The organism is Bradyrhizobium sp. Kon56 (assembly GCF_055807635.1).
In genome coordinates, this window is sequence record NZ_JBVVOU010000020.1 from 56,562 (window position 1) to 111,613 (window position 55,052).

General features: G+C 64.1%; 56 protein-coding genes and 1 tRNA gene (2 of these 57 cut by a window edge). 18 read left to right on the plus strand and 39 right to left on the minus strand.

Features of this window, described 5'->3' with window-relative positions; translation table 11 throughout:
- Nucleotides 1-1,850 carry the 5' portion of a GumC family protein gene (locus tag AC0L3B_RS26890; RefSeq protein WP_247336899.1) on the minus strand. The gene continues 427 nt to the left of window position 1, outside the view, so 1,850 of the gene's 2,277 nt are visible here — the first part of the coding sequence; the start codon lies at nt 1,848-1,850; the stop codon falls past the left edge of the window.
- A gap of 203 nt (nt 1,851-2,053) precedes the next feature.
- Between AC0L3B_RS26890 and AC0L3B_RS26895 the strand changes: the two genes are divergently transcribed.
- The 3 genes from AC0L3B_RS26895 (at nt 2,054) to AC0L3B_RS26905 (ending at nt 6,295) form a co-directional block, all read left to right on the plus strand.
- Nucleotides 2,054-3,187 (plus strand): glycosyltransferase family 4 protein, encoded by a 1,134-nt coding sequence (locus AC0L3B_RS26895; protein WP_026232882.1) that lies wholly within the window; start codon nt 2,054-2,056, stop codon nt 3,185-3,187.
- A 120-nt stretch (nt 3,188-3,307) separates the two neighbouring features.
- Nucleotides 3,308-4,858 carry an undecaprenyl-phosphate glucose phosphotransferase gene (locus tag AC0L3B_RS26900; protein ID WP_377830185.1) on the plus strand — a complete coding sequence of 517 codons (1,551 nt, stop codon included), beginning with the start codon at nt 3,308-3,310 and terminating at the stop codon, nt 4,856-4,858.
- Between the two features lie 180 nt (nt 4,859-5,038).
- Nucleotides 5,039-6,295 (plus strand): O-antigen ligase family protein, encoded by a 1,257-nt coding sequence (locus AC0L3B_RS26905; protein ID WP_456654105.1) that lies wholly within the window; start codon nt 5,039-5,041, stop codon nt 6,293-6,295.
- On the opposite strand, the gene AC0L3B_RS26910 is transcribed toward AC0L3B_RS26905, so the two are convergent.
- Nucleotides 6,264-6,740 (minus strand): MarR family winged helix-turn-helix transcriptional regulator, encoded by a 477-nt coding sequence (locus AC0L3B_RS26910; protein WP_456654307.1) that lies wholly within the window; start codon nt 6,738-6,740, stop codon nt 6,264-6,266. The genes AC0L3B_RS26905 and AC0L3B_RS26910 overlap by 32 nt on opposite strands.
- 146 nt (nt 6,741-6,886) lie before the next feature.
- On the opposite strand from AC0L3B_RS26910, the gene AC0L3B_RS26915 reads away from it, so the two are divergent.
- On the plus strand, nt 6,887-8,083 hold the full coding sequence (locus AC0L3B_RS26915) for an FAD-dependent monooxygenase (protein WP_473381388.1): 1,197 nt from the start codon (nt 6,887-6,889) through the stop codon (nt 8,081-8,083).
- A 158-nt stretch (nt 8,084-8,241) separates the two neighbouring features.
- On the opposite strand, the gene AC0L3B_RS26920 is transcribed toward AC0L3B_RS26915, so the two are convergent.
- Genes AC0L3B_RS26920 through AC0L3B_RS26930 form a run of 3 tightly spaced genes read right to left on the minus strand, consistent with a single transcriptional unit; the run spans nt 8,242 to nt 11,021 of the window.
- Nucleotides 8,242-9,420, minus strand: coding sequence for a saccharopine dehydrogenase family protein (locus tag AC0L3B_RS26920; protein ID WP_377830183.1), 1,179 nt, complete (start codon nt 9,418-9,420; stop codon nt 8,242-8,244).
- Nucleotides 9,421-9,434: 14 nt separating this feature from the next.
- A complete protein-coding gene (locus AC0L3B_RS26925; RefSeq protein ID WP_018455136.1) occupies nt 9,435-10,217 on the minus strand; it encodes a DUF169 domain-containing protein in 783 nt (260 codons plus the stop codon).
- Between the two features lie 54 nt (nt 10,218-10,271).
- Complete coding sequence (locus AC0L3B_RS26930; RefSeq protein WP_473381389.1) at nt 10,272-11,021, minus strand: YdcF family protein; 750 nt, start codon at nt 11,019-11,021, stop codon at nt 10,272-10,274.
- A 182-nt stretch (nt 11,022-11,203) separates the two neighbouring features.
- Here AC0L3B_RS26930 and AC0L3B_RS26935 point away from each other — a divergent pair, with 182 nt between their 5' ends.
- The 3 genes from AC0L3B_RS26935 to AC0L3B_RS26945 all read left to right on the plus strand — a co-directional run bounded on the left by AC0L3B_RS26935 (nt 11,204) and on the right by AC0L3B_RS26945 (nt 13,096).
- Nucleotides 11,204-12,145 (plus strand): acetamidase/formamidase family protein, encoded by a 942-nt coding sequence (locus tag AC0L3B_RS26935; protein ID WP_473381390.1) that lies wholly within the window; start codon nt 11,204-11,206, stop codon nt 12,143-12,145.
- A 200-nt stretch (nt 12,146-12,345) separates the two neighbouring features.
- The gene (locus tag AC0L3B_RS26940; protein WP_007603456.1) at nt 12,346-12,543 is read left to right on the plus strand and encodes a hypothetical protein; all 198 of its coding nucleotides are present in this window, start codon (nt 12,346-12,348) and stop codon (nt 12,541-12,543) included.
- A 73-nt stretch (nt 12,544-12,616) separates the two neighbouring features.
- Nucleotides 12,617-13,096 (plus strand): GcrA family cell cycle regulator, encoded by a 480-nt coding sequence (locus AC0L3B_RS26945; RefSeq protein ID WP_018455139.1) that lies wholly within the window; start codon nt 12,617-12,619, stop codon nt 13,094-13,096.
- Nucleotides 13,097-13,427: 331 nt separating this feature from the next.
- Here AC0L3B_RS26945 and AC0L3B_RS26950 read toward each other — a convergent pair whose 3' ends face one another.
- Entirely contained in the window at nt 13,428-14,984 is a 1,557-nt protein-coding gene (locus AC0L3B_RS26950) for a porin (protein WP_204511371.1), read from the minus strand.
- 406 nt (nt 14,985-15,390) lie between these two features.
- Between AC0L3B_RS26950 and AC0L3B_RS26955 the strand changes: the two genes are divergently transcribed.
- Complete coding sequence (locus AC0L3B_RS26955; RefSeq protein ID WP_007611061.1) at nt 15,391-15,897, plus strand: MarR family winged helix-turn-helix transcriptional regulator; 507 nt, start codon at nt 15,391-15,393, stop codon at nt 15,895-15,897.
- A gap of 10 nt (nt 15,898-15,907) precedes the next feature.
- Here AC0L3B_RS26955 and AC0L3B_RS26960 read toward each other — a convergent pair whose 3' ends face one another.
- The 3 genes from AC0L3B_RS26960 to AC0L3B_RS26970 all read right to left on the minus strand — a co-directional run bounded on the left by AC0L3B_RS26960 (nt 15,908) and on the right by AC0L3B_RS26970 (nt 19,326).
- Entirely contained in the window at nt 15,908-17,026 is a 1,119-nt protein-coding gene (locus AC0L3B_RS26960) for an alpha/beta hydrolase family protein (protein ID WP_473381391.1), read from the minus strand.
- Nucleotides 17,027-17,301: 275 nt separating this feature from the next.
- Nucleotides 17,302-18,273 carry an SDR family NAD(P)-dependent oxidoreductase gene (locus AC0L3B_RS26965; protein ID WP_247384814.1) on the minus strand — a complete coding sequence of 324 codons (972 nt, stop codon included), beginning with the start codon at nt 18,271-18,273 and terminating at the stop codon, nt 17,302-17,304.
- Between the two features lie 144 nt (nt 18,274-18,417).
- Complete coding sequence (locus AC0L3B_RS26970; RefSeq protein WP_085384798.1) at nt 18,418-19,326, minus strand: dihydrodipicolinate synthase family protein; 909 nt, start codon at nt 19,324-19,326, stop codon at nt 18,418-18,420.
- Nucleotides 19,327-19,656: 330 nt separating this feature from the next.
- Here AC0L3B_RS26970 and AC0L3B_RS26975 point away from each other — a divergent pair, with 330 nt between their 5' ends.
- On the plus strand, nt 19,657-19,896 hold the full coding sequence (locus AC0L3B_RS26975) for a hypothetical protein (RefSeq protein ID WP_162496319.1): 240 nt from the start codon (nt 19,657-19,659) through the stop codon (nt 19,894-19,896).
- Between the two features lie 284 nt (nt 19,897-20,180).
- Here the strand turns inward: AC0L3B_RS26975 and AC0L3B_RS26980 are convergent, their stop codons facing one another.
- From AC0L3B_RS26980 to AC0L3B_RS26990, 3 genes are all read right to left on the minus strand, one after another.
- The gene (locus AC0L3B_RS26980) at nt 20,181-20,666 is read right to left on the minus strand and encodes a hypothetical protein (protein WP_473381392.1); all 486 of its coding nucleotides are present in this window, start codon (nt 20,664-20,666) and stop codon (nt 20,181-20,183) included.
- Nucleotides 20,667-20,863: 197 nt separating this feature from the next.
- On the minus strand, nt 20,864-21,208 hold the full coding sequence (locus AC0L3B_RS26985; RefSeq protein ID WP_473381393.1) for a hypothetical protein: 345 nt from the start codon (nt 21,206-21,208) through the stop codon (nt 20,864-20,866).
- Nucleotides 21,209-21,874: 666 nt separating this feature from the next.
- Nucleotides 21,875-22,348, minus strand: a complete 474-nt coding sequence (locus AC0L3B_RS26990; RefSeq protein WP_473381394.1) for a hypothetical protein — start codon at nt 22,346-22,348, stop codon at nt 21,875-21,877.
- Between the two features lie 36 nt (nt 22,349-22,384).
- Between AC0L3B_RS26990 and AC0L3B_RS26995 the strand changes: the two genes are divergently transcribed.
- Nucleotides 22,385-22,813, plus strand: a complete 429-nt coding sequence (locus AC0L3B_RS26995; protein ID WP_018456779.1) for a hypothetical protein — start codon at nt 22,385-22,387, stop codon at nt 22,811-22,813.
- Nucleotides 22,814-22,874: 61 nt separating this feature from the next.
- On the opposite strand, the gene AC0L3B_RS27000 is transcribed toward AC0L3B_RS26995, so the two are convergent.
- From AC0L3B_RS27000 to AC0L3B_RS27030, 7 genes are all read right to left on the minus strand, one after another.
- A tRNA-Pro gene (locus AC0L3B_RS27000) sits at nt 22,875-22,952 on the minus strand.
- 110 nt (nt 22,953-23,062) lie between these two features.
- On the minus strand, nt 23,063-23,641 hold the full coding sequence (locus AC0L3B_RS27005; RefSeq protein WP_007611070.1) for a MerR family transcriptional regulator: 579 nt from the start codon (nt 23,639-23,641) through the stop codon (nt 23,063-23,065).
- 27 nt (nt 23,642-23,668) lie between these two features.
- Nucleotides 23,669-24,010, minus strand: a complete 342-nt coding sequence (locus AC0L3B_RS27010; RefSeq protein ID WP_018456841.1) for an integration host factor subunit alpha — start codon at nt 24,008-24,010, stop codon at nt 23,669-23,671.
- Between the two features lie 133 nt (nt 24,011-24,143).
- The gene (locus AC0L3B_RS27015; RefSeq protein ID WP_026233249.1) at nt 24,144-25,124 is read right to left on the minus strand and encodes a beta-ketoacyl-ACP synthase III; all 981 of its coding nucleotides are present in this window, start codon (nt 25,122-25,124) and stop codon (nt 24,144-24,146) included.
- Entirely contained in the window at nt 25,121-26,182 is a 1,062-nt protein-coding gene (gene plsX / locus AC0L3B_RS27020; protein ID WP_247338762.1) for a phosphate acyltransferase PlsX, read from the minus strand. Before plsX ends, AC0L3B_RS27015 begins: the two co-directional genes overlap by 4 nt.
- Before the next feature lie 297 nt (nt 26,183-26,479).
- Nucleotides 26,480-27,043, minus strand: a complete 564-nt coding sequence (locus AC0L3B_RS27025) for a YceD family protein (RefSeq protein WP_473381395.1) — start codon at nt 27,041-27,043, stop codon at nt 26,480-26,482.
- The gene (locus tag AC0L3B_RS27030) at nt 27,040-27,591 is read right to left on the minus strand and encodes a ubiquinol-cytochrome C chaperone family protein (RefSeq protein WP_026233251.1); all 552 of its coding nucleotides are present in this window, start codon (nt 27,589-27,591) and stop codon (nt 27,040-27,042) included. The genes AC0L3B_RS27025 and AC0L3B_RS27030 overlap by 4 nt, the downstream gene beginning before the upstream one ends.
- Nucleotides 27,592-27,689: 98 nt before the next feature.
- Here AC0L3B_RS27030 and AC0L3B_RS27035 point away from each other — a divergent pair, with 98 nt between their 5' ends.
- Nucleotides 27,690-28,175 (plus strand): outer membrane protein assembly factor BamE, encoded by a 486-nt coding sequence (locus tag AC0L3B_RS27035; RefSeq protein WP_018456846.1) that lies wholly within the window; start codon nt 27,690-27,692, stop codon nt 28,173-28,175.
- A gap of 85 nt (nt 28,176-28,260) precedes the next feature.
- Complete coding sequence (locus AC0L3B_RS27040; protein WP_026233252.1) at nt 28,261-29,262, plus strand: Bug family tripartite tricarboxylate transporter substrate binding protein; 1,002 nt, start codon at nt 28,261-28,263, stop codon at nt 29,260-29,262.
- Between the two features lie 72 nt (nt 29,263-29,334).
- On the opposite strand, the gene AC0L3B_RS27045 is transcribed toward AC0L3B_RS27040, so the two are convergent.
- The 16 genes from AC0L3B_RS27045 to AC0L3B_RS27120 all read right to left on the minus strand — a co-directional run bounded on the left by AC0L3B_RS27045 (nt 29,335) and on the right by AC0L3B_RS27120 (nt 44,770).
- Nucleotides 29,335-29,607: an acyl carrier protein gene (locus AC0L3B_RS27045; RefSeq protein WP_007603436.1), complete on the minus strand. Its 273-nt coding sequence runs from the start codon at nt 29,605-29,607 to the stop codon at nt 29,335-29,337.
- A complete protein-coding gene (locus AC0L3B_RS27050) occupies nt 29,604-31,082 on the minus strand; it encodes a hypothetical protein (protein WP_026233253.1) in 1,479 nt (492 codons plus the stop codon). Before AC0L3B_RS27050 ends, AC0L3B_RS27045 begins: the two co-directional genes overlap by 4 nt.
- Nucleotides 31,079-32,668, minus strand: a complete 1,590-nt coding sequence (locus AC0L3B_RS27055; protein WP_473381396.1) for an amino acid adenylation domain-containing protein — start codon at nt 32,666-32,668, stop codon at nt 31,079-31,081. Before AC0L3B_RS27055 ends, AC0L3B_RS27050 begins: the two co-directional genes overlap by 4 nt.
- Nucleotides 32,665-33,873 carry a class I SAM-dependent methyltransferase gene (locus AC0L3B_RS27060; protein ID WP_231190846.1) on the minus strand — a complete coding sequence of 403 codons (1,209 nt, stop codon included), beginning with the start codon at nt 33,871-33,873 and terminating at the stop codon, nt 32,665-32,667. The genes AC0L3B_RS27055 and AC0L3B_RS27060 overlap by 4 nt, the downstream gene beginning before the upstream one ends.
- Before the next feature lie 354 nt (nt 33,874-34,227).
- On the minus strand, nt 34,228-36,348 hold the full coding sequence (locus AC0L3B_RS27065) for a sodium-translocating pyrophosphatase (RefSeq protein WP_026233254.1): 2,121 nt from the start codon (nt 36,346-36,348) through the stop codon (nt 34,228-34,230).
- 235 nt (nt 36,349-36,583) lie between these two features.
- Nucleotides 36,584-37,582, minus strand: a complete 999-nt coding sequence (thiL, locus tag AC0L3B_RS27070; RefSeq protein ID WP_473381397.1) for a thiamine-phosphate kinase — start codon at nt 37,580-37,582, stop codon at nt 36,584-36,586.
- Between the two features lie 176 nt (nt 37,583-37,758).
- Complete coding sequence (nusB, locus tag AC0L3B_RS27075) at nt 37,759-38,256, minus strand: transcription antitermination factor NusB (RefSeq protein WP_007611091.1); 498 nt, start codon at nt 38,254-38,256, stop codon at nt 37,759-37,761.
- Between the two features lie 2 nt (nt 38,257-38,258).
- Nucleotides 38,259-38,750, minus strand: coding sequence for a 6,7-dimethyl-8-ribityllumazine synthase (gene ribH / locus AC0L3B_RS27080; RefSeq protein WP_018456854.1), 492 nt, complete (start codon nt 38,748-38,750; stop codon nt 38,259-38,261).
- Nucleotides 38,751-38,822: 72 nt separating this feature from the next.
- Nucleotides 38,823-39,446, minus strand: coding sequence for a riboflavin synthase (locus tag AC0L3B_RS27085; protein ID WP_018456855.1), 624 nt, complete (start codon nt 39,444-39,446; stop codon nt 38,823-38,825).
- A complete protein-coding gene (gene ribD, locus AC0L3B_RS27090; RefSeq protein WP_473381398.1) occupies nt 39,446-40,594 on the minus strand; it encodes a bifunctional diaminohydroxyphosphoribosylaminopyrimidine deaminase/5-amino-6-(5-phosphoribosylamino)uracil reductase RibD in 1,149 nt (382 codons plus the stop codon). Before ribD ends, AC0L3B_RS27085 begins: the two co-directional genes overlap by 1 nt.
- Nucleotides 40,591-41,073, minus strand: a complete 483-nt coding sequence (gene nrdR, locus AC0L3B_RS27095; RefSeq protein ID WP_007603426.1) for a transcriptional regulator NrdR — start codon at nt 41,071-41,073, stop codon at nt 40,591-40,593. The genes ribD and nrdR overlap by 4 nt, the downstream gene beginning before the upstream one ends.
- Nucleotides 41,074-41,103: 30 nt before the next feature.
- Complete coding sequence (gene glyA, locus AC0L3B_RS27100) at nt 41,104-42,402, minus strand: serine hydroxymethyltransferase (RefSeq protein WP_368507961.1); 1,299 nt, start codon at nt 42,400-42,402, stop codon at nt 41,104-41,106.
- Nucleotides 42,403-42,649: 247 nt separating this feature from the next.
- Nucleotides 42,650-42,871, minus strand: a complete 222-nt coding sequence (locus AC0L3B_RS27105) for a hypothetical protein (protein WP_018456859.1) — start codon at nt 42,869-42,871, stop codon at nt 42,650-42,652.
- 37 nt (nt 42,872-42,908) lie between these two features.
- Nucleotides 42,909-43,145 (minus strand): hypothetical protein, encoded by a 237-nt coding sequence (locus tag AC0L3B_RS27110; protein ID WP_026233256.1) that lies wholly within the window; start codon nt 43,143-43,145, stop codon nt 42,909-42,911.
- Between the two features lie 202 nt (nt 43,146-43,347).
- Nucleotides 43,348-43,866 carry a transcriptional regulator LdtR gene (gene ldtR, locus AC0L3B_RS27115; protein WP_018456861.1) on the minus strand — a complete coding sequence of 173 codons (519 nt, stop codon included), beginning with the start codon at nt 43,864-43,866 and terminating at the stop codon, nt 43,348-43,350.
- A gap of 406 nt (nt 43,867-44,272) precedes the next feature.
- Nucleotides 44,273-44,770: a DUF6163 family protein gene (locus AC0L3B_RS27120; protein ID WP_007611119.1), complete on the minus strand. Its 498-nt coding sequence runs from the start codon at nt 44,768-44,770 to the stop codon at nt 44,273-44,275.
- 122 nt (nt 44,771-44,892) lie between these two features.
- Here AC0L3B_RS27120 and hemB point away from each other — a divergent pair, with 122 nt between their 5' ends.
- The 3 genes from hemB (at nt 44,893) to AC0L3B_RS27135 (ending at nt 47,779) form a co-directional block, all read left to right on the plus strand.
- Nucleotides 44,893-45,954 (plus strand): porphobilinogen synthase, encoded by a 1,062-nt coding sequence (hemB, locus tag AC0L3B_RS27125; RefSeq protein WP_018456862.1) that lies wholly within the window; start codon nt 44,893-44,895, stop codon nt 45,952-45,954.
- 345 nt (nt 45,955-46,299) lie between these two features.
- Nucleotides 46,300-46,839, plus strand: a complete 540-nt coding sequence (locus AC0L3B_RS27130) for an RDD family protein (protein ID WP_007611123.1) — start codon at nt 46,300-46,302, stop codon at nt 46,837-46,839.
- A gap of 163 nt (nt 46,840-47,002) precedes the next feature.
- On the plus strand, nt 47,003-47,779 hold the full coding sequence (locus AC0L3B_RS27135; protein WP_018458387.1) for an arginyltransferase: 777 nt from the start codon (nt 47,003-47,005) through the stop codon (nt 47,777-47,779).
- A gap of 121 nt (nt 47,780-47,900) precedes the next feature.
- On the opposite strand, the gene AC0L3B_RS27140 is transcribed toward AC0L3B_RS27135, so the two are convergent.
- The gene (locus AC0L3B_RS27140) at nt 47,901-49,253 is read right to left on the minus strand and encodes an Nramp family divalent metal transporter (RefSeq protein WP_473381399.1); all 1,353 of its coding nucleotides are present in this window, start codon (nt 49,251-49,253) and stop codon (nt 47,901-47,903) included.
- A 167-nt stretch (nt 49,254-49,420) separates the two neighbouring features.
- On the opposite strand from AC0L3B_RS27140, the gene AC0L3B_RS27145 reads away from it, so the two are divergent.
- Nucleotides 49,421-50,665, plus strand: a complete 1,245-nt coding sequence (locus AC0L3B_RS27145; RefSeq protein ID WP_018458389.1) for an MFS transporter — start codon at nt 49,421-49,423, stop codon at nt 50,663-50,665.
- Nucleotides 50,666-50,779: 114 nt separating this feature from the next.
- On the opposite strand, the gene AC0L3B_RS27150 is transcribed toward AC0L3B_RS27145, so the two are convergent.
- On the minus strand, nt 50,780-52,039 hold the full coding sequence (locus AC0L3B_RS27150) for an adenylate/guanylate cyclase domain-containing protein (protein WP_026233569.1): 1,260 nt from the start codon (nt 52,037-52,039) through the stop codon (nt 50,780-50,782).
- Nucleotides 52,040-52,223: 184 nt separating this feature from the next.
- On the opposite strand from AC0L3B_RS27150, the gene AC0L3B_RS27155 reads away from it, so the two are divergent.
- Nucleotides 52,224-53,381 (plus strand): MFS transporter, encoded by a 1,158-nt coding sequence (locus AC0L3B_RS27155; RefSeq protein WP_473381400.1) that lies wholly within the window; start codon nt 52,224-52,226, stop codon nt 53,379-53,381.
- A gap of 31 nt (nt 53,382-53,412) precedes the next feature.
- Nucleotides 53,413-53,604 carry a hypothetical protein gene (locus tag AC0L3B_RS27160; protein WP_085353412.1) on the plus strand — a complete coding sequence of 64 codons (192 nt, stop codon included), beginning with the start codon at nt 53,413-53,415 and terminating at the stop codon, nt 53,602-53,604.
- On the opposite strand, the gene AC0L3B_RS27165 is transcribed toward AC0L3B_RS27160, so the two are convergent.
- Together AC0L3B_RS27165 and AC0L3B_RS27170 are read right to left on the minus strand one after the other, a co-directional pair.
- Complete coding sequence (locus tag AC0L3B_RS27165; protein WP_085353414.1) at nt 53,601-54,479, minus strand: DMT family transporter; 879 nt, start codon at nt 54,477-54,479, stop codon at nt 53,601-53,603. The two genes, AC0L3B_RS27160 and AC0L3B_RS27165, sit on opposite strands and share 4 nt — an antisense overlap.
- A gap of 83 nt (nt 54,480-54,562) precedes the next feature.
- A protein-coding gene (locus AC0L3B_RS27170; protein ID WP_085353415.1) for an N-acyl homoserine lactonase family protein crosses the window boundary here: on the minus strand, nt 54,563-55,052 show its 3' portion. 350 nt of this gene lie beyond the right edge of the window; only the last 490 of its 840 coding nucleotides appear in the window; the start codon falls outside the window, past its right edge — the gene reads right to left on this strand; it ends in the stop codon at nt 54,563-54,565.

The following is a 55,052-nucleotide window of genomic DNA, read 5'->3' on the forward strand; positions in this document are numbered from 1 at the left end:
GAGGACGCGGCGAGATCGACCACGACGACCCGCGCATCGCGCGCCAGGTGCCGGGCCAATGTCAGCGTCGACAGCGTGATGGCTTCGCCGCTCGCAGTGCCGAGCACCGTGACCTTCTTCGCCATGGCTCCGGCGGCGCGCAGGCTGTCGGCCAGATGCTCGATCTCCGCGAATTCGGCGACATCGGCATCGGCCGTCATCTCCGGCTGCAGCGGCGCGGGTTCTGCCATGACCGGATCGACGACCGGATCGGCGAAGGGCTCGACGACCACCGGTTGGACGATTTGTTCCTGGCGAGCCGACGCCCGCATGAGCGTTGGCGTGAACACCGCCACCGCACGGGGCGCGGTCTGGCGCAACAACTCTCCGGTGACGACGACGCCGGACGAGAGCAGCAGTGTCGCGATCGTCGCGATCAGCACGATCGGCAGCTTCTTCGGATAGGCCGGCGTGTTCGAGACGACGGCGCGCGAGATGATGCGGCCATCCGTCGGCGCGGTGTCGATGGTCTCGCGGGTGTTGGCCTCACGGTACTTCGCGAGATAGGTTTCGAGCAGGTCGCGCTGCGCCTTGGCCTCACGCTCGAGGGCGCGGAGCTGCACGTCCTGGCCGTTGGTGGCCGTCGCCTGCTTCTTGAGCTGCTCGAGGCTCGCCGACAATTCCTGAACGCGCCCGCTGGCGGCGCGCGCATCGTTTTCGAGCGTGCGGGCGAGCTTGGCGGCCTCGTCGCGGATCTGGGTGTCGAGGTCGGCGAGTTGCGCCTTCAACTCCTTGATGCGCGGATGGTTGCCGAGCAACGTCGACGATTGCTCGGCCAGTTGCGCCCGCAACGCCACGCGCTGCTGGGAGGGCGTGCGCATCGATTCCGAGTTCAAGATTTCCGACGATTCGATTGGCTTGCCGCTCTGGATCATCTCGCGGATCAGGCGCGCCTTGGACTCGGCATCGGCCTTGAGCGCGCGCGCGTTGTTGAGCTGGGTGTTGACCTCGCCCATCTGCTGGTTCGACAGCGTCGTGTTGTTGGTGCCAACGAACAGGCTCGACTTGGAGCGGAAATCCTCGGCCTTCGCTTCGGCCTCGGAGACATTCCGTCGCAGTTCGTCGATCCTGCCGGCATACCACTGGCTGGCGTTTCGGGCCTGGTCCTGGCGCGCATCCTGCTGGAGCACGAGATAGCCGTCGGCGATCGAATTGGCGACGCGGACGGCGAGATCGGGATCGGCAGACTGGAATTCGATCACGATCACGCGTGACTTGTCGACGGCGTAGGCCTGGAGGCGCTCGTAATAGGCGTCCAGCACCCGCTCTTCCGGCGTCATCGAGAACGGATCGCGGCCCATGCCGACCAGCGCCGCAAGAGACTTCAGCGGCGAAACGCCTTGCAGCACCGGATCGAACTCGGGCCGCTCCGCAAGCTTGTTCTTCTTGATGATCTCGCGCGCGAGATCGCGCGACAGCACGAGCTGCACCTGGCTGGTGACGGCTTCGGCGTCGAGCGCCTGCCGTTCCTCGGCGCGATCGCTATTGGGCCGCAGAAACACGTTCTCACGGCCGTCGATCAGGATACGGGATTCAGACTTGTAGCGCGGCGTGATGAGATTGACGATTGCGATGGATGCGACGAGCGCCAGCACCGTCGGAACGATGATCCAGCCGCGCTTGCGCGCCAATGCCGCGCCGAGCGCGTGCAGGTCGATGTCGCCGGATTCGACTGGCGCCGACCGCGGAGCAACGGGCGCAGGCTTTGCTTCAATGCTGGGCTCGAGTTCAGCCCGCTTGGCTGCTGCCTTCGAGACAGCCCGCTTGACCACCGCCTTGTCCTTGCCGGCACGCCAGAACGCTAAACGCATCGAACACTCCCGCAGGCGCAACGCCACGAACCTACCTCAACCAGGGCGATTACACTCCATTAAGGTTGCCGCTGGGTTAATCGCAGCGTCGGGCGGCTCGCGCAGGTGCGTCCGTCACCGTTTGTTAACCACGAGGCCTCTTAATCCGTCTCGATATTTCGTCAGATTGTTCGAGCATTCGCCGTCGAGCGCTGGTTTTGATCATGCCCCCCTCTCCCGACCAGCCGCTTCGCATCCTGCACGCCGTGCGCGCTCCGGTCGGCGGCATCTTCCGCCACATCCTCGACGTCGCCAACGGCCAGGTCGATCGTGGCCATCACGTCGGAATTCTCGCCGACAGTCTCACCGGCGGTGAGCGCGCCGACAAGGCCCTTGCCGAGCTCGCACCGCGGCTGAAGCTCGGCGTGCACCGGATGGCGATCCGCCGCGAACCGTCGCCTGACGATGTCCTGGTCTGGTTTCGCTTGCGGCGCCTGATTGCCACGCTCAAGCCCGACGTCATGCATGGCCACGGCGCCAAGGCCGGCGCTTTCATCCGGATGCGGCGGCGATCCGACGACACCATCCGCATCTACACCCCGCATGGCGGCTCGTTGCATTATCCCCTCAACACCCTCAAGGGCGAGTTTTACGCGCGGCTCGAGCGTGCGCTGATGGATGCGACCGACCTGTTCCTGTTCGAAAGCGCGTTTGCCCGCGACACCTATCAGCGCATCGTCGGCAAGCCGAAGGGCGTGGTGCATTGCGTCTTCAACGGCGTGACGCCGGAGGAATTCGAACCTGTCGTCATGGCCGACGACGCCACCGACCTCGCTTATGTCGGTGAGTTCAGGCACATCAAGGGGGCCGATCTGCTGGTCGACGCGGTGGCGCGCCTGCACGAGGGCGGCAAGAAGGTCACACTGACTCTTGGTGGCGACGGCGAGGAGACCGCGGCGCTGAAAGCGCAGGTCGAGAGGCTCGGCCTCTCCAGCGCCATCCGCTTCATCGGTCACGTCAAGGCACGCTACGGCTTCTCCAAGGGGCGGCTGTTGGTCGTTCCGTCGCGTGGCGATTCCATGCCCTATGTCGTGATCGAGGCCGGTGCCGCCGGCATTCCGATGATTGCGTCCAAGATCGGCGGCATTCCCGAGATTTTCGGCGCGGAGAACCCGGCGCTGTTTGCGCCGAGCAACGCGGAAGCCATGGCGGAGGCGATCGCGGCCGCGCTCGACAATCCGCTGGGAACAGCGCAGCGCGCCTTGTCGCTTCGCGAGCGCATCTCCGCGCATTTCTCGCAGCAGGCGATGGTCGAGGGCGTGCTCGCGGGCTATCGCGACGCATTTACCAATCACTAACCATCCTTAAGGCCCGCTTTAGAGAATCTTCCGATTTGTTCGATAATCGATGTGCCAGGGGATGCTCGCCCGGGGCGCAAGGACGCGTCCCGCGGGTTTTTGGAATGGACGTGGACGCCCGTGGAACCGCTCAACGCACGCTCGATGCTCGATGCCGCGACCAGCGCCGCGGCGAAGCCGGCTGACCGGCCCTTTGTGGAGCGCCGCCAGCGGCTCTCGCCCGCCGCGCTCGACGTCGTCAACCAGAAGGTCGCCCGCGCCTATTCGCCGATCGTGATCACCGGCTTCGTGCGCCTCGCCGATTTCGCGCTGCTGAGCCTCGTCGGCATCGTACTCTATCTCGGCTATGTCATGCCGCACGCCGGCTCCTTCAGCTGGATCTATCCCGCGCAGATCATCGCCGTCGCGGTTTCCGCCGTGGTCTGCTTCCAAGCCGCCGACATCTATCAAGTGCAGCTGTTCCGCGGTCAGCTCCGGCAGATGACGCGGATGATCTCGTCCTGGTCGTTCGTCTTCCTGTTGTTCATCGGCATCTCCTTCTTCGCCAAGTTCGGCAGCGAAATATCGCGGCTCTGGCTTGCCGCCTTCTACGTCCTCGGGCTCGCCGCGCTCCTCTGCGAACGTCTGGTGCTGCGCTCGCTGGTGCGCGCCTGGGGGCGCGAGGGCCGGCTCGACCGCCGCACCATCATCGTCGGCTCCGACGGCAACGGCGAACAATTGGTCGAGGCGCTGAAGCAGCAGGAGGATTCCGACATCCATGTGCTCGGCGTATTCGACGACCGCAACGACAGCCGCGCGCTCGACACCTGTGCCGGCGCGCGCAAGCTCGGCAAGGTCGACGACATCGTCGAATTCGCCCGCCGCACCCGCGTCGATCTCGTGCTGTTCGCGCTACCGATCTCCGCCGAGACGCGCATCTTGGAGATGCTGAAGAAGCTCTGGGTGCTGCCGGTGGACATCCGCCTCTCCGCACACACCAACAAGCTACGCTTCCGCCCTCGCTCCTATTCCTATATCGGCGAGGTACCGACGCTGGACGTGTTCGAGGCGCCGATCACCGACTGGGACCTGGTGATGAAATGGCTGTTCGACCGCGTGGTCGGCACCCTCGCGCTGCTTGTGGCCTTGCCGGTGATGGGATTGGTGGCGCTGGCCGTGAAGCTCGACAGCCCCGGACCCGTGCTATTCCGCCAAAAGCGCTTCGGCTTCAACAACGAGCGCATCCACGTCTACAAGTTCCGCTCAATGTACCATCATCAGGCTGATCCGACGGCCTCGAAGGTCGTGACCAAGAACGACTCGCGCGTAACCCGCGTCGGCCGCTTCATCCGCAAGACCAGCCTCGACGAGCTGCCGCAGCTCTTCAACGTGGTCTTCTCCGGCGATCTCTCTTTGGTCGGCCCACGTCCGCATGCGGTACAGGGCAAGCTGCAGAGCCGCCTGTTCGACGAAGCCGTCGACGGCTATTTCGCCCGCCACCGGGTCAAGCCCGGCATCACCGGCTGGGCCCAGATCAACGGCTGGCGCGGTGAGATCGACAACGAAGAGAAGATCCAGAAGCGCGTCGAGTTCGACCTCTATTACATCGAGAACTGGTCGGTGCTGTTCGATCTCGTCATTCTGCTGAAGACGCCGATCTCGCTGCTGACCAAGAACGAGAACGCGTATTGAGTTGAATTTTTCCGTCATGCCCCTCCTTGTGCGCTGTTGCGCATTGGGGCGGGGCATCCGGTACTCCGCGGCGCCGGCCGTTTCCGCAATAGAAGCCGCGGAGTACTGGATCGCCCGGTCAAGCCGGGCGATGACAGCGGTATTTGTGGCGTACCAGTTGCGTAAACGTGTGAGCGTGTGATGGCGTATGCGGCAACAGCCGGGGAGATGAATGCAGCGGTTCGGGCCGCGCCCGGCGTGTTGGCGCTCCAGCGCGCGCTGGTATGGCTGGTCGGCGCCTCCGGCGCGATCGTGTTCATCGAGCCGAGCCCCTACGAGATCGTGACGCTGCTGGCCACGGTGACCTTCTTCGCCACCGGACTGCGTCTGCGGCTCGCTTTGATGCCGCTGGTGCTGATGCTGGTCCTGCTCAATATCGGCTATACGATCAGCGCGATCCCGCTGTTCGAGCAGTCCGAGGTGGTGAGCTGGATTGCGACCTCCTGGTACATGGCGGTGACGGTCGTGTTCTTCGCCATGGTCACGTCGGAGGACACCGCTGCCCGGCTCGACATGCTCCGCCGCGGGCTCGTGATCGGCGCGATGGTCGCCTCGCTGTCGGCGGTCGCCGGCTACTTCCACCTGGTTCCCGGCGGCGACGACCTCCTCACACTGTACGGACGCGCGCGCGGCACCTTCAAGGATCCGAACGTGCTCGGCGCCTTCCTGATCCTGCCCGCGCTGTTCTCGCTGCAGAGCGTCGTCTCCGACAAGTTCGGCAAGGCCCTCCGCAACGTCATCGCCTTCGGCATCATGTCGCTCGCGATCCTGCTCGCGTTCTCCCGGGCCGCCTGGGGCGGGCTGGTGCTGACATCCGCCTTCATGCTGGCGCTGATGGTGCTGACCAGCCGCACCAACGCGCAGCGCTCGCGCATCATCGTCATGGCGATTTTGGCCGCGGTGCTGGGCCTCGCGTTGATCGCGGTGTTGATGTCGTTCGATTCCACCGCCGAAATGTTCAAGCAGCGCGCGAGCTTCGACCAGAGCTACGACGAAGGCAGGTTCGGCCGGTTCGGCCGGCACATCCTGGGAGCGGAGATGGCGCTCGACCTGCCGTTCGGCATCGGCCCGCTGCAATTCCACCGCTTCTTCCCCGAGGACACCCACAACTCTTATCTCAACGCCTTCATGTCGGGCGGCTGGCTGTCCGGCATCTGCTACCCCGCGCTGGTCTTCACGACCGTCATCATGGGCGTCAGGCACATCTTCGTGCCGGTGCCCTGGCAGCGCGCTTATCTGGCGGTGTTCTCCGCCTTCGTCGGCACCGTCGGCGAAAGCTTCGTGATCGACACCGACCACTGGCGGCATTTCTGGATGATGCTGGGCGCGATGTGGGGCATGATCGCGGCTGCGCAGATCTACAAGATCAAGGCTGGCGACGAAGCTTCTTCAGCTTGAGATCGGGGCGTTTCTCGGGCGGCGTGTCGAGCAGGCCCTTCAGCGCCGCGGTCGCCGCCAGCACGCCCTTGTAGCCCTCATTGGCGAAGCGCAGCAGCAGGCGCAATTCCTGGTCGGAATAGCCGCCAAAAACCTTCTCCATCGCCTGCTGCATCGGCACGTAGAACTGGCCGAGCCTTTCGATCGCCTCCGGCACGACGGCAATGAAGACCTTGCGACGATCGGCATCGTCGCGCTCACGACGGACCAGGCCCGCCTTCTCGAGCCGGTCGACCACGCCGGTGATGGCGCCGGTCGTGAGCCCCGTGACTTCGGCGAGCCGGCCGGCGGTGACGCGGCCTTCGAGGTACAGGATGTCCATGCATTCGAGGTCGGAATTGGCGATTCCGGCAACGTTCGCAACGGTCTGGCCATAAAGCACACCCTGCGCGGACGTCCTGCGCATCGCCTCCTCGAGTTCCTGCAGCAGCGCAGCGCGCGCCTTCGTCCTTGACAAGGCAGACCTCATATCTTAGTCGATATATATCTTAGTCACTAAGAGATTTAGCGGTTGGAATTCTCCTAGCACCACGGAAACGTCGGGAGCAAGCCATGTCCTATCGTCCTCGCAAGGCCCTGATCATCGGCGCCGGCATCGCCGGCCCCGTCGCGGCGGTCCTGCTGCGCCGCGCCGGCATCGAGTCCGCGATCTACGAGGCCTGGCCCTATTCGAAGGGCATCGTCGGCGGCCTTCAGATCGCGCCGAACGGCATGCAAGTCATGGACGAGATTGGCCTTTCGAATGAGCTGATCAGCCGCGGCTCGATCGCGGAATCGTTCGACTTCTATTCGCAAGGCGGAGAGAGGCTCGGCTCGATCAACCGCGACATGGCGCGACGTTTCGGCCAGCCCGCGGTCAATGTCTGCCGCGCCACGCTGAACGAGATGCTGATCGACAAGGCCTGGTGCGCATGCGTTTCGCTCTATTTCGAGAAGCGCCTGATCAAGATCGAGGATCGCGCCGACCAGCCGATCATCGCCTACTTCGCCGACGGTACCACGGCCGAAGGCGACTTCGTGATCGGCGCCGACGGCGTGCACTCGGTGACGCGGCGCCAAGTCGTCCCGGACGGGCCGCAGCCGTTCGATACCGGACTGATCGGCTTCGGCGGCTTCGTACCGCACGCCGTCCTCGATGGCCGGCCGATCGGCCGGCACGTCGAAACCACGTTCGGACAGAGCGGCTTCTTCGGCTACGGCTATTGCAGCCCCGATCCGAACGACGGCGTGATGTGGTGGAGCACGCAACCCGCGCACGGCATGGACGCGGCGATGTTTCGCGCGCTCGACCATGCAACGCTGAAGCAGCACCTGCGCGGCTTCCACCGCGGCTGGCACGATCCGATCCCTGGCATCATCGAGGCAGCCGAGAACATCGTGGTCACCGACACGCTCGACGTCGCCACCCTGCCGACCTGGTCGCGCAAGCGCTCGCTGCTGATCGGCGATGCCGCCCATGCGACCAGCCCCCATGCCGGCCAGGGCGCCTCGCTCGCGCTGGAGGATGCGATGCGCCTCGCCCGGTTGATGCAGCAAGGCCGGGAGCTCGGCGCCACCTTCCAGGCCTTCGAGGCCGAACGGCGCCCGCGCACGGAAAAGATCGTCGCCATGGCCCGCCGCAACGGCAACAACAAGCGCGAGTTCAGCGCCACCGGCGCGTGGATTCGCAATCAGATGATGAAATGGCTGCTGCCGCTGGGCGCGAAAAGCATGGAGTTCATGTACGCCTACGACGCGCGGGCGGTGTAGTGGCACGAACGCTGTCATCCCCGCCTTGTGCGCACTTGCGCACTGCGGCGGGCATCCAGTACGCCGCGGCCTCTCGATTCAATCGGTGCCGTCTCTGGAATACTGGATCGTCCGGTCGAGCCGGACGATGACACCGTGATTGCGGCAAGTGACCGCCTCTACTTCTCCACCGCGAACGTCAGCCCGGCATTCTCGACCAGCCGCTTGATCAGCTTGTGCTGCATCGCCGCGCCCGGGGTCCAGAAGCCGGCTGCGACGTCAGTCGTGTCCCGCAGCATGCAGATGGCGCATTCGGAGATCATCTTCGAGGTCGAGCCGTAGCCGGGATCGCGGTCGCCGGTGACGCCGGCGCGAACCATGCGGCCATCGGGTGCGATCGCGACATAGAGCAGATCGAACAGACCGTTTTCACGCTCTTCCTTCGACGGCCCCTCGCCCGGCTTCGGTGCGTCGGGGCCGGTCTTGCCTGCATTGGCAGCCATTACGAGCTTGGCGTTGGCCTCCCCCTTCTCGCCGGGACCGGTCAGGACCATCTCATCGTAGACGAAGTCCTGGCCGTAGGGGAATCCCATCAGCATGTTGGAGCGGTGAACGTTGCGCGTGTTGATCAGCGCCATCGTGAACGGCGCGGCCCAGGATTGCAGATCCTCCTCGAAGGCGGCCCTGTTGCCTTTCGGCTGCTTCGGGCCGGTGAAGCCGGGCGTCAGCGCAAAATGATCGTTGAGAATCGCGACAAGGCTGAGATCCTTGGCCACCGCATCGAAGGTCGCCTTAGCGCTGGCGGCGGTGCCGCCCGAGAGCGTGCCCCGCATGTCGCGCACACGCCCTTTCACCCGCGGGGCCGGCGCGCCGAAGACACGTTTGGCCTCTTCCTGGACGAAGAACGTACCGAGCTCGAACGGCACGGAATCGTAGCCGCACGACAACACGATCCGCGCGCCGCTCTCTTTTGCAGCCGCCTCGTACTTGTCGATCATCTGGCGCATCCAGATCGGCTCGCCGCAGAGATCGAAATAATCCGTGCCCGTGGCCACGCAGGCCGCGAGCAACTCCTCGCCGTAGAGCTGGTACGGGCCGACGGTGGTGATCACCGACATCGTCTGCTCCGCCATCGCCTTCAGCGAAGCCGCATCCGACGCATCCGCGACAATCAGCGCCGTGTTCCCGGGCGCGCCGATCGCATCGCGGACCGATTTCAGCTTGCCGAGGCTGCGGCCTGCCATGGCCCATTTGAGCCCGTGGTCGCTCTTGTAACGCTGGGTCAGGTATTCGGCGACGAGCTGGCCGGTAAAACCGGTCGCGCCATAGACGACGATGTCGAATTTCGCAGAGCTCATGATCCGCCTTTGCTTTACTTCTTCGCGTAGCTCACGCCCATGCCGGCACGGACGTCGCTTTGAATACCATAGGGCGGGATCGGATAACGCAGGCCGTTCTTCGCCAGCGCCTTCATGCCCACAACCGCCTTGGCGAGATGTTCCGGCTTCAGGGCCATCAGCATCTCCTCGTCCGGCACGCCGCCATAGCGCCGTTCGGCGTAGCATGGCAAGGACAGGCTGGGCTCACCGCTCTTGAGCGCCCTGCCCCAGGAATCGGCGCAAGCGGTCTCGCCGACCACGCCCCATTCGAACTTCTTGTAGCCGGTGTATTGCAGCCCGTTGATCAGGATGATCATCTGCCCCGGCGTCGCATAGACGAGACAGATGTCGGGCGGATCGAGCCGGCCGCTCGCCAGCGGACTGACCGCGAGCGCCTGATATTGCCCGAACGGAACCACATCCAGCGCCTCCTGGCGCTTGCGTGCGTCCTCCGCGGTGCCGTGCCAGACCCCGACATAGTTTTCGCCGGCGAGCCATTTCTCGTCCTGCGGTGCAAGGCCGATCACCGCGCGGCATTGTGCGCCGACGAGATCGTCGGCCGTGATGCCCACGGTCCAGCCCAGACGCGCGGCCATGCTGACGATCTGGTCGGTGGTGTGGACCGCGTTCGGCCGCCGGACTTTCGGAATTGCCTCCATGTCCGCGGTCCGCGCGAACAGCTTCATGCCGATCACCGTGGTCTTCAGTCGCAACAGGCTGTTGAGATCGGCGACGAGGCCGGCAAGATCGATGCTGTCTGCACTCTGCTGTTGCATGGCGTCCTCCCGGCCGGCAGTGGCGCGCCGGCTGTTATTGCTTCTTGAACGGTTCTAGTCCTTCGCCGGTCCCGGGAGCAACTCGCCAGTCCGGCCCATCAGGCGGTAGGCGACGAGCCCGATCCATTCGCGCACGGCGACCTCGGTTCGGCCGAGCCCGTCCGTGCCGACATTGGTGAAAGAGAAGAGATCGTCACGCCCGCCCATTCGCCAGTCAACCGGATAGGCTTCGACGTCAAATCCCGCCTTGCGAAAGATCCCCATCGAACGCGGCATGTGAAAGGCCGACGTGACCAGGAGCCAGCGTTCGCCCGGTTTGGGCGCCACCAATTGTTTGGTGAAGATGGCATTCTCGTAGGTGTTGCGGGAGTCCCGCTCGAGGATCAGGCGCTGCTTCGCGATGCCCAGATTCTCCAGGATGGGCGCGGAGTAGTCGGCCTCCCGGGAGTCCGTCGAAACCAGATTTGCGGTGCCCCCGGTGAAGACAATGCGCGTGTTCGGATAGCGGCGCGCGAGCTCGGCCGGCGCAAACAGGCGATCGGCCGCGTGCGCGACGACCGGCGTGCGGTGCGCCGCCGACAGATCGGTGTCGATCGAGCCGCCGAGCACGATGATGCCGTCGGGCGCACCGCGCGACGGATCCCACGGCGGAAAACGCGACTCCAACGGATAGAGCAAGAGGTTGCCGAGCGGCGAAAACGCGGCGAGCGCCAGCATGATCAGCGTGGCCGCGGCGAGCTTGCGGCCGAAGGCGGCAAAGCGCGTCGCCATCAGGACCACCGAGACGATCCCGAGTTCGATCATCAAGTTGATCGGCAGCACCGCGGCGCCGAGGGTCTTGGACAGGACAAAAAGCAGGGGGGCCTCGCTGGAATGATCGTGCCTGGTGCGCGCGGGCTTGACCCGCCCGTCGATCTTCAGAAAGCTTCTTGGAAGAGGATCGATTGCCTGGTCAAGCCCGGGCCTGTGAAACGGACGGACGCCACATGACCCATCACCACCTGCATTCCAGCCCCGAGACCTGTCATTGGGGCTTCTTCGAGGCTGCGCTCAAGCCCGTCCTCACCATCACGAGCGGTGACGAGGTCACGGTCGACACCATCAGCGGTGGTCCGGACATGCTGCCCGACCGCAGCAAATTTCACATTCCGCCCGAGATGCACGAGGTTCATGCCAAGAACGAGCGCATGCTGCCGGGCCACATCCTCACCGGCCCGATCGCGGTCGAGGGCGCCGAGCCCGGCGACGTGCTCGCGGTCGAGATCCTCGACGTCCAGCTCCGGCAGGATTGGGGCTGGAACATGATCAAACCGCTGTCCGGCACCCTGCCCGACGATTTCCACGAGACGCGCATTCTGAACATCCCGCTCGACCGTTCCCGGATGGTCGCCCGCATGCCGTGGGGGCTGGACCTGCCGCTCAAGCCGTTCTTCGGCGTGATGGGCGTTTCGCCGCCACCGGCCTGGGGCCGCATCTCCTCGCTCGTTCCTCGCGCCATGGGCGGCAATCTCGACAACAAGGAGCTTGGCGCCGGGGCGACGCTGTATCTGCCGGTGTTCGTCCCGGGCGCGCTGTTCTCCTGCGGTGACGGCCATGGCGTGCAGGGCGACGGCGAGGTTTGCGTCACCGCGATCGAGACCGCGCTTCAGGGCCGCTTTCGCCTGACGCTGCGCAAGGACCTCAGGCTCGATTATCCCCGTGGCGAGACGGCGACGCATTACATGACCATGGCGATGGACCCCGATCTGGACCAGTGCGTGGTGCGGGCGCTGCGCGACATGATCGTGCTGCTCGGCGAGAGGCGCAATTTGTCGCGCGAGGACGCCTATACGCTGTGCAGCCTGGCGGCCGATCTGCGGGTGACCCAGACCGTCAACGGCTCCAAGGGCATCCATTGCATGATCGAAAAGACGATCGTGCACGGCTGAGCCGACCGGCCCACTCCTGACCGGTCGAAGCCACGCCGCCGCCGGCCTGCCGCGCGGCGTGCCTTGTCATGCCTAAATTTCCCTCGCGATTCCAACGGGCTGACCAGGCGCCGCAGCCTGCATTTGACTTCTGCCTCCAAACCTAAATAGAGTCTTAATCGTAACTTTTATGTACCCGAGTAAGAGGCTAGCGTTCGGCCATGGCCACCGAAAAAGCCGAGACTGACCGCATTCCCGTAACCTTGGCGCTCTCGACCATCACCTATCTGGAGAAGCTGGTGAGACAGGGCACCCACGGCACCAGCGTTCCCGGCGTCGCACGTACCTTGATCGAGGAAGGCATCCGTCTCGCCATCAAGGACGGGCTTTTGTCGATTCGCGACAATGGCAGGACGTGAGCGCGCGCCGAACGTGAGGCGGACGGATCTCGAGAGGCGGATGGCCGACATCTGCAACCTGGGACCGTTACACATGCCTGTTCTCTCACCCACCTGGACCGACGAACGCATCGAACTTCTGAGGCAGCATTTCGAGGCCGGGCTCTCCTGCCGCGAGATCGCCGCCGACATTGGCGTCAGCCGCAACGCCGTGATCGGCAAGCTGTCTCGCCTCAATCTCACGCGCGGCCGAACCATCGACGATCGCAAGGTTCACGACAGGGGCCTGGCGCCGGCGCGCGCGCCGCGGACCGTGCCGCGGCTGCAATATGAGATGCTCGCCACGATCTACGGCGAGACCGGCGCGCCGATGGTCACCGGTCCGATCGACGACGCCAATCGCTGCTCGCTACTCGAGCTTGCCGAGAACCGCTGCCGCTGGCCGATCTCGACACCTGGCGCCGACGATTTCTGCTTCTGCGGCAACTCCGCACCCGACGGCCAGTCCTATTGCGCCGGCCACAGCCGCCTCGCCTACCGGCCGAATTCCCGCGCGCGCGTCATGCGCGGCTAGAGCCAAGTCCTGGAGGCGAGTCCTGGAGCCATGCCCAAAACGAAAAACCTCCGGCAGGGCATTGCCGGAGGTTTCTGGAGGTTTAGCATCAAGTCAGAGCCGCAACTTTCGTCATCGGCTGGAAGTAATATAGCTTAGTAGCTCAGGTAAGTAAATAAATTTGGGCCCATCGATTCGCATGGCACGTCTTCGCCGCCCGCACGCGCCGGATTTTCCGAAGGCCATCTTCGTAAAAAAAGCTCATCTCATAAAAAAGCCCCGGCGGTGTCCCGCCGGGGCTGCGTTCTATCCGAAGACCCAGGTGTGAAGACCCAAGTCCGAGGACCAAGGCTTACCAGTTGCGCTGGGCGCGAACCAACAGGCTGTAGGTGTCCTGGTCCTTTAGCTCATAGGTCGCCGCGGGCTTGGCAACGCTGGTGAGCGCCGGCGTGGTGATCACGCCCGAGTACTTCTGGTCAAGATGGCTGTAGGTGAAGTCAGCCGAGAAGGTCAGGTTCTTGATCGGGGTCCAGCGGGTGATGACACCGATCTGGCCGATGTTGAAGTCCGGGTTGCAGGTGCCGGTCAGGGTCGCGAACGCGGCGCTGCCGCAGATCATGCCCTTGGCGGTGCCGCTGTAGTTGACGGCAGCCCACGCACCATAAAGCGCCGAATTCCAGTACGGGCTCCAGTTGTGAGTGTAGGCACCACGGAAGCCGTAGGTCTTGGTCAGCTCGAGGCCGCTGCCGGGTGCGAACACCGCGTCAGACACGCCGGCGAAGCCGATGCTCTGATACGCGCCGCCCGAACCGCCGAACATCGAGTAGCTGGTCGCTGCCAGCTCCTGGAAGTTGTAGCGGCTCGCGCCGTCGGTGTAGACGCCCGAGATGTTGATCACGTCGCCTGCACCGGTCGGGATGTTCTTGATCGACAGCGCCAGCTGGACGGCCCAGCCCCACTTGTCTTCAGGATGACCGGTTACTTCGCTCGCGCCGTAATAGCCGACGTGGTTGTCGTGCGCAGCGACCGAGGCCTGGAACAGGCCCCAGGCCTGGTCGACACGGAGCGTGCCGACGAGATCGGGGGAGCGGGTGCCGCCGAGATCGTTGGAGCCGTAGGCACCGCCGAGGACGCCGGCGGTGGACATGCCGGCCGTATTCCAGAGCGCGGTCTGGAACACCTGCGTCTGGTCCTGGGCCGAGACGATCGCCGTCACGCCCTGGCCGAGATCGGCAGTGTAGGTGAACTGGGCAACACCGTTGGTGGTGCCGCTGCCGCCGACGAGCTGGTCGAAGTTGTTGCCGGGATAGTTGATCCAGGGCGCGTCGAACTGCGACACGGCCTTACCCATGGTGAAGCCGGCGAACTGGATGAAGGCGTAGTAGACGCCGAGCGCGCCGCCCGAGATCGTGCCGTCGGTGCCGTTGACGGCGCCGCCGCTGGAGCCGATCAGGCTCGTGCCTGCGGCGTTGAGGCCGAGCGTACCGCTGTACTGGGTCGCACCCGTTCCCGAACCGGCGCCGACATAGTTGCCGGTCGTCCAGGTGAAGACCGCATCGAAATAGGTGCGGACCACGCCGTACTCGGTTGCGGTGCGGGTGTCGATGTTGAGATCTTCACGAGCGCGCATCGAGTAATAGTTGGTCAGGCGGTTGTTGGCCGCGAAGACGTTGTTGTACTGGGCGCTGTAATTGCCGCCGGCATTGAGCGCCACTTCGGCACGCAGATAGCCGCCCAGCTTGATGCAGGTGTCGCTGCCCGGGATGTAATAGAAACCCGCGCCGTAGAGCGAGCAGACCTTCACATACTCGACCGCCTTGGCCTTGACCGGAAGATCAGCCGCCTGAGCTCCACCGACGGCGATCAGACCCGCCGCAGTGCCGAGCAAAAGGCTCTTCACCACTTTCATATTAAAACCTCCAAGTTGCTCATTTTACGAAGACCGGACCGTGAGGCCCCCCAAGATCCCCGTCTTTGAAATCCGCTCGGCCGCTTTGCGCTTCGGACACACCCTCTCTCGACGCGAGGGACGTGAGCAAACCACCTGCAACGGGACGATCGAGTACCCCCCACCGCCACGAAGCAATATGCCTGCGCCTTTCGGTAATCAAAATACCTTATTTAGTCAGCTTTGTTGGTTTTGCTAAACCTGTGCCCCGTTCGCAACACCATTGCGAACCGATTCCGTGAGCTGATCATCTTTGTAGTTTTACTGACAAAATTACCCTGCTCTGCACTTGCGTCAGAGCAGGCTTGCGTGGACTATGGCTTGCACGACACCGGCCGCATACAAATCAGATCACGGGAGTGACGCTGTGTCAGCGACGAGGAAAGAAGGGGCGCGCCTCCGCACCATCGGCAATCTGGATATCATCAGGCGCTTCACCTGGGAGATATCGTCGATCAACATGTATCTGGAGGAGCTGCGTCAGTTCTGGGCGAGAACGCTCGGCATCAGCGGCCCGCAATGGCTGATCCTGATGGCGATCTCCGACCTCGACAAGGACGACGGCATTCCGGTCAACGTCGTCTCGAAACTGCTCCACGTCGATCCGTCGTTCGTCACCACCCAGTCCAAGCTGCTCGAGAAGAAGGGCCTGTTGCGCCGCCGCCCCTCGCCGACCGACGCAAGGGTGGTCCGACTGTCCCTGACCGAGAAGACGCAAAAGCACCTGGCGAGCCTCAACGAGCAGTACAAGACGATCAAGGAATTCGTCTTCCAGGAGTTCGACGAGAAAGAGCTGACGGAATTCACCACCAAGCTCGCGATGTTGAAGACCCGTCTCGAAAAAGCCTGCGTCCGCCTGACCCTCGACTTCTGAGGCGACGTTCTCAGATGCGCCCCGCGGCGCCGAGCCGCGATTCCAGCCAATCGAAGATGTATTCATTGGCAAGGCTCGGATTGTCCGCATGGGCCTGCGCCGCGCCGGTTTCGGCCGCGGTGAACACCTTCAACATCACATCCGAACTGCCGAGCCGCGACGTCTGGACGATCTGACGCGCCCGATCGGCCTTGAGCCAGCCGTCCTCGCCGAGCGTGATCAGCACCGGACAGTCGGCGCTGGAGGCCATCAGCGGAGCATGCGGCACCGGAACGATGCTGACGTCGCTCATCGCGAATCGGCTGGCAAAGAAGGCCCGCTCGTGCAGGTCCCACAGGCCGCCATCGCAGACGGCGGCGGCAAGCCGCGGCTCCTGCAGCACCGCGCGCGCCACGAAGGAAGAGCCCCAGCCATCGGCGACGATCGCGACGCGCTCGAAGTCGACCTCGCTGCACGTCTCCAGATAGTCCATGACGCACGGAATCGCACTCTCGAGATCCCGGCGCCGCAACAGCGCGTCGAGATAATCGTCGCGCTGGTCGCCGAACAGGTCCAGCGCCAGCAGCGAAAAGCCGCGCTCGCGGGCGTGCGGCGCGAGCTTGAACAGAAACTCTTCCTTGCGATGGCCGGGCTCGCCGATGCAGATCACGGTCGGGGCTCGCACGCGCTCCAACGGCGCGTGCGCGGGCAGGAAATAGCCCTGCAACGAATGTCCGTCGAGCCAGGGTATCGTCACGACTTCCCCGGCAGGGTCGCGCGCGGCGAGGAAGCGGCGGGCGCAATCCTGCATCGCGAGGACCGCGACCCAGCGGCGCTCGTCCGCCTGATCGAGCGGCATTGCGGCCGCGCTGTAGTAATTCATGGCGCGGAGCCAATTGCGCTGCGCGGTCGCCCTGTGACCTTCCGCGAACGCGGCCTCGGCACGATGGCGATTGGCCTGCGCCAGCTTCTTCCACTCGCGATGCCAGGACTGGTCGTCGCCCCGCTTCAGCTGCCGCGCGATCATCAGGCATTCGGCGATCGTGGCGCCGCCGTCCTGGGCCGCGGTGAGGAGCCGCGTGAACTCAGCGGAGATGTCCTCTCGCTCCGGGCAAAGGATCCAGTCGTCGGAGAGGCATGCGGGTATCATCGGGAGCTACGCTCTGGTCATCGCCTTACACGTGACTGAATAAACTATTTTGGTTCCCTGACCAAGCTGCGGCGCGCCCAATGAGAGCCGTTCGAGATCACCATCGCTTGAACGCAGGGATGTGTCGCATGCGTGACATTCCAATGCGTCAGGAGTGGCCGACACGGCCAAGAAACGCCGGCAGCGAACTGGCAAGAGGTGGCACGTGAAATTGCCTGCGCGCCTCTTGCCATGATGCGCATCATACCTATATCGGCGCGCGCTCGTCGCCTGCGTCAGCCGAGCCGCCAGCCGACCTCCTGCGTGAAACTTTCGTAGAAGGCGCGGTCGTAGGCCTGCTCCGGCGTAGCACGAACGCGCTCGTCAAGGCGCTTTGCATCCTCACCCACGAGAATGCGCCATTGCTCCGCCTTGACCCCGTCGAGGATGATCCTGGCGGCCTGAGCCGCCGTCGTCGGCGCATCCTCGAGGAAGCTGCGGGCGCGCTCGGCGAACGCCGCCTGGATGTCCTCGTCCGACATCTTGTCGGCATCCGGCACGCCGGCCGCGACCATGCGCTTGCGGGTCAGCGCGACCTCGTCGCCGTTGAGCCGCTCCGAGCCGTCGGCGCTCTGCACCTTGCGCGAATTGGAGACGATCGAGGTGCCGATATGGCCGGGCATCACCACCGAGCATTTGACATGCGGCGCGTGCAGGCGAAGGTCGTTGATGAGCGCTTCGGTAAATCCCTTCACGGCGAACTTCGCCGCGCTGTAGGCGGTGTGCGACTGGTTCATGCCGATGGACGCCCAGAAGCCGTTGACGCTCGCGGTGTTGACGATGTGGGCCTCGTCGGCCGCGACCAGCATCGGCAGGAAGGTGCGGACGCCGAGATAGACGCCGCCCCAGCAGATGTTGAAGGTGCGCTCCCACTGCTCGCGCGTGTTGGTGAACAGGCTGCCGCCGCCGCCGATGCCGGCGTTGTTGAACAGGAGGTGGATCCGGTCGGTCTTCTGCTGCTCGGCGAGCTCGTCGCGGAATCGCTTGAGATGATCCTCGATCGAGACGTCGGCGACATGGGTGGTGACGCGCAGGCCCTGCGGCAGCTTCTCGAGCTCGCACAGCCGCTTGGTCTCGGCCATCGCGGCTTCCGAGACGTCGCACATCGCGACATTGCAGCCCTCGGCGACGAGCTGCCGCGCGAGCTCGCGTCCCATTCCCGTGCCGCCGCCGGTGATGACGGCGATCTTTCCTGCAAAATCCTTCATGGGACTTTCGGCCCCTCCCCTGTCGGTATGTTTCTTCATGGCTACGCCGCGTGCATCGAAGCGCGCACAAAATGTAGCAGCGCCGCATCCGCAGGTAAAAGCGGATCGGCGCTGCTATGTTCATCAGGGATTTCGGGGCGCGGACTATTCGGCCGCCTCGACGCGCCGCCCGTTCAACGCGCCGAGGCCGTCCAGCGCCTTGCGGATCGCCGCCTGCTGCGCGCTTGAGGGCTCCGGCATCGGCGCGCGCGGGTAAGTCCTGGGCAAGCCCTGCAGCGTCTGCGCATAGCGCGTGCAGGCCGGGAGATTGTCGGCGATGACAGCGTTCCACAGCGTCAACAGCTTCTTGTGCAGATCGAGCGCGCGCGGATGGTCACCCGCCTTCACCGCATCCCACAGCGCGACGGAGGCATGCGGCGCGGCGGTCAGGATCGCGGCGATCGAGCCATGGGCCCCCAATGTGTAGGACGGATACATCAGGGCATCGACCGCGCTGTAGATCAGCTTCTCCGGCGCCATCATCATGAGGTCCGCGAACAGTTTCAGATCGCCCGCACTCTGCTTGACGCCGACCACCAGCGGCACCTCGGTCATGATCCGCGTCAGCAGCGCCGGGGAAAGATAGGACCACGGCACCACGTTGTAGATGATGATGGGCATGCCGGTCTCGTCCGCCATGGCGCGGAAATGCGCCACCATCGCCTCGTCGTCTGGCTTGAACAGATAATGCACCGGCGTGACCTGGAGCGCTGCGACATTCATGTCGCGCACCAGCTTGCCGCGGCGGATCGCATCGCGGGTGGAGTCGACGATGATGCCGGCGATGACGGGAATGCGCCCCTTCACCGCGGCTACCGTCGCCTCCATCAGGTCGCGATATTCCTCGTGATCGAGCGTATGCCCCTCGCCGGTCGAGCCGCCGGCCGCGACGCCGTGTGCGCCGGCGCCGATCATCCAGTCGACCTGGGCTGCTACGAGGGTGTAGTCGATTTCGCCATCCTTCCGGAACGGCGTCGTCATCGGCGGGATTACGCCGGTCGGTCGTGTCTTCATGGTCTGCCCTCGCGTTTCCATATCCCTTGTGGCGGTCCCGATCTTTTGGCGGGTGGCCGCGGTCTGAAAGACTAGCGGTTACAAGCGGCCTGTGAAGCGCCACCGGCGCGGCGCTGCTCCCAGCATTCGACATCCCTGCGGTTATTATTGACCCGGTTCCCCGTATTTGCCCGGCTTCGGTTTAGGGGCAATTTTTTTACAATCCGAATCGTTAAATGGAGTCCGGACGCTGGGTCGAGTCGGCCAGGCCAGCGTGTTGTTTGCGTCACAGGCTCTGGCACTCCGCTTGCATCCTCTTCGTGGTCAGAAACTACCGATGAGGTGACTGGAATGTTCGTGACCGTCGTTGCCGTGCTCTGCCGGCTGAGTGCAGCCAGCTCAGGCAGTTGCATCGAGGAAATCGTGACCGACAGCAACATGACGCCCGAGATGTCGATGATGCAGTGTGCGATCGGCGCACAGGCTCCATTGGCGAAATGGATGGGCGAGCATCCGATCTACCACGCCAACTGGCGGCTCGATCGCTACAAATGCGTTCCGGGTCGCTACGAGGTCAAGGGCCACGCCTAAGGGCCCGCAAAACTACTGATACCAAGACGACGGACCAAGACTAAAAACGAGGAAACGCCCCGGAGGCCGACTGGTCTTTCCGTGCGGGCATCGACAGCGCCAGCCCCCATTGCGGCGGCGCGCTTTGTGACAACGATCACACCTTCCCCTTAAGCCACCGCCCGCAGAATGATCGCACGCGCGCCTCGCCCCTCCGGCGTCGGCATCAGCGCGTAATTGTGCGGCTGGTCACGGAGCAGATGCAGCTCGACCGGCACGCCCGCCGCCCGCGCCCCGGCATCAAACTACAGAGTGGCTGATCCAGGTTTGAGTCGAGGGAGCCCATCAATTACTCGAGCGACGACGCTCAGCATGCTAGTCGCAAAGATTCGAGCCTCGACCAGTCTTTCGTCTTGTTCAAGGTCCAGCTGTAAGACTGACGCTAACCATTCGGCCTTGTTTCTGCGGGAAAAGCTCCTGCAAAAGCCTTCTAGCTCTCCCTCCCTTAAGATCAGAAGACCTATGGCCTGCGACGCAACACATATCTTCTCGAAGGCATTGATCAAATCTGAATCGGCAAATCCTCGATACCCGTCTTCTTTGATCCTTTGCCAAGGTGAAGCGCTCTTTCCCATCTCAGCTATTTGCTTCCGAGATTGGTCCGCAATGGCTTGGCTATTCCGCAACACAGCAGCGATCCGTTCAAGCTCCAGCGCGACTTCGTTGAAGGCTCCAATCGTTTTGATTTCACTTTGGTTATCCCTATAGGTGAACCAGTGAACCAACGACATGAGTCAACTTGGAAGTGAATTGAAATGGACAGGACACTAATGTGTAGACAGGAAAAAGAGAGAGAAAATAGAGCACAAGAGAGACCGCGCCCAACTGCCCGGGGTACGGCGACGGTGGTAAATGGTAAGGGCGGGGCTACAACGCAACAAATAGAAAGAAATCGCTGCGCCGCCCGACGTAGGCTTCACAATCGTTATCACCTGGGCCAGCCTATCAAGAAGCCAGTGGCCTTGTTTCTGAAGGTAGAAAGGGTAGGAGCAGCGAGCACACCCCGAAGCGGATCCATAATCGCGATGTAGTCGGTGTTGTCCCGCTGAATCCCATAAGCGACGACTACATGAGCTGGGTTTTTCCCTTCCATTACTATGTAGAGATGGTTCCCGGACGTCCCCGCCAGAGGAAACATCTTTTCGTATACATAGTCGAACGTGAGGTCGGCTCTGTCGATTTCCTCGTAATCCATGTTGATCGAGAGGCTGTTTGCAATCTCACCAAAGTACGCAAGATCGAGCGCATTTCCATTGCAGTACATCTGAAACATTTGGATGATTGAGCTATATGACCAACTGACCCCGCGAGTGGCTTCAAGCCAGGAGCTAAGGGCGCAAGCCCAACACACGGGCAGTGAAACTTCGTCGTCGCCAGTTCCTACCGATGGTTGCTTTACAATTCGGGGTTTCGATAGACGATACGTGACCATCTGATACCCTCATTCCCGACAGCATGATCCCCAGATCAAAGCCCGTACTAATGTGTCTTCATTGTTGCTGCTAAGTTCAAGCGCAGGCAAGAATTGTATTGCGGCCAACCGAAGCCGTTCTTCAATCCGCTCGAAGCCCTCGAAGCCGTCCATTAATCCGCGCGCTCGTTCGCACCGAATCGCAGCGCCCTCGCGCGCTGGATTGCAGCGCCTTAGTTCTGCTGACTAGTGCTCCGTTACGCTGCGTTACGCTAATTGCAGCACTTTTTCATGGATTCGAACCCCTTCTTTTCGAGGGCTTCCAGAGTTGCGTAAATCGTCGCCATCGGAACCGCCTTGCGCACCGCAGAAGGGCATACGTCGCCTGGCCGTTTGCCGTTTAGGGCCGCCTCCAATGCGGCAACCTTTTCCTCAAGCGCCTTCGTCCGATCAGGTATCGTCCCGAGTTCCTTCCATAGCGGTACGTCGTTTAGCCACTTACGGACGTCGTCGATTACTCCGATTGCCCTACCGCCTGGTGTGCGACTTGGAAATCAGATAGGTGAGGAACGATGCGCATGCTCCGATAAAGAAGATCGCGTCAGCTTCATCAACGTCCGCTTCAGCCTCACTTAAGAGCGCATGTCGGATGCCCTTCTCATCGCTCGTATATCCATAGAGTGATAGGAACGCCTTTTTAAGCGCCGGATGGAGAGCAATCCTCTGTACTAATCCCGACAATGCCTTCGAAAGATCGCCAGTAGGTTCGAGCACGCGCGCAACTGACTCCGCTGCGCTGATACTTTCACGAACGCTTGCTGGGTAATCTCCTTCGGTGAGTTTCAAAGCAGCATTTTTTAAGTGAGTTTTTGCGCCACCGAATTGCGAAGCAGATAATGCTGCGTTCGCCTGGATAAGCGCGTCGGCTTCCTCTGTTGAGGCAGTCGGCCAGAACACACCGTCTTCAATGCGGTAAGCCGCGCGGCAGTTCTCTAATACCAACTGAACTGCTGGACCGAGATCAGGCGGACAATTTGGGTGCCGAAGAACAGCCTAAAGCCAACCGTACACCTTGTGGCATTCGGCTTTTTCGAACAAGTCACCGATCTTGGTGACGATCCCGTTCGGATTGAATTTGTCGATGCGAACGTGGTGGTGGTCGACATGCAGATCCTTCAGAATTCTGGACCAGTTTCCACGATAATGGAGAATGTCGGTGTAGGCTCGATCAAGCCTTGCATGAATGCAGGCCCAAAGCTTCGCCCGAAGTTCTCGACTAAGTTCCTTGCGGTCGAGCTGCGCCGGGAGAGGTGCCAAACCCTCGCTTGTTCAAAGGTCAGCGATCTACGATCCGAGGTGCCCATGTGCCTGGCTCCGGGCGAATCAACGCGCGATGGTGGTACGCCCCACGTACACGCGGGCAAGCTGTCGTTGGTTATCCGGGCTATTCACATCCCGGCGACATAAGCCCGTTACCCTATCCGTTACCCTTGAGAAAATCCGGACGCCCTGAAATCCGGCTAAGTTTTGGTCGGAGCGAGAGGATTTGAACCTCCGACCCCTAGTCTCCCAGACTAGTGCGCTAACCGGGCTGCGCCACGCTCCGAACGTCGTTCCATTAGCTAGGATCGCCGCTTTGCGCAAGGCGAGGTGACACCATTTTGCTGTCTCCGCCGAAAGGCCTCGGAACTGGCCCAAAGCCGACGGAGTCCGGCGTCAGGCGTCCTTCAATGCCTGATCCAGCATTTCGCGGCAGGCGATGAGCTCGGCGAGCACCCGTCCGAGGCGCTCCCGGTCGATGGCGCTGGGGCCTGCGGGCGCGGCGGGGGTGCCGCCCTTGCGGAAGGTGGTGAGGATTTCCTCGTCATCGGTCTCGGAGAAGCGGAAGTCGATGCCCTCCTCCTCCTCGCCCTGGTAGTCGTCATCGTCGCTGTCGCGGGCGCCGCGGACGCCGGTCTCCTCCTCGGGCTCCATCAGGCTGGCGCCGACGGCGTCCTCGATGGCGCCGAACGAGACCGCGGCCGCGCTGTCGGCGAGGCCCTGCACCGATTTGACGCCGTGCTCTTTCAGGATCCGCTGCACCCCGCGGATGGTGTAGCCCTCCCCGTAGAGCAGACGGCGGATGCCCTTGAGCAGGTCGACGTCGTCGGGGCGGTAATAGCGGCGGCCGCCGCTGCGCTTCATCGGCTTGATCTGGGAGAATCGGGTCTCCCAGAACCGCAGCACGTGCTGCGGAATGTCGAGTTCCTGCGCTACTTCGCTGATGGTTCGGAACGCATCCGGCGCCTTGTCCAAATGCCAAATCCTTATCCAGAGGGCGGATTACGCCTCGGGTTGCGCCTTGCTGGCGTCGCCATTGGTGCGGTGCTGGGCGTTGATCCGCTGCTTCAGGATCGCCGACGGCTTGAACACCATGACCCGGCGCGGCGAGATCGGCACCTCGGTGCCGGTCTTCGGGTTGCGACCGATGCGCTGACCCTTCTTGCGGACCATGAAGGAGCCGAACGAGGACAGCTTCACCGTCTCGCCCTTCTCAAGGCAATCGGTGATCTCCTTCAGCACGAGTTCCACGAAGGCAGACGATTCCGTGCGCGACAGCCCCACCTTCTGGTAGACGGCTTCGCACAGATCGACACGCGTTACGGTTTTACTTTGATCGGTCATCGCCCTGCCCCACATCACGGCGAACAATTGTTGTCTGAAATTATGAGCTTACGATACAGCGGTCAACAGCGCTCATCAATGCAGGCGCATCGATAATCCGCGCTGATTCGGGCAAAATTTTACCGAGTGTGGCTTACCAGCGCACCAGCGCGGAGCCCCAGGTGAAGCCGCCGCCCATGGCTTCGAGCAGAACCAGGTCGCCGCGCTTGATGCGGCCGTCCTTGCGCGCCACCGACAGCGCCAGCGGGATCGAGGCCGCCGAGGTGTTGCCGTGAAGGTCCACCGTCAGCACCACCTTCTCCGGCGCGATATGGAGCTTGTGCGCGGACGCATCGATGATTCGCTTGTTGGCCTGGTGCGGCACGAACCAGTCGATGCTGTCGGCATTGAGCCCGGTCGCCTTGAAGGCGTCGACGATCACGTCGGTGATCATGCCGACCGCGTGCTTGAAGACCTCGCGGCCCTCCATGCGCAGATGGCCGACAGTCTGGGTCGAGGACGGGCCGCCGTCGACGAACAGCTTCGCCTTGTGACGGCCGTCGGAGCGCAGATGCGTGGTCACGATCCCGCGGTCGGTCGCGGCATTGCCCGGCTGCTCCTGCGCCTCCAGCACCACCGCGCCGGCACCGTCGCCGAACAGCACGCAGGTGCCGCGATCGGTCCAGTCGAGGATGCGCGAGAAGGTTTCCGCGCCGATCACCAGCGCGCGCTTGAAGGCGCCGGTGCGCAGGAAATTATCGGCGGTGGCGAGCCCGAACACGAAGCCCGAGCACACCGCCTGAAGGTCGAAGGCCGCGCCATGGTTGATGCCGAGCCCGTGCTGCACGGCGACCGCGCTTGCGGGGAAGGTGTTGTCAGGCGTCGAGGTCGCGAGCACGATCAGGTCGATCGACTGCGCGTCCACGCCAGCGTCCGCGAGCGCAGCCTGCGCCGCCTTCAGCGCCAGATGCGAGGTGAACTCGCCCTCGGCCGCGATATGCCGCTCGCGAATGCCGGTGCGTTGCACGATCCACTCGTCGGACGTGTCAATGCGCGCCGCCAATTGGGCGTTGGTCACCACCTGCTCCGGCAAATAAGAGCCGCAGCCCAGCACGACCGAACGAATTTGAGTCACGAAACAGCCTCCTGCGCGGCCTGCACGGAACTGAGTGCACCACCTTCGCGATTGAGCATCTGATTGATCTTGTTGAGGAGATCGAATTTGACCATCTCATAGCCAACATCGATCGCATAGGCAAAGCCTTCGGCAGCGATTCCGCCATGGCTCTTGACCACGATCCCGTTCAACCCCAGCAACACGCCGCCGTTGGATTTGTTCGGATCCATCTTGTTGCGCAGGGCCTGGAAGGCGTTGCGCGCAAAGAGATAGCCGAGCTTTGACAGCCAGCCCCGCTTCATCTCGTCCCGGAGCAATTCCGCCATCTGCCGCGCGGTTCCCTCCGCGGCCTTCAGCGCGATGTTGCCGCTGTAGCCCTCGGTGACGATGACATCCGCCACCCCCTTGCCGATGCCGTCGCCCTCCACGAACCCGAGATAGTCGAGCTCGGGCAGGTTCCTGGCGCGCAGGATTTCGCCGGCCTCGCGAATCTCCTCATGCCCCTTGATCTCCTCGACCCCGATATTGAGCAGGCCGACCGTGGGACGCTTTTTGTTGAACAACACGCTGGCCATCGCCGCGCCCATGATGGCGAGCGACACCAGATGATGCGTATCGCCGCCGATGCTGGCGCCGAGGTCGAGGACGACGGAATCGCCGCGCCTGGTCGGCCACATGCCGGCAATGGCCGGACGGTCGATGCCCGGCAGCGTGCGCAGGTGGAAGCGCGACATCGCCATCAGCGCCCCGGTATTCCCGGCGGAGACCGCAACATCCGCCTCGCCCTTTTTCACCGCATCGATGGCAAGCCACATGGACGAGGTCCTGCGGCCGCGCCGCAGCGCCTGGCTCGGCTTTTCCTCGCCGCTGACCGCGACATCGGTGTGGATGATCTTCGAGGCCGCCTTCAGCGTGGGGTGGCGGTCGAGCTCGGGTTCGATCTTGGCGCGGTCCCCGATCAGCAGGAATTCGATCTCGCGATGCCTTTGGAGCGAGATGGCGGCGCCTGGGATGACCACCGCGGCGCCGGCGTCGCCCCCCATGGCGTCAAGCGCGATGCGAACCTTGCTTGGCATAAAAGTCCTGGAAACCTGGGTCTGGTGCGGTCTTGAACGAGCGGGGCCGCAAATGGGTTCGCCACGAACATGGCGGTCGGTCAAGCGCCACGCCGCACCCGGACCGGGGCGCGACAATAGCGTTTTGTTATCCCGAAACAACCTCTTGCCCCCAGCCTTTTGCATTCGGGAGCATCGGGCTGCGGACGGACTAATTCACAAGAAGTACATCAAAATCAAACGGATAATCGAGCTTTTCAAACCACCGCCGCAAACATCTCGCCCCGTCCCGAAGCGGTCCTCTGGAGAAGCTGGCACCTATTTGTCTTTCTTCCCGTCCTGAAGTGCCTTCAGGACCGCAAAGGGGTGGTCCTCCGGATCCCGGGCGATAACCTCGGGCTCAAACACGACCCCCGGCTTGCGCGGATAGGGATCGACCGCCAGGAACAGGGCATCGGTGGCAAGTCTCCCAAGGTCGATGATGCCATTGACGATCGCCTCCAGCGGGTCGGCGACCTGCTCCTGATCGTCGTGCCCCTCCTCCATCAGGTCGGCCAAGCGGCGGACCTCGGCCTCGGGGGCGAATATCAGGTCCACATCCTCGTCGATGTCGCTCTCCATCGGATCAAGCGTGACCACACAGGTCTGGCCGATCCGGGCGCGAACGTGCCCCGTGACCTGGATCCGGTTGCCGCTTTTCGGCACGACATCGAAATCGGCCTGGACCGAGACAACCTCGCGCAAGCCTGCCGTCTCAGCCATAGCCTGTCGCTCGGCGGCCGAGGCCTCGAGCTTGCGATGCAGGCCGGTATCCGGGATCTGTGCAACGATGACGGGCACCTGCCAGGGATCGGGCCCGGATGCTGGTATCGGTCGGGTCATGGCGTGACATCCTCAGGAAGCGCTGGAGGAAACTTGAAGGACGCACCCAGCAGTGCGGCCTCGCCGGTCTGGGCGAGGTTGGCCTCGGCCGCCCTGGCATAGGCCGCGAGCTGCTGCGCCTGGTCCATGCCGGCCCCGTTCAAGATATTCTTGCAGATCGCGGATGCCAGCGCCTCGCCGCCGCCTTCCATGGCCTGATCGTAGGCCTGGACCCGGCCATAAAACGCCTCGCCGAAGGCCCGCATCCGCTTCGGCACGGTCTGGTCGCCTATCCCCATCTCGCGCAGATTGTCGTCCATGTCCTCGCAGAAACGGTCGAACAGCGCCTGCGACAGCTCGGTGGCGCTCTGGACCGTGCGCAGGCGGCGCAGCAGCAGCCAGAGGTGCAGCAGCAACAGATCGAAACGCCCGTTAACGGTATCCGGCACGCCCAAGTCGCGGTAAAACATGGGTTCTCGCGCCTGCGTCACGATCATGCCATAGATGGCTTCAATGGTGCCCGGCGAGGCTAGGCGGGGTTTCCTGAAGTGATTGAACGGCCAAAGCATTGTGGTTTCCGCAAGCGGGCGCGCGCGTGTTGCATTCAGAGCCTCCGCCCGGTACTTCAGCGCCTCGCGCGACGCAAGGGGACGGAATCAGTTCCGCTATGACGATAACGAACCAGACCAGCCTGCGTGCAGACAAGCCGCGCGGCCTTCATGCACGTTGGCGCGGCTTGCGCCTGTTCGCGGCCGCGGCCCTGGTTGGCGCCGCGCTTGCGGGCTGCACCGGCGAGCAGTTCCAGAAGGGTTACATCCTGCCGCCCGGCGCACTGGAGCAGATCCCGATCGGTGCGAGCCAGGACCAGGTGCTGATCGTGATGGGCACCCCCTCCACCGTCGCAACCCTCGACGGCGAGGTGTTCTATTACATCTCCCAGCGCTCCGAGCGCATTGTCGCCTTCATGAACCAGAGGGTGGTCGACCAGCGCGTCATCGCGGTCTATTTCGACAAGAACCGGCGTGTGCGCCGGCTTGCGAATTACGGTCTCCAGGACGGCAAGATCTTCGATTTCATCAGCCGGACGACGCCGACCTCGGGCCAGGAGATGAGCTACCTCACGCCGATCTTCAAGCTGCTCAGCTTTAACTGAGCCTTCAGCCTGCGGCTTCGTGCGGCTTGCCGTTGCGCATACGCTTCCATACGCTCCTGCAAAATAAGATGCAGGGAGTGGATTCGTGCCCAATCAATTGCTGTCCCGCCGTCGCGTGCTCACTGGCGCTGCCGCTATCTCGGCCGCAGCGATCCTGCCGCGATCGAGCTTGGCGGACTGGAAGCCGACCGAAAACGTCCGCCTCGTCGTGCCGGCTGCCGCCGGCGGTTCGACCGACGTGATGGGTCGGCTTCTGGCGGCGCATCTGCAGGCCGCCTGGGGCCAATCGGCCGTGGTGGAAAACCGGTCCGGCGGCGGCGGTACGATCGGCACGGCCGAGGTGGTCCGCGCCAAGCCGGACGGCCACACCATCCTGATCGGCAATCCCGGCCCGAACGCGATCGCCTACAGCATTTTCAAGAACCTCACCTACAAGCCGGACCAGCTCCAGCCGGTCTCCAACATGATCCGGATCCCGAACATCGTCTCGGCGCATCCCAAGACCGGCATCAAGTCGATCGCCGAGCTGGTCGCCTATCTCAAGGCCAATCCGGACAAGCTCAGCTACGCCTCCTCCGGCGTCGGCCAGAGCCCTCACCTCACCGGCGCCTGGTTCCTGCAGCTCACCGGGCTGAAGATGACACACATCCCGTTCCGCGGCGCCGGTCCCGCGCTCCAGGCGGCGCTCGCCGGCGACATCCAGATCCTGTTCGACAACCTCTATCCGAGCCTGCCGCAGGTACAGAACGGCACCCTCACCGGCCTCTGCGTCACCACGACCGAGCGCAGCGACCTCGCGCCGAACCTGCCGACCATGCGCGAGAGCGCGCCGGAGCTTGCGGCTTTCGACGTCTCGTCGTGGTTCTCCGTGTTCCTGCCGAAGGGTGTGCAGCCTGCCGTTCTCGAAGCGCTCAACCTTCAAGTGAAGGCGATGCTCGAGCGCGACGACATCAAGAAGAACATCCTGGCCATGGGCGCCCGCGCCGACTACGGCACGCCCGACCAGTTTGCCGCCTTCGTGGACGCCGAGACGAAGAAGTTCGCCGGCATCATCCAGAAGGAAGGGCTGCAGATGGACGTGCAGTAGCCTTCGCATCCGCGGACCAACATGCAGCGCCGGGCCGCGCTTTCGCGTTGAGTGCGTGGCGACCCTCGGTTGCTATGCAAGCTCGGCCGACGGCTGTCCCACCAAAGCGGCAATCGCCGAAATCGAGTCCAGGCGCGTCAAATCGAAGCCGATGTCGGAGAAGTTGATCCCGTGGTCGGTCTCAATGCTCATGATCAGCTCGACCGCGTCGAGCGAATCGAGGCGGCCGCTGGTGAACAGCAGATCATCGTCACCAAGCGGCGCGCTGTCGCCCTTCATCAGCAGCCGCTGCACGATGTAGCGTCGCATCTGCGATCTGACTTCAGGGCCGGCTTTCGTGGTCATGTCGAGACTCCCAGGAGATAGAACAGGAATTCGGCGCGTTGCCCGAGCGAATGCTCGCGGTCGAGCGGCGCATCGAAGACGTGAATGAGACAAAAGAAGCTCGACACCCACAGGCAAGGCAGCAAGCGGCCACGCAGCCATCCTCGCGGCGCCAGTTGCGGGGCGCGGCGCATCTGCGAGAGCCCGACACTGATGGCCAAGACAAACGTGTAGAACGCGTGCGATTGCTGACCGACCACCGCCCGCCAAAGGCCCATTTCGCCGACGAAATGAATATCGCGGATGAAGTGAAACAGCAGGTTGCCGACACAGGCCGCGGCAAAGGTGGCGAAGAACATGCGAAGCCGGCGATGGCCGCGGAGGCAGCGAACAAAGGTGGGGTAGAAGAAATGGTCGACGAGCAGTTCTTTGTAATAGAAATAGTAGCGATTCCAGAATTCCGCGAGCGTCGTTGACTCCAGAGGCCGGTAGGTGTTGCGCAGCAGGCGAAAGCCGGCAAGTCGCGCCGTGGCGATGATGACGCCGCCGAACACGGTCATGCTCAGCAAGTCCTCGACGAAGAAGCTGACGAGGCTCGCCCATCCGACGAAACGCGGCCAGGGATGGCGCGCGAGATATTGCAGCAGGTTGTCGTCGAACATTGGAAGCTGCAAACGTCCGTGGACGATCTCGACGAGACAGACTCTGACGATGGCGAGCACAAGGATCCAGACCGCAAGCTTGACGCCCTTGAGCTGCGTCACTGCAAGCTCCTCGGGTGTCTTGGCCTCGAAGCGGTCGAGATAAGACAGCCCCTTCCCGAACGGCGTCAGCGACGATCCCCAGAAGGGGTGGAAAACGCTCAGGTGCCGCCACACCGGAGATCGCTTCCTGCCCGCATCGGCCAAACCATAGGCAAGAAACCACAAATAGGGCTGGAACGTCATCAGAAACGACCACAGCAGAACACGCGGCAGGCCGGCCATCATCGTGGCCTGCGTCAGCGCGACGAGTGCCAGGAACGCCAGCAACAGGCTGAGCGTCGGGCGGCGGAAGACCACCGTCCCTGGCCCCTGCATGATCAGCAGGCCCGCGAACAGCGCAAACACGACGACCAGCATGACCGCTTCCAGCAGCGGCTGATGGATCCGGTCGCCGACGCCTTCGTCGATCGTCAGCCGTTCGAGAAAACCACGGTCGATCAGGAAGCCGCTGCGATAGAGCAGCAACAAGGTTGCGAGCAAGATCAGGACGCGCCGGTACCGGCCGGCATAGGCGCACACCAGCGCGAGTCCCGCCGCTGAAAAATCGATACCTATCTGCCGAAACAAAACCGCGAGCAGTCCGACCGCGCAGCAGAGCAGCACGCGGCCACCGATGTCCTGGACCCCCGCCACGAGCCTCGGGTCCCGATCGATCTTGGGGATCAACCGCCACGACGGCTTCGCAAGAGGACCCGATGGCGCGTAGCCGTAGGGCTGGCTTTCAACACTCATCGGACAACGCGCGCGATCACTACGAGCTGTTGCATCTGCGAGGCCCTTGCAACAGCTTCGCCGAGCAGTGACGCTACCGAGCGCCGGTCCGCCTTGCCATTGGCATTGACGGGAATGTCTTCCATCCAGATGAACCGGCCCGGCACCATGTAGGCGGGAAGGTGCGCAGTGCAGTGCTGGCGCAGATCGCTTTCCGCCATTCTTGCACCCGAATACGCGGCCAGCAGCCGACTGGCGCCACTGGCGTCGTGCTGCACCACGGCGAGCGCACGGGTTATTCCCCTGCACGCCATCAGCGCGTGGTCGATCTCCTCCAGCTCGACCCGATACCCCCGAAGCTTGACCTGATTATCCGCGCGACCGCGGAAACGCAGGACGCCGGTTTCAAGGTCGGCCTCCACGAGGTCGCCGCTCCGATAGAGGATCGACCGATAGCCGTCGATCAGAGGGTCCTGACAGAAACGGCGGGCGGTCTCTTGCGGGTTGTTGATGTAGCCGAGCCCTACCCCAGGGCCTCCCAGCCACAACTCGCCGGCAGTGCCCGCAAGCGCCGGCTTCATCTCTTCGTCCAGGATCCGGTAGCTGAAATTGGGATTGAGTCGCCCCAGCGGGGCCAACCCGTCCTTGGACTCAAAAACGGATTCGACGATCTCGAAACCGCTGCAAATGCAGCTCGTCTCGGTCGGGCCGTAGCAATTGATCAGCTTCGCCTTGCCGGCAAACGCGTCGTGGAACCGACGAAGCCGGGCCAGCGGAAACCCCTCACCGCCGAACATGAATCGGCTGACGCTCGGCAGCCAATCCGGGCTCAGAAGGTGCATGGAGTCCAGGAACATGAAGAGGGTCGGCACGGCGAAGAAGAACGTGCACTGATGCTTGGTGATCTCCGACACCAGCTCTGCGGGGGGCCGCCCCTTCTGCGCGTCCAGCGCGACAACCGCCGCTCCGTTCAGGAAGCCGGCATAGATGTCGAAGACCGAATTGTCGAAATAGATCGGGTTGACATTCGTCAGCCGGTCACCGGGTCCAATTCCAAGATCGCTCTTCGCCCAGGCGATCAGGTGAAGCACCCCTTGATGGGGGATGACCACGCCCTTCGGTTCGCCCGTCGATCCCGAGGTGAACATGACATAGGCCGGATCGGCCCCGGTGATCAGGGATGTCAGCGGCAGATTGTCGTCTTCAAGCTGCGACAGGGCATGATGCAAGGCAGCCCGGGCAATTGCATCGCCGATCAATGTCCGCGGCCCAGCTCCCTCGCGCACGCTGACGATCAGCGCGGGCCGGCATCGCTCCAGCATCAGCCGGGCACGTTCCTCGGGGGCCGCAGGATCGAGGAAGGCATAGGGTGCTCCGATCTTGATGCAGGCGATCGCGAGCGCATAGGCCTCGGCGATTTTCGGCAATTCAAGGCACACGACGGCGCCCTTGTTGACGCCACGCGATGTCAACCAGCGCGCCAACCGGTTTGCCAACCGGTTGAGCTCCGAAAAGGCAAAGCTGTCGCCTTCGCACAACAGGGCGACGGCGTCCGGCGAGGACGCAACGGTCTCTTCGAAACGCAGCGCCAGATTATGGGCGGTCATACCGACGCCTCGATCAATTCATTGTCGCCGGGATTGCCCGGCGCGTTCGACGAGGCCTGCACGATCTCGGCAAAATCTCGCTGGTTGAGCGCGATCACGGCCGCGGGCAATTTCGCGTCCGGAAACTGGGCCTGCAACACGTCCCCGAGCTCCATGCCGAGATGCTGAAGGAACGCGGCGGCCATCGGATCGGTCGCCAGCGGCCTGCCCTCACTTGCCCCTTGCTTCATGTCCGGCACGAGGCTGCTGTTCTCGCTGCCAGCTGAAGCAGCTTCGCCATCGACACGCAGCACCACGTCATAGCGATAGCGGGTCAGTTCGTAGCTTGATCCGCGCTTGAGCAGGATTTCCGCACCCGATATCCGCCGGATGGATCCGGAAATGCCCTGAAAGTAGCGGGGGGCGATCACCAACTCGCGCTCCTGGGCGATCGACAGGAAGATCTTTCGCGCGAGCGCGGCATCCGTGGCTCCCGAAACTTTCGCGGATTGAGCTTCGCGATGGAAGACCGGCAGGAGCTCGAGGTTACGAACGTCGCCGACGAAGATGTGCCCCCCAGGAGCCACTAGGCCTGCGGCTTGCTCCAAGACTACGTGCAGGTATTCGATGCCGGGAAAGTATTGCACGACCGAATTTAGCACCACTGCATCGAACGAATTCAGCGGCAAGCCGCTCAAATCGGCGGCTTCCCGCTCTAGAAACTCGACATGCCGAAGCTCGGGCTTCGACTGCGCGAACGCACGCAGCCGCTGAACGGCCACCGGCGAGAGGTCGGTCCCGCAATATACGTCACAGCCGGGCGCGAGCTTTTCGACGAGCAAGCCGACGCCGCACCCGATCTCCAACAACCGCCTTGCGCCAAGAGCACGAATTTGCAGGATCGTATGATCGAGCCAATCGACCATATCGGGTTCGGGAATGGGCCTGTTGGTGAAGTTGCTGGTCCAACCGACGAATGACGGCACAACACCGTCGGCGTCATGGCGATATGCTTGATCGAAAGCGCGACGCCATTGCGCAACTCTGCGATCCGACTCGGCCTGGAGATGCTTCGCCTTGCCGGCGCTCAGATGATCGGGGTCAATTGCGACGAAAGCGACCTCGGACTGACCGCCGTGGCCAGGCTCGGCGCTGAGGAAAGCATCCGCCACGCCCGGATGCGCCATCAATGCCCGCTCAATCTCGTTCACAGGCCGTGCAGGCAACGGAACCTCCCTCTCGCGGACGGCAGGCAGCGAACCCCTGAGCATGTCGAGAGCGCGCCGCGCGCGGAGCACCACACGCGTGCTGCGGAGCTCCCTAAGATGCCGCTGACAGTCTCTCGTATTTCTAGAACTCGGCCGGTTAAGCAACCCTAAATGTGCGCACGCGTAGGGTGCACATTTTCGGGCGGCTTACGCCCTCGGCATCGATGGATCGCTCTGATGACCGGATTGTTGCGTTCCGCGTCCCGCCGGGCGGGTTTCATGTTCAGATGATGCGCCGGCCTCCGGCAGCACACACGCAAAGAAAGACCCCGCAGGCCTGCGCCGCGGGGTCTTCGTTCAGCAACGTCTACCTCAGTGCGCCAGGACTGCCAGCAGCAGCAACGCCACGATGTTGGTGATCTTGATCATCGGGTTCACCGCCGGGCCGGCCGTGTCCTTGTAGGGATCGCCGACGGTGTCGCCGGTCACGGCCGCCTTGTGGGCGTCACTGCCCTTGCCGCCGAAATGACCGTCTTCGATGTACTTCTTGGCGTTGTCCCAGGCGCCCCCGCCCGAGGTCATCGAGATCGCGACGAACAGGCCCGTCACGATCACGCCGAGCAGCATCGCGCCCACCGCCGAGAACGCCGCCGACTTGCCGGCCGCCCCGCCCCCCGCGATCGCATAGATCACGAAGTAGACGAAGATCGGTGACAGCACCGGAAGCAGCGAGGGGATGATCATTTCCTTGATCGCCGCTTTGGTCAGAAGGTCGACCGCCTTGCCGTAATCCGGCTTGTCGGTGCCTTGCATAATGCCCGGCTTCTCGCGGAATTGTCGGCGGACCTCCTCGACGATCGCGCTCGCCGCGCGGCCCACGGCGGTCATGCCCATCGCGCCGAACAGATACGGCAAGAGACCGCCGAACAACAGGCCTACCACGACGTAGGGATTGTTGAGCGAGAAGTCCGGTTTGACGCCGGCGAAGTAGGCGTGGTGCGCGGAGTCCGCAATGAAGAACTTGAGATCCTCGTTGTAGGCCGCGAACAGCACCAGGGCGCCGAGACCGGCGGAGCCGATCGCGTAGCCCTTGGTCACCGCCTTGGTGGTGTTGCCGACTGCATCGAGCGCGTCGGTCGACTTGCGAACCTCCTTCGGCAGGCCCGCCATCTCGGCAATACCGCCGGCGTTGTCGGTCACCGGACCGAACGCGTCGAGCGCGACGACCATGCCGGCGAGCGCCAGCATCGTGGCGGTCGCGATCGCGATGCCGAACAGGCCGGCGAGGCTGTGGGTGACCAGGATGCCGGCGATGATGACGATCGCGGGCAGCGCGGTCGCTTCCATCGAGATGGCGAGGCCCTGGATCACGTTGGTGCCGTGGCCGGTCACCGAGGCCTGGGCGATCGACTTCACCGGACGATAGTCGGTGCCGGTGTAGTATTCGGTGATCCAGATGATCAGCGCGGTGACGGCAAGGCCGACCACGCCGCACTCGAACAGCGCCATGCCGGTATAGTCGACGCCGGCGAGCTTGCCGAAGCCGATCAGGTAATGGATCACACCGGCGATGCCGACCAGCGAGAGGACGCCGGTTGCGATCAGACCCTTGTAAAGCGCGCCCATGATCGACTGGCTCGGCCCGAGCTTCACGAAGAAGGTGCCGATAATCGAGGTGATGATGCAGATGCCGCCGATGGCGAGCGGCAACGTCATCATGTCGGCGAGGATCGGCGTCTTGGCGAAGAAGATCGCCGCCAGGACCATGGTGGCGACCGCGGTCACCGCATAGGTTTCGAACAGGTCGGCGGCCATGCCGGCGCAGTCGCCGACATTGTCGCCCACGTTGTCGGCGATGGTGGCCGGGTTGCGCGGATCGTCCTCGGGGATGCCGGCCTCGACCTTGCCGACGAGGTCGCCGCCGACGTCCGCACCCTTGGTGAAGATGCCGCCGCCGAGACGAGCGAAGATCGAGATCAGCGAGGCGCCGAAGCCGAGCGCCACCATGGCGTCGATGACGACGCGGCTGTCAGGCGCAAGCTTCAGCGAATGGACCAGGAAGCCGAAATAGAGGGTCACGCCAAGCAGCGCGAGACCCGCCACCAGCATGCCGGTGATGGCGCCCGCCTTGAAGGCGAGCTCGAGACCACCCGCGAGCGACGTGGTCGCCGCCTGGGCGGTGCGCACATTGGCGCGGACCGAGACGTTCATGCCGATGAAGCCGGCCGCCCCCGACAGGATCGCGCCGATGGCAAAACCGATCGCGACGTAGAGTCCCAGGAAATAGGCAAGCAGCACGAAGATGACGATGCCGACCATCCCGATCGTGGTGTATTGACGCCGCAGGTAGGCCTGGGCGCCTTCGCGCACCGCTGCCGCGATTTCCTGCATGCGCGGAGACCCCGCATCCGCGCTCAACACCGAAGACGTCGCCCAGATCGCGTAGACGACGGAAAGCACTCCGCAGAGCACAATCAACCATAATGCTGTCATGTGATTTTTTGCCTCAGATCCTTGATGAACGTACCCCCGGCGCCTTTTGTTTTCCGTCGTGCGGTGCGGCGCCTTGATTTTGAAGAAGGCCGCTCCTTGCCCGAAGGCGCGGCCTTAGTCGGTCACGACCTTGCCAAAATCAAATTGAGGGTGCAACGCCAGATAAGGCCGAAAAGCCGATCTCGGCAGGTATTTAGCCTGTCTTGGCAGCCGGGACGCCGGTTTGGAGCAATTCCTAGAAGTGGCTGTAGGAGAGCCGCTTCAAGACCAGCTCCTGGCCCTGCCCGTCCAGGAAGCGCGGCCGCTCATGGCCCGCGACGATCGTGCCGATGGCCGTGACGGCAAGGCCTGCCGCACGCCCCAAGGCAATCAGCGCGTTGGCTTGCGCTGGCGGAGCGGTGCACAGCACCTCGTAATCGTCCCCTCCGGCCAGCAGCGTCTCGACGGAAACGACCTTGCCTGCGATCAGGCCGGCGGCAGCGGCCGAGAGCGGCACGCTCGTCACGTCGATCGTGGCCGAGACGCCTGATGCCGCACAGAGCTTGGTCAGATCTCCAGCAAGGCCGTCGGAGACATCCATCGCAGCCGTCGCATGGTCACGCACGGACTGCGCGAGAGCATTGCGCGGCTGCGGCACGCGATAGCGCGAGATCAGCGTCTCGCGCGCGTGCGGATCGGAGGCCAGCGCATTCGCGACCGCGCCGCCCTTGAGCACGTCAAGGCCAAGCGCGGCGTCGCCGATCGTCCCCGTCACCAGGATACGGTCGCCCGGTTGGGCGCCGGTGCGGCCGACCATCCGCCCCTGCGACACGCGGCCAAAGGCGGTAATCGAGATCATCTGCGGCCCCGGCGTCGACACCGTGTCGCCGCCGAGCAGCGGACAGACGAAGGTTTTCGCATCCTCGCCGAGCGCGTCCGCGAACGGCCTGAGCCAAGCGTCTTCCTTGCTGCGCAGCGCCAATGTCAGCACGAAGCCGGCCGGCACGGCCCCCTTGGCGGCGAGATCGGACAGGTTCACCCGCAGCGCCTTGCGCGCGATGGTATCGGGCGGATCGGTGGCAAGATAATGCACGCCCTCGACCACCGCGTCGGTGGTGACGACGATGTCGCTGCCGAGCGCCTGCAGGATGGCGGCATCGTCCACCAGCCCCAAGGCGCCGGGATCAGTCGCCAGCGGCTTGAAATAGCGCGCGATGAGGGAGTCTTCGGCGGAGGGATTGTGCGGGTTTGTCATCAGCGTCAGCCACACACTTCGCTGTCATCGCCGGGCTTGACCGGGCGATTCAGTATTCCAGAGACGATCGTGTGACATCGATAGGCCGCGGCGTACTGGATCACCCGCCTTCGCGGGTGATGACGGCGGAATATGGGGCAGCCACATCGCATCAATTCACCGCCCTGCGCCTCAATTCACCCCCGCCCGAACTCGTCACCGCGAAACTGGCGGCCGATCTGGTCGAGCACCGCGTTGACCATGCCGGTCTCCTCGCGGTCGACGAAGGCATTGGCGACGTCGACATATTCGGACACGACGACGCGGCCCGGCACGTCCTTGCGGTGTTCCAATTCGTAGGCCCCTGCCCGCAGCACCGCGCGCAGGATCGCTTCGATGCGCTTCAATGGCCAGCCCTTCGACAGCGCCTCGTCGATCAGCGGATCGAGTTTCTTCTGGTCGCGCACGACGCCGGAGACGACGTCGCGGAAGAACGCCGCTTCCGCCGGGAGATATGTGTCGCCCTCGACCTCGTTGCCGAGCCAGTGGCTCTCGAACTCCGCAAAAATGTCGTTGATGCCGGCACCGCCGATATCCATCTGGTACAGCGCCTGCACGGCTGCGAGCCGCGCCGCACCGCGCCGGTTCGCCTTCTTCTCCGTGCCGGCCGGCGGCTTCTTGTTGTTATCGGCCATGATCAAGCCCGCGCCAGCCGGCGCTTTATGCGCAGCATCGCAATCGCGGCCCGCGCGGCATCGCCGCCCTTGTTCAGCTCGCTGGCGCGCGCCCGCGCCCAGGCCTGCGCCTCGGTGTTGACGGTGAGGATGCCGTTGCCGAGCGGCAGCTTTCGCGCCACCGCCAGGTCCATCAGCGCGCGCGAGGATTCCTGCGAGACGATCTCGAAATGGATGGTGTCGCCACGGATCACGCAGCCGAGCGCGATCGCGGCATCATAGGGCTTGCCATTGGTCGCCGCGGCGTCAACCGCGATGGCGATCGCCGCAGGAATCTCCAGTGCACCGGGAACCGTGATGACGTCGTGGGTCAGACCGGCCGCCTTCAGCTCGGCCACCGCGCCTTCGAGCATCGCGTCCTGGAGATCGTCATAGAACCGCGCCTCGACGATCAGCGCGCGTGCGCCGGAAACGTCGGTCTGGTCCTTCAGGGGTGCGCGCCGCGCGTCTGCCATCGTCAAATCCGTTCCACAGGGGTTGGCGCTATGTAGTCGCCACCAGCGGGTAAGCCAAGTTTAAAGACGCCGTCACTTCATTTCCGTCAGCCGCGCCGCGTAGCGGGCCATCAGATCGACCTCGATATTGACCTCATCTCCCGCCTTCCAGCCGCCGATCGTCGTGACCGTCAGGGTGTGCGGGATGATCAGCACCGAAAAGGTCACGTCCTTCACCGTATTAACCGTCAGCGAGACGCCGTCGAGCGTGATCGAGCCCTTGGTCGCGATGAACCGCGCCAGCTCCCGCGTCGTGGAGAGCTCGAACCGCGCCATGTCGGGCAGGTCCTCGCGGCTGACGAGGGTCGCGATGCCATCGGCATGGCCGGCGACGATATGCCCGCCAAGCTCGTCGCCGATCTTGAGCGCACGCTCGAGATTGAGCCTGGTGCCGACCCTCCAATGCTTTGCGGTCGTCAGCGCCAACGTCTCGGCCGCGGCATCGACGTCGAACCAGGTCCTTTGAGCAGAGTCCTTGCCGCCTTCGACGCCGGAAGCAACCACCGTCAGGCAGACGCCGTTGCAGGCGATCGAGGCGCCGTCCGCAATGGTGGTCTGCTCGTAGCGGCAGGCGATGCGCAGCCGGTGCAACTGGCCCTGCGCCGTCGGCGTGAAGCCGACGATCTCGCCGATATCGGTGACAATGCCGGTGAACATCACGCGCGCTCGTAGATGGTGAGAGTATCCTGATCGAAGGTCTCGCTAGCATGAACCTTGTAGGCCTGCGACTGCGTGATTTTCGACAGGGGCAATGCAGCGAGCGCATCCACCCCGTCGGCGCCCACCGCTTCCGCGCCGTGGAACAGCCAGATCTCGTCAACGAGGTCCGCGGCGATGAAGGACGCCGCGACGCGGCTGCCGCCCTCGACCATCAGCCGCGTGATGCCCTTGCCGGCCAATGCATGCAGCACGGCCGCAAGATCGAGTCCCGAGGCATTGCCGGGCGGCACGCGGATCACCTGCGCACCGGCCGCACCGAGCCGCGTGGCGGCCGCGGCCTCCGCGAGTTCAGAACCCACCACCCATAGCGGAATCTCGCGCGCGGAGCCCACGAGCCTGCTTGCGCCGGGAATACGCAGATTCTGGTCGAGCACCACCCGCACCGGCGAGCGCACCGCCATGCCCGGCAGGCGGCAGTCGAGCTGCGGATCGTCCGCCAGCACGGTGCCGATGCCGACTAGGATGGCGTCGCTTTGCGCGCGGAGGAGATGCACCCGGTTGCGCGCCGCCTCGCCGGTGATCGCGACCGGCTTGCCGCCGGCCGCGCCGATCTTGCCGTCGGGCGAGACCGCGAGCTTCAGGATCACATGCGGGCGGCGATCCCTGATGCGACGGAAATGCCCGGCGTGATCGAAGGCGGCTTCGCGCGCGCACAGACCCACATCCACCATGATGCCGGCGGCGCGCAGGCGTGCGTGGCCCTGACCGGCGACTTCCGGATTGGGATCCTCGATCGCGGCCACCACGCGTTTGATGCCGGCGGCGATCACGGCGTCCGCGCACGGTGGCGACTTGCCGAAATGCGAGCACGGCTCCAGCGTGACGTAGAGCGTGGCGCCTCGCGCGGCCTCGCCTGCGCGCCGCAGCGCTTCAGGCTCGCCATGCGGCCGTCCGCCAGGTTGGGTCCAACCGCGGCCGACGATCACGCCGTTCTTGACGATGACGGCGCCGACGGCGGGATTGGGCCAGGTACTTCCCTGCCCGCGCCGGCCGAGCGCCAGCGCAAGCTCCATGAAGCGCCGGTCGGCATCCCTGGACTCGCGCGCCTTCTGCGCGAATTGATCCTCCAGGATGCGGAAGATCATTTGCGGATCGCGGCGAGCCGCGCTTCCTCCTCGCCGGAGAGCTCGCCGAGCACGTCGGCGAAATCCTTGGCCTCGCGGAAATTGCGGTAGACCGAGGCGAAGCGGACATAGGCGACGTCGTCGAGCGTGCGCAGATGCTCCATCACGGTCTCGCCGATCACCTCCGAGGAGATTTCAGCCTCGCCCCCCGTCTCGAGCTCGCGCACGATGGTGGAGACCATCTTCTCCACCCGTTCCGGCTCGACCTGCCGCTTGCGCAAGCTGATCGACACCGAGCGCATCAGCTTGTCGCGGTCAAACGGCACGCGGCGGCCGTTGCGCTTGATCACCGTGAGCTCGCGCAGCTGCACGCGCTCGAAGGTGGTGAAGCGGAAATTGCAGGCGACGCACACGCGCCGCCTGCGTATCACGGAAGAGTCCTCGGTCGGACGCGAGTCCTTCACCTGCGTATCGAGACTGTTGCAGTTCGGGCAGCGCATCCGTTGACCTTGACCGGTTTTTCTTGAGCCTTACTGATAGATCGGGAAACGGTCGGTGAGCACCTTGACCCGTTCCTTGATCGCGGCTTCCACCAGCGGCGCCTTGCCGTCGTCGGACTGCGCGATCGCGTTGAGGACTTCGGCGATCATGCCGCCGACCTGCTGGAATTCAGCGACACCAAAGCCGCGCGTGGTCGCAGCCGGCGTGCCCAGACGAATACCGGAGGTGACGAACGGTGACTCGGGATCGAACGGAATGCCGTTCTTGTTGCAAGTGATGGCGGCGCGAACCAGCGCCTTCTCCGAGGCGTTGCCCTTCAGGCCCTTCGGCCGGAGGTCAACCAGCATCAGATGATTATCGGTGCCGCCCGAGACAATGTCGAACCCGTGGCCCTTCATCGCCTCCGCCAGAGCCTTGGCGTTCTCGACGACGTTCTTGGCATAGACCTTGAAGTCCGGCCGCAGCGCCTCGGCGAAGGCGACCGCCTTGGCCGCGATGACATGCATCAGTGGGCCGCCCTGCAGGCCCGGGAAGATCGCCGAGTTGAATCTCTTGGTCAGCGCCTCATCATTCCACAGCATCAGGCCGCCACGCGGACCGCGCAGCGACTTGTGGGTCGTGGTGGTGGTGATGTGCGCGTGAGGCACGGGCGAGGCATGCACGCCGCCGGCGACGAGACCGGCGAAGTGCGCCATGTCGACCAGGAGATACGCGCCGACGCTGTCCGCGATCTCGCGGAAGCGCTTGAAGTCCCAGGCGCGCGAATAAGCCGAGCCGCCGGCCACGATCAGCTTCGGCTTGACCTCCTCGGCCTGCTTGGCGACCGCGTCCATGTCGATGATCTGGTCCTCGCGGCGCACGGTGTAGTGCGCGGCCTTGAACCACTTGCCGCTCATGTTGACCGGGGAGCCGTGGGTGAGATGGCCGCCGGCCGCGAGATCGAGGCCCATGAAGGTGTCGCCGGGCTGAAGCAGCGCCAGAAACACCGCCTGGTTCATCTGGCTGCCGGAGTTCGGCTGCACGTTGGCGAAGTTGGCGCCGAACAGCTTCTTGGCACGATCGATCGCGAGGTTCTCGGCGACGTCGACCCACTCACAACCGCCGTAGTAGCGCGCGCCCGGATAGCCTTCCGCGTATTTGTTGGTCATCACCGAACCCTGCGCTTCCAGCACGGCACGGCTGACGATGTTCTCGGAGGCGATCAGCTCGACCTCGTGGCGCTGGCGGCCGAGCTCGCCCTTGATGGCGGCTGCGATTTCCGGGTCAGCCTGCTCGAGCGAGGCGGTGAAAAACGAATCGGGCGCGGAGGCGGTTTTGGCGAAGGTCATCTTGCGAATATCTCCACCGCCGCAGCCTTTTGGCGGGCTACGGACGGGTCTGGTGTGGCGATCGGAAGCGGCGAGCGCGATCTACCACATCGCCCGCAACAGGCCAAGGGTTTGCGGGTCGGACCTGTGATTTATGCAAGATATGGTGGGATCGGAGGATTTGGATGACGGGGTGGTATCCGGCGTCCATGTCCAGGAAAGGTCCGCTTTGGCCCCGAAAGGCCGCGCGGGTGCGAGCGGCCGGCCTCTACAGCCCGGTATACCCCGCCTTCACGGGATCCACGCTGCCGTCGAGCTGCCGCAGATAGGTCAGGCCGCAAACCGTCAACCTGTGGGTGTCCTTCTCGCCGGCTTCCATCAAGGTGGTGATGTAGTTCGTGACCTTTTCCCGCGCCTCCGCGCTCGCCGCGGACGTGCGGTTGGCGAGCAAATCGTAGGTATGCATGATCCGGTCGATGGCAGCTTCCATGGCACCCTCTGGTTCTTGCCGCGTTTGGGAGTTGAGATCAGGCAACGGCTTTGGCCTCGGACTGCGCCTCGAACCTGACAATGGCCTTGTTGGCCAGCCTGATCTTGTTGAATTCGCCGTGCTGGAGCAACTTGATGACGATCTCGAGCAGGCGCTCGTCGGTGACGAGGGTGTCCCGGATCGCGCCGGAGCGGCGAAGATAGTTCGCGGCGATGGCGTAGGCCTCGCTCACGAGTTCCACGTTCATCACCCCCACGCCACGCTCGACCAGCATCGTCAGCCTCCGATCCGGAGGAGATAAGCATCGAACCGGGAACTCGTTCCCTGGTGTCGGGGATTTTTTTCGCAACCGCGAAATGGAAAAACGCACCGGTCCGGACACAGCCGGGCCGGCGCGCTTGGGGAAGCTCAGGCACGTTCGGGAGGCTTGCCGGTCTTGTTGCGGGCCGGCTTGGCCTTGTCCCGTCGAAAAGAACTCAGAGACGATACAGGATTTGGTCGGTCCAGAACCGCTCGAGGCGGTGCAGCGATTTGTTCAGGGTCGAGAACTCCTCGCCCGAGATGCCGCCGACCTGTTCGACCGTCTTGACGTGCTTCTGGTAGAGCGAGTCGACGATGCGGCGGATTTCCTGGCCCTGCGGCGTCAGGCGGATGCGCACCGAGCGGCGATCGACGCGCGAGCGCTGATGGTCGAGGAAGCCGAGCTCGACGAGCTTCTTCAGATTGTAGGAAACGTTGGAGCCGAGGTAATAACCGCGCGTGCGCAGTTCGCCCGCGGTCAGCTCCTTGTCGCCGATGTTGTAGAGCAGCAGCGCCTGCACCGAGTTGATGTCCGCACGGCCGCGGCGATCGAACTCGTCCTTGATGACGTCGAGCAGCCGGCGATGCAGCCGCTCCACCAGAGTCAAAGCTTCCAGATAGAGCGTCTGCACCGAACCCTGCTGGCCGGAGACGCGCTCTGCGGTATCTGCCGCAGTTGCGACGGCTTTCATCATGACACTTCCCCTGTTGTCGTTTTTATCGACACTCATTCGACGAAACTTGTGTCCCGTCTGATAGGTGCAACTTAAGGGGCTCGTTTGAAGATCGGCTTAAATAAGAGAATAAAGAGATCATGAATTTAAGACAGTGAATTGCGGATTAAGCCTGTCCCACAAGCACTTTACGCAACAGTCTGTTGACTCTCGCAAGGTCCTGTTCACCCTCCGTCCGCCCCGATTGTCGCATTCCAGAACAGCCTCGCCCCGTTTCGAAACGGCCGCGTAAGAGCTGTGGCGGAACACGCTGGTTAGCGAAAACTTACGTCGAATTTTACGCAACCAGCCGTCAACCAAGCGCGACAATCTCGTGTCCCGGACCAGCACAGCGAAGCCGAGCGCAGAGTCGGGGCAAGAGAGTTTGCTATGGCGGTCGTTCGCGTGCGGCCATCCAGGCGAGCGCGAGATAGGCCGCCAGCATGAAGGCTTCGACGCCGACCACGACCAGGCTGCCGCCGTAGATGCCGGGGAACATCAGCTCGATCACCGCCATCGACACCACGGTCGTCAGCCACACCACGGCGCCCCAAGGCGTCGCCAGCCACAGCCCGACCGCGGCAACGAGTTCGATCACGGCGAAGTAAATGGTTGAGGCCTGCCAGGCCATCGACTGGTTCTCGAAGGCCTCGTCCTCGCCGCCCACGAAGCCCGTCACCTGCGCCCAATGATAGAGGCCCTTGAGGATCGAGAGCAGCGCCATCACCCGCAGGAACAGCACGAGCCGGCGCGTCCAGACATTGTCGTCGGATTCAGCCCGCTCCGACGAGATCGCCGCCACCGACATGGCGCTGTCTCTGGCATTGTCTCGGACGGCATCCCTGGTGCTGTCGCGGGCCGCATCGCGGGTGGAGATCTCGGACATGCCCCCTTCTGGCTGCTTTGCCCCGCAAAATCAATCGGCTGCCATCTTTTGCGACAGGTCAACCCGCGGTGACGGGAACCATGCGAGCTGGTATAAGAATAATTCCAGCCGGAGGAAAAGTAATGGCGATCAAATACGGACGTCCGATCGAGTTGCGCGAGGTCTCGCGCCGGGATGGCACTGGGGCCTCCCCTGCCCTCGATCTGACCGTCCGCCCGCGCCGCAACCGCAAGGCCGAATGGGCCCGGCGCATGGTGCGCGAGAACGTGCTCACGACGGACGATCTGATCTGGCCGCTGTTTCTGATCGACGGCAACAACAAGCGCGAGCAGATCGCCTCGATGCCGGGTGTCGAGCGTCTCAGTGTCGACCAGGCCGTGCGCGACGCCGAGCGGGCGATGAAGCTCACCATCCCGTGCCTCGCGTTGTTTCCCTACACCGATCCGTCCCTGCGCGACGAGGAGGGCTCGGAAGCCACCAACCCGAACAATCTGGTCTGCCAGGCGGTGCGCGCGATCAAGAAGGAATTCCCGGAGATCGGCATTCTCTGCGACGTCGCGCTCGATCCCTTCACCAGCCACGGCCATGACGGCCTGATCTCCGACGGCAAGATCCTGAACGACGAGACGGTCGCTGTGCTCGTGCGTCAGGCCCTGGTGCAGGCCGAAGCCGGCTGCGACATCATCGCGCCCTCCGACATGATGGACGGCCGCGTTGCCGCGATCCGCGAGGGCCTGGATCGCACCGGCCTGCTCGACGTGCAGATCATGGCCTATGCCGCAAAATACGCCTCCGCGTTTTACGGCCCGTTCCGCGACGCCATCGGCTCGGCCAAGACGCTCACCGGTGACAAGCGCACTTACCAGATGGACAGCGCCAACACCGACGAGGCGCTCCGCGAGGTCGAGCTCGACATCGCCGAGGGCGCCGACATGGTGATGGTCAAGCCCGGCATGCCCTATCTCGACGTCGTCCGTCGCGTGAAGGACACGTTCGCGATGCCGACCTTCGCCTATCAGGTGTCCGGCGAATACGCGATGATCGCGGCCGCCGCCAACAACGGCTGGCTCGACGGCGACCGCGCCATGATGGAGAGCCTGCTCGCCTTCAAGCGCGCCGGCGCCGACGGTGTGCTGAGTTATTTCGCACCGAAGGCGGCGGAGAAGCTGCGGACGCAGGGGTAGGCCCCAAGGTCGTCCCGGCGAAGGCCGAGCGCCCCTGTCTCTAATCGTCGTCCTGGCGAAAGCCAGGACCCATACCGGGTGATCTAGCGAGAGCACGCGGTATCGATACCGGCGAACGTACTAACTTCCAGTTTTCGCCAAGCTTGTCCCTGGGGTAATGGGTCCTGGCTTTCGCCAGGACGACACTGAGGGTGTGGCGCCGCGTCCTTTCCTCCCGCCTCCGCCGCCCCCGAATCGCCGGAATATTTCGGCTTGTTAATCTCGGCGCCCTTGGCACGCGGACGGCCTGTTCCCATGTCCTTCCACGGGAGTCCTGCCACGGGAGTTTCCCTCGGGAGAATGGTCATGTCGTATTCGGACTCGGGCAATGCCTGGCGCAATGACGGTGGGGCGCAGCCACATGCCTACGATCCCTATCTGCACCCGGAACTGTTCCGCGGCGTTGCGACGCGGCGGGTCTTCGCCTTCCTGATCGACATGGTTGTGATCTCGGTGCCGGTGATCCTCGGCTACCTCTTCATCGCGGTGTTCGGCGTGGTCACGCTCGGCATCGGCTGGGCGCTGTTCTGGCTGGCCTGGCCGGCCTCCGTGATCTGGGCCATCGTCTATTACGGCGCCTGCATCGGCGGTCCGTCGTCCGCGACCATCGGCATGCGCGTGATGGATCTTGAGTTGCGCACCTGGTACGGCGCGCCCGGCTATTTCGTGCTCGGGGCCACCCACGCCGTGCTGTTCTGGGTGACCGTCTCGTTCCTGTCGCCTTTCGTCGTCCTGGTTGGCCTCTTCAACGGCCGCAGGCGCTTGCTGCAGGATTTCGTGTTGGGGACGGTCGTGATCAACAATTCCGTTCGTGCGCCGGTGCCCCAGGGCGCCAGGACCTACTGATCAGCGACCTTTCGATCAAGGACCTACTCATCAACCAACCTGGATCAAGAACCTATCAACCTGGACCCGCTATGCTGTCCGATGTGACCTGCCGAGTAGACCGATTGACCGGGGGCTTTCGTAGCGCGATGCTGATGCACATTTTGGAGGCCCACGACGTCCCTTGACCCAGCACTCGCGCGACACCCCACAATTTTACCTCACGGCGCCCTCCCCCTGCCCCTATCTGCCGGGCCGGCACGAGCGCAAGGTGTTTACGCACCTCGTAGGTGAGCGCGCCGGTGACCTCAACGACCTCCTGACCCATGGCGGCTTTCGTCGCAGCCAGTCGATCGCCTACCGTCCCGCCTGCGACCAGTGTCGCGCCTGCGTCTCGGTCCGGGTGATCGCCAACGAGTTCCGCCCCTCCCGCAACTTCCGCAAAGTCATCGCGCGCAACGCCGACATCATCGGCGAGCAGCGCAGCGCGGTGCCGACCTCCGAGCAATATTCGGTGTTCCGCGCCTATCTCGATTCCCGTCACCGCCATGGCGGCATGGCCGACATGACCGTGCTCGACTACGCCATGATGGTCGAGGACAGCCACGTCGAGACCCGTATCATCGAGTACCGCAAGCGCGGTCCCGACAGCGGCATCACCGGCCGCGGCGAGGAGTTGATCGCGGTGGCGCTGACCGACGTGCTCAGCGACGGCCTGTCGATGGTCTATTCGTTCTTCGAGCCGGGCGAAGTCAGCCGCTCGATGGGCACCTTCATGATCCTCGACCACATTGCCCGCGCCCGGCGGCAGGGATTGCCTTACGTCTATCTCGGCTACTGGATCGAGGGCTCCAAGAAGATGGACTACAAGGCCCGCTTCCTGCCGCAGCAGCGCCTCGCGCCGTCAGGTTGGCTGCGCATCGACGCGCAAGGCGATGCGACGTCCGAGCCGCAGGATTAGCTCTCCGTCATGCCCCGCGAAAGCGGGGCATCCAGTACGCCGCGGCGCCTCGGCTCAGTCACTACTGTCTCTGGAATACTGGGTCGTCCGGTCAAGCCGGACGACGACAGCCGTGGTGTGGTCACCCGAACAGCGTGTCCGCGAGCAGCTTCAAGTTCAAAACCACGATGATGCCGGCGACGATCCACGCGATCGCCGCGACCCATACCGGTATGACGAACTTGCCCATCTTGCGGCGGTCGGAGACGAAGCGGACCAGCGGGATGACGGCGAAGGGCAATTGCATCGACAACACGACCTGGCTGAATACCAGCAGATCAGCCGTGCCGCGCTCGCCATAGATCGCGGTGACGACAATCACGGGAATGATCGCGATGCCGCGGGTCAGCAACCGCCGCGCCCAGCTCGGCAGGCGCAGGTCGAGAAAGCCCTCCATCACGATCTGGCCGGCGAGCGTCGCCGTCACCGTTGAATTCAGGCCCGAGGCGAGTAGCGCCACTGCGAACAGCGTCGAGGCGATGCCGAGGCCGAGCAACGGAGACAGCAGCTCGAAGGCCTGGCCGATCTCGGCGACGTCGGAATGGCCGCTCTTGTGGAAGGTTGCAGCAGCCACCACGAGGATCGCGGCATTGATGAACAGCGCCAGCATCAGGGCGATGGTCGAATCCGTCGTCGCCCATTTGATCGCCTCGCGCCGGCCTTCGTCGTTGCGCTCATAGGCGCGCGTCTGCACGATCGAGGAGTGCAGATAGAGATTATGCGGCATCACGGTGGCGCCGATGATGCCGATCGCGATGTAGAGCATTTCGGGGTTGGTGAAGATCTCGGTCTTCGGCACAAATCCCCTCAGCATCTCGGCGACCGGCGGGGCTGCCGCGGCAAGCTGGACGGTGAAGCAGACTGCGATCACGACGAGCAGCGCGATGACGAAGGCTTCGAGGAAACGGAAGCCCCGATTCATCAGGATGAGCAGCAAAAAGGCATCCAGCGCGGCGATCAGCGCGCCGCCAATCAGGGGAATGCCGAACAGCAGCTTGAGCGCGATCGCGGTGCCGATGACCTCGGCGAGATCGCAGGCGATGATCGCCCCCTCGCAGGCAAGCCAGAGTAGAAAGTTCACGGCCGGCGAATAGGTCCCGCGGCAGGCCTGCGCGAGGTCGCGGTCGGTGACGATGCCGAGCCGTGCCGCCAGCGATTGCAGCAGAATCGCCATCAAATTCGAGAGCAGGATGACGGAGAGCAGCGTGTAGCCGAACTTGGACCCGCCGGCGAGATCCGTCGCCCAATTGCCGGGGTCCATGTAGCCGACCGAAACCAGATAGCCCGGGCCGACGAAGGCGAGCAGGCGCCGCCACCACACCCCCGCGATGGGGAGGGCGACCGAGGCATTCACCTCGGCCAGGCTCTTTGTCATCGGCGCGTCATTGCGCCAGCCGGCAGCATCTCGGGTCAGATCGGGAGAGCGAGCATCCATGCGGCGAGAATACCGAAGTCGAGCCTTATTGCAACTCATTTGCAACTGCATCTAGCCGCGTCGGTCCCTCGGCGGTCGCTATGTGTCGCCCCTGTCGGGAAGCGGGTGGGTTTGGGAGCCTCCCGAGGCGGATACTGGCGCCAACCCGACTTTGCAGGAAACGAGCCATGTCAATTCCCCCGCGCCTCCCCGAGACATTCAACCGCCTCGCCTGGTCCAATTTGGCGGCACAGTCGGCCGAACAGATCGCGCTGGCCGCGGCCCCCATCGTCGCGGTGCTGACGCTCGGCGTGGCAGAAGGCCAGACCGGCCTGCTCCAGACCGCGCTGACCCTGCCCTTCGTCCTCTTCGCCATCCCCGCCGGCCTGCTGGCCGACCGCATCTCCCGCCGTTCGCTGATGGCGGGCGCCGAGGCGCTGCGGGCCGCGGCCCTTGCAGCGATCGTGCTGCTGCTCGCGCTCGGCGCGCTCAATCTGCCGCTGCTGGCGCTGCTCGGCTTTGCCGCCGTGTGCGGCACCGTCGTCTACAGCGTGGCCGCGCCGGCGCTGGTGCCCTCGCTGGTGAGTTCGGACCTGCTACCGGCGGCCAATGCGCGGATCGAGCTCGCACGCACCATCGCCTTCGCCAGCGGCCCTGCGCTCGGCGGCGCGCTGGTCGGGTGGTGGGGCGCGAGCCCGGCCTTCGGCTTTGCGGCCGCGCTGTCCGCGATCGCCGTCGTGCTGCTCTCCGGCATCTACGAGCCCGCCCGCACGCCGGCGCCACGGCGGCATCCGTTTCAGGACATCCGCGAAGGCGCGGCCTTCGTGTTTCATCATCCGCTGCTGCGGCCGGTGTTCATCACCCAGTTCATCTTCAACACCGGATGGTTCCTGCAGATCGCGGTGTTCGTGCCCTATGCCGTACGTCACCTCGGCCTAAACGCGGTCGGCGTCGGCACCGTGCTGACGATGTACGGTGTCGGCATGGTGATCGGCGCGCTGTTCGCGACGCGGGTGATGAAGCGCATCGCGTTCGGCACGGTCGTCGGCCTCGGCCCCGTTACCGGCTTCGTCGCGGCGGTGGTGATGGCGCTGACGGTGCTGGTCCCCTCGCCCTGGCTTGCGGCCTTGAGCTTCTTTCTGCTCGGCGTCGGGCCGATCCTGTGGGTGATCTCGACCACGACGCTGCGCCAGTCGGTGACGCCGCCTCGCCTGCTCGGCCGCGTCTCCGCCATCAACATCATGAGCTATGGCGCCCGTCCGGTCGGCTCGGCGCTGGGTGCGATCGTCGGCGGCCTGTGGAGCGCCGAAGCGTGCCTCTATCTCGCCGCCGCCGTGTTCGGCGTGCAGGCGCTGGTCATTTGGCTCTCGCCCGCGGTGGCGCTGGACCGGCAGCCGGACATGGTGGGCGATGAGGCGGTGGCGCGGTGTTAGCTGCACTGTCATTGCGAGCGAAGCGAAGCAATCCAGAATCCGTCCGCGGAGACAGTCGGGATTGCTTGGTCGCAAGAGCTCCTCGCAATGACGGAGTATGTTGAAGCAGCCAGCCTAATTCGCCAGATACCGCTCGTAGCTGCCTGTCACCGGCTCGCTCGCGTCCACCTCCGGATCAAGCGTGTAGAGATCCTGCGCACGGCCGATGCCACGCAGCGCGTAGCGGCCTGTGGAGACGAGATAGCGGCGGCCGGCGGCGTCGAGGCCCTTGTAGAATTCTGCCGACGCCAGCAGCTCGCGATCGACCGAACGGCTCATCGAGGCGATGCGGCTGACCTCGTTCACGGTCGGACCGACCACGGTGAAGTCGAGCCGGTCCTCGCTGCCAATATTGCCGTAGAAGACCTCGCCGACATGCAGGCCGATATAGGCGGACGTGGTGGGACGGCCCTCCGCGCCCCGCCTCAGGTTCAGCGCAGCGACGTTCTTGCGGAACAGATGCTCGGCGCGCAGCGCCGCGCGCCGGGCATGCGCCATGTCTTCACCGGTGAACATCGCAAGCACGCCGTCGCCGATCAGCTTCAGCACGTCGCCGCCGGCGTCGTGGATCGCGTCGATCACGGCCTGCGCATAGTCGTTGAGGAACGGGATGATCTCGTCGGGGCCGATGCTCTCGCTGATTCCGGTCGAGCCGCGCAGATCCGAATACCACAGCACGGCGTTGATGCGCTCGGTGACGCCGCGCGAGATACGTCCGCTCAAGACCTGCTCTGACGCATCGCGGCCGAGGTAGACGCGGCCGAGCGTGCGCGCGATGTCGACCTGCTGCGCCGACTTGATCGCGAGCCCCAGCACCGGCACGAGATCGCGCAGCGCGGCGAGTTCGGCGTCGGCGAAGCCGCTGTCGCGTCGCGTTGTCCAGGAGGAGTAGAGGCAGTCCATCTGCCCCAGCGCTCCGGTCTCCCCGAAGCGGTGCACAAAGGCCAGGAAATGGCGATGACCGGTTTCGGCGAGCTCGCCGATTTGCGAAAAATCGAGCGAGGGCGCGTCGGCGAGGTCGATCACCATCTCGTCGTGACCGTGCTCGAGCAAATGATAGAAAACCGACCGGCGCCAATTGTTGGCCGCGTCGCCCTCGGCCGTCGAGCCGTATTCGACGACGTCGCTCTCGTTGGTCGGTGTATCGCTCCAGCGGAAGGCGCGACCCTCGTAGATCGGGTGCAGCGTATCGATGACGACAAGGCCACGCGAGAGTTCCAGCCCCTCGGCGCGGCAGCGCTCGCAGAAGCCGCGCAGCAGTTCGGGTTCGGGCAGGCCGGTGAGCCCCTGGCCGGCCAACCAGTTCATCAGCGCAAGGCGAGAGGTCAATTGCATGCGCCATTATGGCGTGCATTCGTGACGAGCGAAAGGCGGCGCGCGGAGCTTGCGTCGCCAAAGCTCCGCTCACGGCCAAGGCTCCCGCCCGCGGCAGGTCGCATATGTCGCGGACGCTGTTGACGCGCTCCCGCCTCGGGCGGCAAATGCGAATGATGACACCGCCGATCAGAAATACGGGGATATGAGCCAGCGCCAGCTTCCGATCATCCTGGCGCTCGGTACCACGCAGACCCTGGCCTGGGCCTCGAGCTACTATCTGCCGGCGCTGCTCGCCGATCCCATGGCGCGCGATCTCGGTATCTCCTCCAACTGGGTGTTTGGCGCGTTCTCGACCTCGCTGGTGATTTCGGCGCTGCTCGGGCCGCGCATCGGGCGACAGATCGATCTGGTCGGCGGCCGGCAGGTCCTCTCGGTGTCGAACCTGACGATCGCCGCCGGCCTCGTTCTGCTCGGCCTCTCGCAATCGGTGGCGGTGATGGCAATGGCCTGGCTCGTGCTCGGCATCGGCATGGCGATGGGTCTCTACGACGCCGCCTTCGCCGCGCTCGGGCGCATCTACGGCACCGAGGCGCGCAGGCCGATCACCGGCATCACGCTGATGGCGGGCTTTGCATCGACCGTCGGCTGGCCGCTCACCGCCTGGGGCCTGTCGCATTTTGGCTGGCGCGACACCTGCTTCGCCTGGGCCGCTGCCAATATCCTGATCGCCCTGCCGCTCAATTTCTTCCTGCTGCCGACGATCAAGGGCGCCAAGCAAGCAGCGGCGACAGCGGCGAAGCCGCATCTGCCGCTCGACCGCACCATGGTGCTGCTCGCCTTCATCTTTGCCGCGGTCTGGACCGTCACCGGCGCGATGGCCGCGCATTTCCCGCGCATCCTGGAGGCAACCGGCGCGACGCCGGTCGAGGCGATCGCGGCCGGTGCGCTGATCGGCCCCGCGCAAGTGGCCGCACGGGTTCTGGAGGCAGGCTTCCTCAGCCGCTTTCATCCGCTGTGGTCGACGCGGCTCGCCTGCCTCACTCACCCGATCGGCGCGGTGGTCGTGGCGATCGTCGGCGGCGCCGCGGCCAGTGCGTTTGCGCTATTCCACGGCTCCGGCAACGGCATCCTGACCATCGCGCGCGGCACGCTGCCGCTGTCGATCTTCGGCCCCAAGGATTTCGGCTATCGCCTCGGCATCATCGGCGCGCCGGCACGGATGGCGCAGGCCGTGGCGCCGCTGGCCTTTGGCCTGCTCATCGACGTCATGGGCGCCAAGGTGCTGATCGTCTCCTCCGCGCTCAGCCTCTCGGCGCTGGCCGCGCTGTTCATGATCCGCGCGCAATCGCGGCCGGATTGACCGGGCCGGAGCTTTCGCGCACAAGCGCAGCATGACCGAAGACACGCGCCCACCCCGCACATTCAAAGGCCTCCTGCGCTGGGCGACTACGCCGCCGCAGGCCTGGGGTGTCTATCTCCTCGCCGTCATCCTGGTCTGGCTGATCTCCTTCTACGCCGGCTCGCTGAAACCGAAGAAGGCGCCGGAAGCGAGCCCGCCGCCGGTCACGGCACCGCGCACCTAGGCCGGCTTCGTTTCGCCGGTCGCGATCCAGATGCCGGCGAACACGGCGACCAGCCCGATCAGTAGATTTGGCGTGATCGGCTCGCCGATCAGCAGCGCGGCGAGCAAGGTGGCGGCGATCGGATTGACCGTCATCGTATTGGCGACCCGGGTCGGCGTCGCGCGCGCCAGCGCCATGACCCAGAGGATGAAGGCGAGCGCACCGCCGCCGATGCCGAGATAGATGCCGGCAATCCACTGCGCCGTCGTGAACTGCCCCAGCGCTGCAAAGCTGCCCTTCACGATACCCGCAAGCACCAGCACGGCGGCGCCTGCTCCCATGCCGACCGTGAGAAAGCCGAGCGGGCTGGAGCGCTGCATCAGCGGGCGCGACAGCACGTTGTAGAACGCCATGCAGAACACGGCACCGGTCATGATCAGCTCGCCGCGCCAGGCCTCGGGCGGGCTTTGCGCCAGGCCCGCGGCCAGTGCCGCCGCCACGCCGAGCACCGCGATGCCGACGCCGGTGATCTTGCGCGCCGTCAGCCGCTCGACGCCGAGGATGGCGCCGACCACCATGGTGTGGAGCGGCAGCGTCGCCAGCGCGAGACTGGCGCGCGCGGCGGTCGTGTAGGACACCGCGATGTTGTAGAGGATGAAGAACACGCCGAAAAAGCAGATGCCGAGCAGCGCCACGGCCGGCCAGTCGGACCGCTGCGGCCAGCGCACGCCGAGCAGAAGCGCGCACGGCAGCAGGCAGAGAAAGCCGATCCCCCAGCGCAGGATCGCGAGCAGGATCGGATCGGCGCCGCCGACCAGATAGCGGGTGATCGCCGCGGCAGTGCCGCCAAGGCTGCTCGACGCCAGCGCGATCGCAACCCCGGCCCACTCACCCACAATCGTCTCCCGTTGCGGAGCTTGCTGAGGGCGCTAGCACGCCCCTGCTGCCACCGTAGTGGCAACAGGGGCGTCGCGGGAAGCTAGTCGTAAAACTCGGGCGACATCTTCTGGCTGTCGCGCTGGATCTTGTCGTGGTTGATCCAGAGTTGCGCCTTCTCCTTGCCGAGCGTGTCGGCGATCTTCTGCATCGAGGCCGCGCTCTGGTCCTTGTTGGCGTTCATGCTGGGCACACGGCGGTTGTCCCAGTTGTCTTTGAAGTGCACCGCATCGCCCGACAGCACGACGGCGCCGGTCTTCGGCAGCTTCACCAGCAGCGATTGGTGTCCCGGCGTATGGCCGGGCGTCGACAGGATGGTCACGCTGCCGTCGCCGAACACGTCCTTGTCGCCCGCAAGCAGCTCGACCGGATGCGACGGCTTGAAGCGCGGCTCGTTGTTGGCGCCGGGCCAGTCATACTCGGCCTTCTGCACATAGAGCATGGCCTGCGGGAACAGCTCGACATTGCCGGTATGGTCGGGATGGGTGTGCGAGACGGCCATCATCTTGACGTCACCGGGCTTGAGGCCGAGC

What these genes read in the sequence shown, in the direction of transcription:
- AC0L3B_RS26895 (WP_026232882.1), top strand. Translation starts at nt 2,054, where the DNA reads ATGCCCCCCTCTCCCGACCAGCCGCTTCGCATCCTGCACGCCGTGCGC.
- AC0L3B_RS26905 (WP_456654105.1), top strand. Translation starts at nt 5,039, where the DNA reads ATGGCGTATGCGGCAACAGCCGGGGAGATGAATGCAGCGGTTCGGGCC.
- AC0L3B_RS26910 (WP_456654307.1), bottom strand. Translation starts at nt 6,740, where the DNA reads ATGCGCAGGACGTCCGCGCAGGGTGTGCTTTATGGCCAGACCGTTGCG.
- AC0L3B_RS26915 (WP_473381388.1), top strand. Translation starts at nt 6,887, where the DNA reads ATGTCCTATCGTCCTCGCAAGGCCCTGATCATCGGCGCCGGCATCGCC.
- AC0L3B_RS26920 (WP_377830183.1), bottom strand. Translation starts at nt 9,420, where the DNA reads ATGAGCTCTGCGAAATTCGACATCGTCGTCTATGGCGCGACCGGTTTT.
- AC0L3B_RS26925 (WP_018455136.1), bottom strand. Translation starts at nt 10,217, where the DNA reads ATGCAACAGCAGAGTGCAGACAGCATCGATCTTGCCGGCCTCGTCGCC.
- AC0L3B_RS26930 (WP_473381389.1), bottom strand. Translation starts at nt 11,021, where the DNA reads ATGATCGAACTCGGGATCGTCTCGGTGGTCCTGATGGCGACGCGCTTT.
- AC0L3B_RS26935 (WP_473381390.1), top strand. Translation starts at nt 11,204, where the DNA reads ATGACCCATCACCACCTGCATTCCAGCCCCGAGACCTGTCATTGGGGC.
- AC0L3B_RS26940 (WP_007603456.1), top strand. Translation starts at nt 12,346, where the DNA reads ATGGCCACCGAAAAAGCCGAGACTGACCGCATTCCCGTAACCTTGGCG.
- AC0L3B_RS26945 (WP_018455139.1), top strand. Translation starts at nt 12,617, where the DNA reads ATGCCTGTTCTCTCACCCACCTGGACCGACGAACGCATCGAACTTCTG.
- AC0L3B_RS26950 (WP_204511371.1), bottom strand. Translation starts at nt 14,984, where the DNA reads ATGAAAGTGGTGAAGAGCCTTTTGCTCGGCACTGCGGCGGGTCTGATC.
- AC0L3B_RS26960 (WP_473381391.1), bottom strand. Translation starts at nt 17,026, where the DNA reads ATGATACCCGCATGCCTCTCCGACGACTGGATCCTTTGCCCGGAGCGA.
- AC0L3B_RS26965 (WP_247384814.1), bottom strand. Translation starts at nt 18,273, where the DNA reads ATGAAGGATTTTGCAGGAAAGATCGCCGTCATCACCGGCGGCGGCACG.
- AC0L3B_RS26970 (WP_085384798.1), bottom strand. Translation starts at nt 19,326, where the DNA reads ATGAAGACACGACCGACCGGCGTAATCCCGCCGATGACGACGCCGTTC.
- AC0L3B_RS26975 (WP_162496319.1), top strand. Translation starts at nt 19,657, where the DNA reads ATGTTCGTGACCGTCGTTGCCGTGCTCTGCCGGCTGAGTGCAGCCAGC.
- AC0L3B_RS26980 (WP_473381392.1), bottom strand. Translation starts at nt 20,666, where the DNA reads ATGTCGTTGGTTCACTGGTTCACCTATAGGGATAACCAAAGTGAAATC.
- AC0L3B_RS26985 (WP_473381393.1), bottom strand. Translation starts at nt 21,208, where the DNA reads ATGTTTCAGATGTACTGCAATGGAAATGCGCTCGATCTTGCGTACTTT.
- AC0L3B_RS27010 (WP_018456841.1), bottom strand. Translation starts at nt 24,010, where the DNA reads ATGACCGATCAAAGTAAAACCGTAACGCGTGTCGATCTGTGCGAAGCC.
- plsX (WP_247338762.1), bottom strand. Translation starts at nt 26,182, where the DNA reads ATGCCAAGCAAGGTTCGCATCGCGCTTGACGCCATGGGGGGCGACGCC.
- AC0L3B_RS27025 (WP_473381395.1), bottom strand. Translation starts at nt 27,043, where the DNA reads ATGACCCGACCGATACCAGCATCCGGGCCCGATCCCTGGCAGGTGCCC.
- AC0L3B_RS27030 (WP_026233251.1), bottom strand. Translation starts at nt 27,591, where the DNA reads ATGCTTTGGCCGTTCAATCACTTCAGGAAACCCCGCCTAGCCTCGCCG.
- AC0L3B_RS27035 (WP_018456846.1), top strand. Translation starts at nt 27,690, where the DNA reads ATGACGATAACGAACCAGACCAGCCTGCGTGCAGACAAGCCGCGCGGC.
- AC0L3B_RS27045 (WP_007603436.1), bottom strand. Translation starts at nt 29,607, where the DNA reads ATGACCACGAAAGCCGGCCCTGAAGTCAGATCGCAGATGCGACGCTAC.
- AC0L3B_RS27050 (WP_026233253.1), bottom strand. Translation starts at nt 31,082, where the DNA reads ATGAGTGTTGAAAGCCAGCCCTACGGCTACGCGCCATCGGGTCCTCTT.
- AC0L3B_RS27055 (WP_473381396.1), bottom strand. Translation starts at nt 32,668, where the DNA reads ATGACCGCCCATAATCTGGCGCTGCGTTTCGAAGAGACCGTTGCGTCC.
- AC0L3B_RS27065 (WP_026233254.1), bottom strand. Translation starts at nt 36,348, where the DNA reads ATGACAGCATTATGGTTGATTGTGCTCTGCGGAGTGCTTTCCGTCGTC.
- thiL (WP_473381397.1), bottom strand. Translation starts at nt 37,582, where the DNA reads ATGACAAACCCGCACAATCCCTCCGCCGAAGACTCCCTCATCGCGCGC.
- nusB (WP_007611091.1), bottom strand. Translation starts at nt 38,256, where the DNA reads ATGGCCGATAACAACAAGAAGCCGCCGGCCGGCACGGAGAAGAAGGCG.
- ribH (WP_018456854.1), bottom strand. Translation starts at nt 38,750, where the DNA reads ATGGCAGACGCGCGGCGCGCACCCCTGAAGGACCAGACCGACGTTTCC.
- AC0L3B_RS27085 (WP_018456855.1), bottom strand. Translation starts at nt 39,446, where the DNA reads ATGTTCACCGGCATTGTCACCGATATCGGCGAGATCGTCGGCTTCACG.
- ribD (WP_473381398.1), bottom strand. Translation starts at nt 40,594, where the DNA reads ATGATCTTCCGCATCCTGGAGGATCAATTCGCGCAGAAGGCGCGCGAG.
- nrdR (WP_007603426.1), bottom strand. Translation starts at nt 41,073, where the DNA reads ATGCGCTGCCCGAACTGCAACAGTCTCGATACGCAGGTGAAGGACTCG.
- glyA (WP_368507961.1), bottom strand. Translation starts at nt 42,402, where the DNA reads ATGACCTTCGCCAAAACCGCCTCCGCGCCCGATTCGTTTTTCACCGCC.
- AC0L3B_RS27105 (WP_018456859.1), bottom strand. Translation starts at nt 42,871, where the DNA reads ATGGAAGCTGCCATCGACCGGATCATGCATACCTACGATTTGCTCGCC.
- AC0L3B_RS27110 (WP_026233256.1), bottom strand. Translation starts at nt 43,145, where the DNA reads ATGCTGGTCGAGCGTGGCGTGGGGGTGATGAACGTGGAACTCGTGAGC.
- ldtR (WP_018456861.1), bottom strand. Translation starts at nt 43,866, where the DNA reads ATGATGAAAGCCGTCGCAACTGCGGCAGATACCGCAGAGCGCGTCTCC.
- AC0L3B_RS27120 (WP_007611119.1), bottom strand. Translation starts at nt 44,770, where the DNA reads ATGTCCGAGATCTCCACCCGCGATGCGGCCCGCGACAGCACCAGGGAT.
- hemB (WP_018456862.1), top strand. Translation starts at nt 44,893, where the DNA reads ATGGCGATCAAATACGGACGTCCGATCGAGTTGCGCGAGGTCTCGCGC.
- AC0L3B_RS27130 (WP_007611123.1), top strand. Translation starts at nt 46,300, where the DNA reads ATGTCGTATTCGGACTCGGGCAATGCCTGGCGCAATGACGGTGGGGCG.
- AC0L3B_RS27140 (WP_473381399.1), bottom strand. Translation starts at nt 49,253, where the DNA reads ATGGATGCTCGCTCTCCCGATCTGACCCGAGATGCTGCCGGCTGGCGC.
- AC0L3B_RS27145 (WP_018458389.1), top strand. Translation starts at nt 49,421, where the DNA reads ATGTCAATTCCCCCGCGCCTCCCCGAGACATTCAACCGCCTCGCCTGG.
- AC0L3B_RS27150 (WP_026233569.1), bottom strand. Translation starts at nt 52,039, where the DNA reads ATGCAATTGACCTCTCGCCTTGCGCTGATGAACTGGTTGGCCGGCCAG.
- AC0L3B_RS27155 (WP_473381400.1), top strand. Translation starts at nt 52,224, where the DNA reads ATGAGCCAGCGCCAGCTTCCGATCATCCTGGCGCTCGGTACCACGCAG.
- AC0L3B_RS27160 (WP_085353412.1), top strand. Translation starts at nt 53,413, where the DNA reads ATGACCGAAGACACGCGCCCACCCCGCACATTCAAAGGCCTCCTGCGC.